The organism is Geodermatophilus sp. SYSU D00691 (genome assembly GCF_054050275.1).
This window is the reverse complement of record NZ_JBJGYZ010000020.1, coordinates 1-55,149: the sequence shown is the minus strand read 5'-3', so window position 1 is coordinate 55,149 and position 55,149 is coordinate 1. Positions and strand designations below refer to the sequence as shown.

Here is a 55,149-nt window from a genome sequence, read left to right as displayed (position 1 = left end):
GTGCCGGGAACGCCGATGGGCACGGAGAAGCCGATGACCCCCAACTCACACACCCAGGGCGCCGGCACGCCCGAACCGCTGCGCGACTACCGGCTGAGGAAGCTCCTGGTTCGCCGGCAGGCGCTCGCCGACGCCGCCGTCGAGCACCTCTGCCACGACCTGCCCGGCGCGGACCTTCTCTGGAAGAGCCTCCACCGCGTCGAGGAGCGACTGCGGCAGGAGTACCCCGCCGTCTGGGCCCAGTCGAACGCCGAATGGGTGACGGCAGACGCCGCCCGGCTGCACACCGCTGGCCGGCTGGCATTGGAGTCCTGCCGGCTCTGTCGGCAGTGGCACGTATCCGACGTCGAGGTCCGCCCGGCGTCCTGATCGCCACCGTGGCCCCGCCCGCAAGGGCGGGGCCACACCCATGTGCGAGCCGGGTGCGCCGGCGGTCCACACCAGCAGCGTCAGTCGGGCGGCTCCCCCGCGGGAGGATCGACCTCATTGCCGATCCGTCTCATCGCCGGACCCGTACCGGCATGACCGCTACCGCCGACGGCCGGGGTCCCCGGCTCGATGACCCCGCTGAGCTCGACCGCTTTCTCGCCGACTACGCCCCGACCGGCGTGGCCGCCCACTGCTGGGCTGTTCTCGCGCCCGACGCCATCGCCCTGGTCAAGAAGGCGGGACCGCTGACCCGGACCCGCGTGGAGAAGGACATCCAGGCGCTGGGTGCGATCACCGCCCGACTGCTCGAGCGCAACCGAGACCTGTCGCTGGACGAGGCCCTGGCGGACACGACGCTGCTGGACTTCGACCTCGCACTGGCGCGGGGCGGCGCGTCAGACAAGACCCGGGAGAACCGCCGCGGCATCCTGCGCCGGCTGCAGGCGGCCCATCATGACGTGCCGTGGCGCCAGGCTCGGCGCACGGACGGCGAGCGGGTCGACGCCCTGCCTTCACCGTCGCTCGCCAGCGAGATCGCCCGCCTCATCGGCGTCGCCGAGAGAGACCACGGCGCCGACGCGGCCGCCTTCGTCGCCGCGGTGGAGGCAGCCCGCCGCGCTCGCCGCGGGCACGGCGAGGCGGGCGACGCCGATCCGACGGCCTGGCGGCGGGCCCGGGCGTTCGCGGAGCGCCACGGACTCGGACTCACCCAGCGGGTGCTAGCCGCGGCGGTCACCCACGAGGTGCTGCTGACCGAGCAGCCGCTGGCGGTGCACATCGCCGCGGCGGGGCTGACCCGGCGTGACCTCGACCTCGGCCTGCCCCACGCCGCAGCACTGCCGGACCAGCCGTCCGACCGGCACAGGGCGGTGCTGCGCGGCGTCTGACGACCGCCAGCCGCGGTGATTGCCGTGCCGAGCGGCCCCCGCACGGTCCCGGCCCGAGCTGCCCGGAGAGGCCGGGCAGCCGGACCGGGGAGCCGACCTTGACGAGCAACTCCACCCGACCGCGCAAGCCCAGCAAGGCGGCGATGGCCCGCCATCTGGCGCAGGTGCAGGCTCAGCACGAGCAGGAGCGCGAGCTGTCCCCAGCGCTGGCGCAGCTGGTCGACGACTACGCCGGTGCCGGCTACACGGCCGTGCAGATGGCCGCCATCCGGCCGTTCCTCCGCACCGTCATCACCGCCAGCACGCTGACCGGCGCCGAGAGCGTTCGCAAGCACTGCACGCACATCGCCGGACTGGCGGCCTACGCGATCCGGCGCGGCGTCACCCTTGAGCCCGTCCAGGTGCTGACGACCGCCTTCATCGACGAGTACGTGCGCCGCGGCATGACAGCAGTCGGCGACTCGGTCAAGGCCGAGCGTCGGCGGCGCCTGCTCGCCCTCGCCCGCACCGTCAACCCTGGACCGACCACCCCGGCACGGCTCACCCCCATCGGGCACAGCGCGGTCAAGCCGCCCTACACGCCGACGGAACTGGCGGTCATTACCCGCGTCTGCCGCACCCAGCCGACCGAGGCCAAGCGCCGCGACCTGTCGACCGTCGTGGCCCTCGGCGCCGGCGCCGGCCTGGACAGCATCGACCTCCGCCACCTCTACACCGAGCACATCGAGGACCTCGGCGCCGACGGTCTGCAGGTCCACGTTCAGCAGCCGAGGCCCCGGATCGTGCCGGTCCGTTCGCGGCTGGAGGACCGTCTCCGCTCCGCCGTCGACGGCAGGCGGAGCGGCGAGCTGGTGCTCGGCGACAAGGTCGACCGGCGGAACACCGCGGCCCGCGCCGTCGAGAACGCCGCGCTCTACAACGTCCCGCACATCGAGGCGGCGCGGCTGCGCGCCACCTGGCTGGCCGACCTGATGACCGACACCGTCCCCATCGGCGTGCTGCTGAACGCGGCCGGGCTGAAGTCCGCCCGCACGCTGGTCGACCTGGTTCCCCACCTGGGTCCGTGGCTGGAGCACAAGGGCCTGACCACGCCCGCCGTCGATGCGCTGCGCGGGGGCGCCCGATGAGCGCCAAGCACCTCACCCCGGCCCTGGTCGACCGCACCGTGCACGTCATCGACAGCAGCGGCGTCCTGGACATGGCCTGCCCGCCCCGACAGCCCGGCAAGCCCGGCCGGATCGGCAAGATCCGGGACAACACCCGCCTGCTGTTCATCGGCATGCACCTGTGCACCCGGCTGGGGCACGAGACCACTCTCGCCAGCATCCACCAGGTGCTCACCGAAGCCCTGCCCCGTGACAAGCAGTGGGAGCTCGGCGTGCTGCGCCCGCCGACCACGACGAAGCGCACCAACGCCAAGCCCTTCGACCCCGACGCACCCGCGCTGGTCAAGAACGGCAAGCCCCGCAAGAGGATCTGGGCCTAGGACGGCGTCGAGGAGATCGGCTACGACGACCTGTCCAACGCCGCCACCGCCCTGCGGAAGCGGCTCGACTACGGCCACGGCGCGGCCCCGCAGCTCGACGACACCAAGCGCGCCGTCCGCCAGGGGACCGTCGAGCAGATCATCGACGCGCTCATCGCTGTCACCACCATCCCGCGGACCGGCAGCACCAGTGCGCTGGACGCCACCGGGCAGTGGGCCTGGACCCGCGGCCCCGGAAAGCGGAAGAAGGAGCTGGAGAAGGACCTCGCCGACGGCGTCACCGACGGGGGGGACCCGGACGCGCTCGAGGTCGCCGGCATCGCCACAGACGACGAGGGTGCCACCGCGCCCGAGGACCAGAGCGCGCGCGCCCGCCGCCGCCCGCGGCCGCTGCCTCGACGCCGCCTGGGGCTACAAGACGAGCAAGAGCGGCGAGAAGGAGGTCGGCTTCGGCTTCCACCAGCACACCATCTGCCGGGTGCCCGACCCCAACGCCGACGACGACTCCGAGCCGGTGCTCATCGACGGGTTCGTCCTCACCCTTGCCAACGCCGACGTCGTCGAGGCCTCGCTCGCGCTGATCGACCGCATCCGCAGCCGCCACCAGATCACCCGCCTGGTGGGCGACATGCTGTACACCAACCTCAAGGGCGGCCGGTGGGCCGTACCGCTGGCCCAGCGGGGCATCGAACAGGGTCTCGCCATGCGCACCGACAACCACAAGGTCGTCGACATCAACGGCGCGCAGATGCAGCACGGATGGCTGCACTGCGCCGCCGCCCCAATGGACCAGCGGCCGCTGCCGCCGGAGCGCGCCACCGCCGAGGAGTGGGACGCCTTCCACGACGACGTCGACGAGTTCCAGCGCAACTGGGCCTTCGACCGCAAGGAGAGCGGCCTCGGCAAGAGCGTGACCAGCAAGTGGATCTGCCCCGCCCGCGCCGGCCGCGCCGGCTGCCACGCCCTGGGCGCCGCGCAGGTCGAGGCGGCCACCCAGCTGGGGCTGCCGATCATCACCCCGCCGGAGGACCACACCACCCGCAAGTCCTGCACGAACAAGACGATGGACTTCACGCCCGACCCGGACGACGCGAACCACCAGCGCAAGCTGATGCAGCGTGAGTACTACGGCAGCCGCCGGTGGCGGCGGCTGTTCAAGCGGCGGGCGCTGGTCGAGGGGGTCTTCGGGATCCTCAAGAACGCCAGCCGGCAGCGACTGCGCCGCGGTCAGAACCGACTCCCCGGCCTGGCGATGGCCTCCATCGTCGCCGCGGTCAAGGCCAGCGTCTTCAACGAGGAGCAGCCCCGCAGCTGGCACGACCGCACCGCCCGCGGCCCGGCCGACCACCCGCTGCTGCAGCCCGACCCGCCCTACTGGGGCTTCCGCGACCTGACGAAGGAGGAGGCGAAGGCCGTCGACGCCGAGTACCTGCGTCGCCTCCGCGGCGGCCACATGCAGCCGGTCCTCGAGGCTGCCTGACACCTGCGTGAGACGACGAACCGCCCCGGACCTGCAGGTCCGGGGCGGTTCGTCAATCTACGAAGAGTCTCCGCACAATCTGCGAAGACCTCTGGGTGGGTGGAGGTGGCGGGAATCGAACCCGCGTCCTACGACGCCAGTCCAGGGCTTCTCCGAGCGCAGTCCGCTGTGCCTCTGCTCGGCCCCACCGATCGCGCGGACGAGTCGGTGTGACGGGCCCAGTCGCTGTTTGCTTTCCCCTCCTGCACCCGCGACCGGCGCGGAGGGTCAGTCACCTAGCTGATGCCAGGATCCGGGCCGGTGACGAACCCGGGCTGACAGACCCGCTTCGCTGCGTCAGGCAGCGAGAGCGAAGTCAGCGCGACTGTTGTCGGCGCTTGTGTTGTTTGCAACGCGTGGTTAACGAGCTCATCGTTGCCTTCCTCGGCTCGCTTCCCCTGGCCAAACGACCGCAGTCGAGACCATTCACCCCCTGTGTAGTTGTGCAGTCAGGGTAACCGGCCGCGCACCTGAGTTGTTCCCCCGCCGCACCGCCGTCCCCCCGATCGGTCGATCATCGGCTTCTTGCCGCAGACACGGCCGGACACGCCGGCGTGGGCGGCACGAGGGCGATGATCATCGGCGGGCGCGTCAGATCCAGTCGCGGCGCTTGAAGACGACGTAGAGCACCAGGCTCACCGCGGCCATGAGCACGAGCGCGAACGGGTAGCCGAGGTGCCAGTGCGTCTCGGGCATGAAGTCGAAGTTCATCCCGTAGACGGTGCCGACCAGCGTGGGGGCGAACAGGATGGCCGCCCAGGCGGAGATCTTCTTGACCTCCTCGCCCTGCGCGATCGACGCCTCGGTCAGCTCCCGGATCTCGTCGTTCTGCCGCTGCGCCACGAGGGTCGCGTTCACCGTGAGGATGTCGCGCAGCTGCAGGCGGAAGCCCTCCACGCGCTCGTTGACCTGCACGACGTGGTCGGCGACGTCCCGCAAGTAGCTGCGCAGCTCCTCGTCGACGCCGTACTTGTCGAAGCCGGCGGCGATCGCGGCGAGGATGCCGGTCAGCGGCTGCGACGCCCGCTGGAACTCCAGCACCTCCTGCGACAGCTCGTAGATGCGCCGGGAGACGCCGGGGTCGCCGCGGAAGACCTCGGTCTCGATCTCGTCGATGTCGTTGGCGAGACCCGCGACCACGGGCGCGTAGCCGTCGACGACGGCGTCGAGGATCGCGTAGAGCACGGCCTCGCTGCCCTTGGACAGCAGGTCCGGCTCGCTCTCCAGCCGCCGGCGCACCCGCGCGAGGTCGGGCGACTCGCTGTGCCGGACGGTGATCGCGAACTCCTGGCCGAGGAACAGGTGCAGCTCGCCGAACTCCACCTCCTCGCGCTCGTCGACGTACCGGGCGGCCTTGAGGACGACGAAGAGCGTGTCGCCGTAGCGCTCGAACTTCGGCCGCTGGTGGGCGGTGATCGCGTCCTCGACGGCCAGCTCCGGCAGGTCGAACAGCTCGGCGAGCTCCCCCAGCTCGCGCGGCTCCGGCCGGTAGAGGCCGAGCCACGCCAGCCCCTCCTCGCGCTCCGCCAGCGCCTCGCGGGTGCCGGCGGGCGACGCGGGCGTGGCCACCCGGCGGCCGGCCGAGTAGACGGCGTTGTCGATCAGCCGCGAGCGGCGGCGGGTCTCGTCGGCCGGCGACGGCGGCGGGGTGGGGCGCTGCACGCGCGGCTCGACCCGCGGGCGGCGGGTGAGCGTGGAGAAGGCGGTGCGCGGGGAGGTGCGGCGGTCGGCCATGACGGGCTCCCGGGAACGGCGCGGACGAGGACACCGGGCAGGTCCTCCCGCGCGCCGGCGGTGCGGCAGCCGGGCGCAGCTCAGGCGGGGAGGACCTCGGGACTCGGACTGGGAGGCTCGCTGCGCATCGGCGATCCCCTCCCCTCGTCGGCGCCCCCGACCGTCCGGAGGCCGTCGTCCATCGTGACACGCGCTGTCCAGCGCGCGTCCCCCGACGGGGTGAACGTCAGCCGACGTTCCCCAGAACGAGATCGATCATGACCGGCAGCAGCAGCACGATCAGCAGCGCACCGAGGACGTCGAACGAGATCCCCGACCGGATCATCTTGGTGATCGGCACGACGCCCGAGCCGTAGACGATGGCGTTCTGCGGCGTCGACACCGGCAGCATGAAGCCGAACGAGGCCGCGAACGTCGCCGCGAGCGCCGGCACGAACGGGTTCACCCCGGCCGCCATCGCCACCGGGATGATGATCGGCACCACGACCGACGCCGACGCCGTGTTCGACGTCGTCTCGGAGATGACGATCGCGAGCAGCACCGCGAAGACCGTGATCGCGAACGTGCTGGTCAGCCCGAGCAGGTCGGCCGAGCCCTCGCCGATCGTCTCGGCCAGGCCGGTGTCGGCCAGCAGCGACCCGAAGATGATCCCGGTGCCGAAGAGCAGGATCGTGCCCCAGTCGATGGTGGCGGCGTCGCTCCAGTTGAGCGTGAACTCGCGGCGCTTCCAGTCGACGGGGAGCAGGAACAGCAGCGACGCCCCGAGGACGGCGACGATGCCCTCGTCGAGCCGGGCGCTGATCGTCTCGTAGAGGCTCGACTCGGTGCCGGCGGTCAGCGCGATGACGCCCGGGAAGATCCACAGGAAGACCGTGATCCCGAAGGCGATCAGCGTGTTCTTCTCCGCCCGGGACATCGGCCCGAGCTCGGCCCGCTCCTGGGACACGTACTCGTGGACGCCCTCGATGCGGCGGATCTCCGGCTTGTTGAGCAGCAGCAGGACGACGGCCAGCGCGACGAACATCAGCGCGCAGATCGGCAGCGCCATGAGCATCCAGTCGAGGAACCCGATCCGCTCCCCCGTCGCCTCCTCGATCAGCCCGCGGCCGATCAGGTTCGGCGGCGTGCCGACCGGCGTGATCAGGCCGCCGACGCTGGCGCCATAGGCGAGCATCAGCATCAGCGCGGCCCCGACCCGCAGCCGCAGCGGGTCGAAGTCCGGCGCCACCAGCTCCTTGTCCTGCAGCAGCTTGGCGATGACGGTGAGGATGCCGAGCGCGGTGGGCAGCAGCATGGCCACCGTGGCGGTGTTCGACACGAACGCCGACAGGAGGGCGGTGATCAGCCCGAAGGCGATGACCACCCGGGTCGTCGAGGTGCCGACCCAGCGCATGGACAGGATGAACATCGCGAACCGCCGCGCGACGCCGTGCTTGAGCATGGCCGCGGCCAGGATGAACGCGCCGATGAAGGTGAACACGGTCGGCGAGCCGAACGGCGTCAGCGCCTCGTCGGGTCCCACGACGCCGAGGACGACGATCGCCGCGATCCCGATGAGCCCGCCGACGGGGATCGGCACCGGCTCGGTGATCCACAGGACGATGACGCCGAGCAGGATCGCGGCCAGCAGGTGCTGGTCGCGCGGCAGGTCGAACGGCAGCAGCGCGAAGACGATCGTCACCACCGGCGCGAGGAACAGGCCGACCGTGCGCCGACCCTTCTCGAACCTCTCCTCCGCCGGGCTGAGCTGCTGCTCGCCGAGGCTGCGGTAGGTCGCGCTGCCGGTGAATGCGGCGTCGACGTCGGTCCTGTTCGCCGTCGCACGGGACTCCGTCGCGGTCATGACCCCTCCTCGGAGCGGGCGCGATCCAGACGACACGAGTCTCAGGTGGGCGGACCTCCCCCGCCACCGCACCGCCGGAGGCGGCGGTCGGGTCCGGCGTCAGCGCCCGGCGAACAGCCCGTCGGGGTAGGCGCCGGCGCCGGCGATGCGGGCGGAGAAGCCCTTGCCCAGCTCGACCACCCGCGCCGTCCGCTCCGGGCCGAGGTGCGCCCACGGCGCGGCGGACAGCGCGTCGGTCTCCGCCTCGATCCGGGCGCGCAGCGCGGCACCGTCGGCGGTCAGGCCGTCGCCGTCCAGCAGCCCGCGCGCGGTGAGCGACTCCACGGTGGCCGCCCACTCCTCGTCGCTCCAGCCGCGGGTCGCCTTGGCACCGGGCTCGGAGAAGCCGCGGCCGGTGACGGTGTGGGTGACCAGCGCCTCGAGGCCGGTCAGCCCCGCCCGCAGCAGCGCGGTCAGGTGCCCGTCGCCGCGGTGCTCGCGCAGCAGCGTGGCGCCGTGCCAGAGCTGCAGCACCGGCTCGTCGGGCCAGGGCTGGTCGGCGTGGCCGGCGTAGAGCGGGCGGGCCTCGGGCGTCAACGCCGAGCAGGCCTCGCGCAGCAGGCCGGCGAGCTCGGCGACCTCCGGGGCGGCGACGACGTCGTCGCCGAGCAGGCGGGTGAGCGAGGCGCGGGCGGCGGCGTACCGGGCGGCGACGACGTCCTGCGGCGAGGCGAGGGTCCACGCCCGCGGCACGTGCCGGGCGATCAGCGCCGGCGAGAAGTTGTAGAAGGTCGCCGCGACCACGCCGGGGCCGACGGCGCCCATGGCCGCCGCCCGGCCGGCGAAGTAGCACATCCGCCCGGGCCGCAGCCCGATCGCGGTGAGGTGCTCGTCCTGCTCGGGCGCGAAGTAGAGGTGGTTGTGCAGCGGCTCGACGGCGCGGTGCGCGCGGGCCACCACCTTGGGGTCCACGAGCGCAGGCGTGCCGGCGGGCTGATCGACGCTGACCATGCGCCGGACAGTAGCTAGGCGCGCACCGGCGGCAGCGCCCGGGCCCAGGAGACCTGCGTGCGGCGCACGGCGAAGCCGAGCGCCTCGTACAGCCGCCGCGCGCCGGTGACGTTCTCGCTGTCGACCTGCAGCGACGCCCGCCCGCAGCCGGCCTCGGCGGCGATCCGCAGCGAGCGCACGATGGCCGCGCTGGCCAGCCCGCGGCCGCGCGCCTCGGGCAGCGTGCCGATCTGGCCGTAGTGGGCCTCCTCGACCCCGGTCGCCCGGGTGTCGGCCTCGTACACGTAGACCAGCGCGTAGGCGACGACGGCGCCGTCGGCGAGCACCAGCGTCGACAGGTCGGGCCGGAAGGCGCGCTGGCCGGTGAACAGCGTCTGCCAGGTGGCCGGGTCGCGCTCGCTGGAGCCGTGGTGCTGGGTGAAGGCGGCGTTGTGCGCCCGGCGCACCTCGTCGTCGCGGTCCCAGGTGAACGGCACCAGGTCGACGCCGGTCCCCTCCGGGGAGTCGGGGAGGTCGGTCAGCGGCCGCTCCATCTGCCGGTACCACCGCACGGCGGTCAGCCCCGCCCGGTCCGCCAGCGCGGCCAGGCCCGGCATCGTCTCGGGGACGGCGACCGACAGCCGCGCCGGCGCCTCGGGGTGCCGCTCGGCGTGGATCTCGGCGCCGCGGGCCAGCTGCCAGTCCAGCAGCGCCTGCCCGATGCCGCGGCGGCGGTGCTCGGGGTGCACCCGCCCCTCCAGGTAGACGGCGAACGCGTCGCGGAAGGTCGACGGGGCCATGGCGGTGGCCCAGCCCAGCAGCTCGCCGGCGGGACCGTGCACCGCGATCCCGTCGCTGCCCAGGTCGAACAGGTCGTTGACCCACCACTCGGTGAGGTCGTCGGCGTCGTAGTTCTCGCCGGTGTCGTCGACCTTCTCGGCGGCGTCGAGCAGGGCGGCGACGGCGTCGACGTCGTCGGCGGTCAGCGGCCGGGAGGTGAGGCCGGGCGGCAGGTCGAGGGGCGGCACAGGGGCCGAGGCTAGAGAACGGCGCCCGGGCGGGCCACCGAGTTCAGCGCCGGGCGAAGAGGCAGAACGGGTGCCCGGCGGGGTCGGCGTAGACGCGCACCACCTCGGCGTCGTCCTCGTGCCCGCCCAGCGGCCGCGCGCCCGCGCTCTCGGCCACCGCGCAGGCGGCCTCGAGGTCGTCGACCTCGATGTCGAGGTGCAGCTGCATCTGCTGGTCGCCGGGGCCGGCCGGCCACACCGGCGGCACGTGGTCCTCCTCCAGCTGGAAGGACAGACCGGTGCCGCCGTCCGGCGGCCGCAGGGTCACCCAGCCCGGCTCCTGCGTGCCGAACGGCCAGCCGAGCAGCTCCTGGTAGAAGGTGGCCAGCGCGGCCGGGTCGGGCGCGCCCAGCACGGCGGCCGTCAACGAGAAGGTCGGCATCAGCCCTCCACTCCGAACAGACGGGCGCCGTTCTCCCAGAGGACGGCGCGCAGCCAGTCCTCCCCGAGACCGAGCCGGTGCAGCGCGGCGAGCTGGTGCGCGTACGGGTACGGGATGCTCGGGAAGTCGCTGCCGAGCAGCACCTTCCCGCGCAGCGCCGACAACCGCGACCGGTCGGCCGGGTCGAAGGGCATGAGCCGCTCGGTGAAGTCGGTGGCGAACATCGTGGTGTCGAGGTGCACCTGCTCGTAGCGCTCGGCCAGGTCGAGGAAGGCGCCGTACTCGGGCATGCCCAGGTGCGCGATCACCAGCTGCAGCCGGGGGTGCCGCTCGAGCAGGCCGGCCGTCGGCTCCGGGCCGGTGTGCTCGCCGGCCAGCGGGCCGGAGCCGCAGTGGATCACCACCGGCGTGCCGGTCTCCGCCAGCCGCCCCCACACGGGGTCGAGCAGCGGGTGCCGCGGGTCGAAGGCGCCCACCTGCACGTGCACCTTGAACACCCGCGCGCCGCCGGCCAGCGCTTCGGCGACGTACGCCGGCGCCTCCGGCTCGGGGTAGAACGTCGCCGACCGCAGCACCCGCGGGTGCCGGGCGGCGAACTCCGCCGACCAGTCGTTGAGCCAGGCCGCCATGCCCGGCTTGTGCGGGTACGGCAGCGTGGGGAACGCCCGGACGCCGAGCCGCTCCAGCACCGCCAGCCGCTCCTCGTCGGGCAGCGGGTAGGCGATCGGCCACGCCGCGCCGTAGTGCGCCTCGGCGGCCTCGAAGAACTTCCACACCTTGGCCTGCACCGACGGCGGCAGGAAGTGCACGTGCACGTCGAACAGCCCGGGCAGGCCGAGCTCGCGCCAGTACCGGGGGACGTCGGCGTCGTCCTCCGGCGGCATGACCATCAGAGGGTCACCACGACCTTGCCGCGCACGTGCCCGCCGGCCACCAGCTCCTGCGCCTGCGCGGTCTGCTCCAGCGGGAACGCCTTCGCGATCGACACCCGCAGCTGGCCGGCGTCGGCCATGCGGGCGAGCTCCTCGAGGTCGTGGCGCTCCGGCCGGACGAAGACGTAGCGGCCGCCCATGTCGTTGACCGCCGGGTCGACCACGCTGGCGACCCGCGACACGCCGCGCACCTGCTTCGGGGCGTCGGACAGCGCCGCTCCCCCGGCCAGGTCGAGGACGGCGTCGACCGGCTCGGACAGCTGCTCGCTGACCGGGCCGGCGGAGTAGTCGACCACCTCGGCCGCGCCGGCGTCGGTGAGGAAGCCGCGGTTGCGCGGGCTCGCGGTGCCGATCACGTGCGCGCCCAGCGCCACGGCGATCTGGACGGCGAAGAAGCCGACCCCGCCGGCGGCCCGGTGCACGAGCACCCGGTCGCCCTCGCCGACGTCGAGCGCCTCGGTCAGCGCCTGGTAGGCGGTGAGCCCGGCCAGCGGCAGCGCGCCGGCCTCGGCGAACGACAGCGACGACGGCTTGCGCGCCACGCAGCGCTGCGGCGCCGGCACGAGCTCGGCCGCCGTCCCCCACTGGACGTCGTCGCGGCGCAGGTAGCCGAACACCTCGTCGCCGGGGGCGAGGTCGTGGACCGCCGGCCCGACGGACTCGACGACCCCGGCGAGGTCCCAGCCCGGCACGATCGGGAAGCGGTGCGGGAAGGCCCCGGCCAGGTGTCCCTCGCGGATGCCGATGTCGACCGGGTTGACCCCGGCGGCCTGGGCGCGGACCAGCACGGTGTCCGGCCCGACCGGCGGATCGGGGAGGTCGTCGCGCACCTGAAGGACGTCGACGCCGCCGAAGCGGTCGTAGGCGATGCCTCTCATGACGGGCCGATCACCGGCGGCCCTTCACGTACCGGCCGAACGCCTTCTGGATCTCGCGGCGCGAGTCGCGCTCGGCGAGGTCCTGCCGCTTGTCGTAGGCCTTCTTGCCGCGCGCCAGCGCGAGGGTGGCCTTGACCTTGCCGTCCTTGAAGTACAGGTCCAGCGGGACGAGCGTGAGCCCGCCCTCCTTGGTCTTGCCGATCAGCTTGTCGATCTCGGCGCGGTGCATGAGCACCTTGCGCTTGCGGCGCGGGGCGTGGTTGGTCCAGGTGCCCTCGGTGTACTCCGGGATGTGCACGTGCTGCAGCCACACCTCGCCGCCGTCCACGGTGGCGAAGCCGTCGACGAGCGAGGCACGTCCGGCCCGGAGGCTCTTCACCTCGGTGCCGGTGAGCACCAGGCCCACCTCGTAGGTGTCGAGGATCGAGTAGTCGTGCCGCGCCTTCTTGTTCTGGGCGATCAGCTTGCGCCCCTGTTCCCGCGGCATGACCCCAGGTTACCGAGGGCGCCGCTCCCGCACGGCCGACAAGGTCAGCAGCACCGCCGACGTCGCCGCCCAGGTGGCGCTGCAGGCCATCCACGCCGGGGTGATCGCGACCATGCGCACCCGCTCGCCGACGTTCACCGGCAGTCCCCGCAGGGGCAGAACCCGGTCCAGATCTTCTGCAGCCGCTTGCGCACGAGCCCAGCCCTCTCCACGTCGTCGGGGAAACGGCCGGAATCTACCCGTGGGTAACCCGCGTCACACCTGAACGCGCTAGAGGCGGACGTACAAGCGCAGGGTGACGTAGGCGGCGATACCTGCCAGACCGACCCCGGCCGCGGCGATGATCGGGCTGATCGTGGCGATCGCGCCCCAGTCGACCGGCGGGATGATGCCGGCCTTGATCGGCCCGGCCAGCGTCTTGTCGACGAAGAGCACCTTGGTCAGCACCAGGCCGCCCACGGCCAGCAGCGCACCGATGAGCCCGGCGACCGCCGCCTCGAGGATGAACGGCAGCTGGGTGTACCAGCGCGAGGCGCCGACCAGCCGCATGATGTTGGTCTCGTTGCGCCGGTTGAAGGCCGCGAGCTGGATCGTGTTGGAGATCAGCAGCAACGCGGCCAGGGCTTGCACGACGGCCACCGCGATCGTCGCGTTGCGGGCGCCGTTGAGCAGGCTGAACAACCGGTCGAGGAAGTCGCCCTCGTCGCGCACCTGGTCGACGCCGTCCTGCCCGTTCGGGAACTCCGCGGCGATGACCGAGTAGCGCTCGGGGTTGACCAGCTCCACGCGGAAGCTCTCCGGCAGCGCGTCCGGCGGGGTGTTGTTGACCAGCTCGGGCTGCTGGCTGAACTGCTGCTGGAAGCGCTCGTAGGCCTCTTCCTTGGACTCGTAGACGTAGCTGGCGACCTCGGGCGAGTCGTCGAGCTTGGCCTCGATGGCGCTGCGCTGCTCGTCGGTGACGTCGTCGGTCAGGAAGATGGAGACCTGCACCTTGTCGTAGTAGATCTCCTTCATGTCGGAGATCATCCCGGCGATCAGCAGGCCGGTGCCCATGAGCCCGAGGGAGATGGCCGTCGTCAGGATCATCGCGACCGTCATGGTCAGGTTGCGACGCAGCCCGGTGGCCACCTCGGAGAGCACGAAGTTGACGCGCATGGATTCCCTGTCGTGGAGTTCTGCAGGTCGAGGGGGTCGGAGACCCTGGGGCTAGCGGCCCACGCCGTAGACGCCGCGCGACTGGTCGCGGGCGATGACGCCGCCGTTGAGCTCGATCACGCGCCGGCGCATGGAGTCGACGATGTGGTAGTCGTGCGTCGCCATGATCACCGTGGTGCCGGTGCGGTTGATCCGCTCCAGCAGCAGCATGATCCCCTCGCTGGTCTCGGGGTCGAGGTTGCCGGTGGGCTCGTCGGCCAGCAGCACCAGCGGCCGGTTGACGAAGGCGCGGGCGATCGCCACCCGCTGCTGCTCACCGCCGGAGAGCTCGTGCGGCAGCCGGGCGGCCTTGCCCTCGAGCCCGACCATCTCCAGCACCTCGGGGACGACGCGCTTGATCGTCCGTTGCGGCTTGTTGATGACCTCGAGCGCGAAGGCGACGTTCTCGGCCACCGTGCGGTTGCGCAGCAGGCGGAAGTCCTGGAAGACGCAGCCCATGGTGCGGCGCAGCTTCGGCACCTTCCACTTGCTCATGGTGTTGAGCGTCTGGCCGTTGATCGAGATCGTGCCCTTGGTGGGGTCCTCCTCCTTCAGCAGCAGCCGGAGGAAGGTCGACTTGCCCGACCCGGACGAGCCGATCAGGAAGACGAACTCGCCCTTGTCGATCTCGGTCGACACGTCATCGAGGGCCGGCCGGGAGTTGGCCGGGTAGATCTTGGTGACGTGTTGCAGTTCGATCACGGAGGTTCACGGTACCGGTCGGATCGCCGATCATGCCGCCGTCGCCCGGAGACTCTCCGGGACGACCTCCGCGACCAGCAGCGAACTGGTGCCGGTGTGACGAACGGGACGCCGTCCATCAGCTCGCGGGCACGGACTCCTGCTGCCGCCGCCACCGGATCCCCGCCTCGATGAACGCGTCGATGTCGCCGTCGAGGACGGCGGTGGTGTTGCCGGTCTCCTGCTCGGTGCGCAGGTCCTTGACCATCTGGTACGGGTGCAGCACGTAGGAGCGCATCTGGTTGCCCCAGCTGCTGCCCTCGCCCTTGAGCGCGTCCATGGCGGCCCGCTCCTCCTCCTGCCGCTTGGCCAGCAGGCGGGCCTGGAGCACGCGCATCGCGGCCGCCCGGTTCTGGATCTGGCTCTTCTCGTTCTGGCAGGAGACGACGATCCCGGTGGGCAGGTGGGTGATCCGGACGGCGGAGTCGGTCGTGTTGACGCTCTGCCCGCCCGGGCCTGAGGACCGGAAGACGTCGATGCGGATCTCGTTCTCGGGGATGTCGACGTGGTCGACCTGCTCGACGACCGGCAGCACCTCGACGCCGGCGAAGGAGGTCTGCCGGCGGCCCTGGTTGTCGAACGGCGAGATGCGCACCAGCCGGTGGGTGCCCTGCTCGACCGAGAGGGTGCCGTAGGCGTAGGGGTGCTTGACGGCGAAGGTGGCGGACTTGATGCCCGCCTCCTCGGCGTAGGAGATGTCGTAGACCTCGACGCCGTACTTGTGCCGCTCGGCCCAGCGCAGGTACATGCGCATGAGCATCTCGGCGAAGTCGGCGGCGTCGACGCCCCCGGCCTCCGAACGGATGGTCACCAGCGCCTCGCGGGCGTCGTACTCGCCGTTGAGCAGGGTGCGGACCTCGAGCTCGTCGATCTCCTTGCGCAGCCCCTCGAGCTCGCGGTCGGCCTCGGCGAGGCTGCCCTCGTCGCCCTCCTCCTCGGCCAGCTCGTGCAGCACGGCGGCGTCGTCGAGCCGGCGGCGCAGTTCCTCGACCCGGCGCAGGTCGCCCTGCAGGTAGGACAGCTTCGAGGTCAGCGCCTGCGCCTTCTCGACGTCGTCCCACAGGTCCGGGGCGGCGGCCTGCTGCTCCAGCTCGGCGATGTCGCGCCGCAGCTTGTCCACGTCGAGGACGGCCTCGATGGACTTCAGGGTCGTGTCGAGCTCGTCCAGGACGACGGAGAAGTCAGCGGCCACGTCGATCCAATGTAGTCGTGCGCGGCGGGTGGGTCCGGGCAGGGAGAACGAGCAGGGGCGAGCCCGGCCGATCCGCCCCGGGTCAGGAGAGGACGGCGCCGGGCGCGCGGCGCCAGACCGTCATCCACCGCGCAAGGTCTCCGGCCGGCATGGGCCGGGCGATGTGGTGGCCCTGCGCGAAGGTGCAGCCCAGGTCCATGACGCGGGCCAGCTGGTCGGCGGTCTCCACCCCCTCGGCGAGCGTGCGCATGCCCAGGGCGGAGGCGAGCCCGACGACGGCGGCGATGGCGGCGGCCGACGACCGGGCGCGGTCGCCGGCGCCGGCGACCAGGCTGCGGTCGATCTTGAGGATGCCGGCGGGGATGTTGACCAGCTGGCCCAGCGACGAGTAGCCGCTGCCGAAGTCGTCGATGGACACCTCGATGCCGCTGCGGCGCAGGATCGCGAACTGCTCGGCGGCCCGCTGCGGGTCCGGGGCGACGGAGGTCTCGGTCAGCTCGACCAGCAGGCGCGACGGGTCGAGACCGGCCGCGGTGAGCGCGTCGGTGACGTCGTCGAGCAGGGTGCCGGTGGCGAGGTGCCCGGCGCTGATGTTCACGCCGGTGACCAGGTCGAGGCCGCGGGCCAGCCACTCCGCGGTCTGCCGGGCCGCCTCGCCGAGCACCCACCGGGCCAGCGGGACCACGAGGTCCTGTCGCTCCGCCGCGGCCAGGAAGTCGCCCGGGTGCAGCAGCCCGCGCTCCGGGTGCTGCCAGCGGACCAGCGCCTCGACCCCGCTGCACTCGCCGGTGGGCAGGAACATGACCGGCTGGTAGTGCAGCAGGAGCTGGCCGCCGGCGATCGCGTCGCTGAGCTCGCCGGCGAGCAGCGCACGGCGCTCGGCGGCCGCCCGGAGGTCGCTGGTGAAGGTGTGCACCCGGCCGCGACCGGCGGCCTTGGCCGCGTACATGGCCAGGTCGGCGTCGCGCACGAGGTCGGTCGCGCGGGCGCTGCCGACGTCGTCGGCCGGCGTCGCGGCGATGCCGATGCTGGCGGTCAGCCGCGCCGTGCGCCCACCCAGCGCGAACGGCTCGTCGAACGCCGTCGCGAACCGCTCGGCCAGGGCGACCGCGCCGTCGGCGTCGCAGTCGCGGCACAGGACGACGAACTCGTCGCCCCCGAGCCGCCCGACGGTGTCCCCGGCGCGGGTGCGGCCGCTCAGCCGCGCGGCGATCTGGCGCAGCAGCTCGTCGCCGACCTCGTGGCCGAGGGAGTCGTTGACCTCCTTGAACCCGTCGCAGTCCAGGAACAGGACGGCGACGGGGCCCCGGCCGGGGCGGCGCAGCTCCTCGTCGATGAGCTCGTGCAGGTGCGCGCGGTTGGGCAGCTCGGTGAGGTGGTCGTGGCGGGCCTGCCAGGAGGAGGTCCGCTCGGCGTGGACCCGCGCGGTGATGTCGGTGTGCGTGACGACGATCTGCCCGCTCCCGTCCACCCGGGAGGCCTGCAGGTGGAACCAGCGGGTGCCACCGGCGCCGTCGGGGACGGCGCAGTCGGTGGCGTAGGCGTCGAGCTCGCCGTCGGCGAGCGCGCGCAGCGAGCCGACGACCGAGCGGGTGAAGGTGTCGTCGAGGAAGCGCAGCGCGGAGTCGAAGTAGTTGCCGCCCACGCCGAGGGCCACGGCGGCCGGCGCGGCGGCGTTGCGGGCCACCCAGGCGGAGTTGGCGAGCAGCACGGTGCCGTCGGGCCCGACGAGGACCGTTGGCGAGGGCAGCGCGTCCAGCACGGCCTCGACCCGGACGGCCTCGTTCGCCGCACGCACCGTCACGCGCCCCTCCCCGACGACGGCGGACCGCCGACGCGGCGGCCCCTCTCCCCCACCATCGGATGCCGCGCGGGCGTTGTTGAGTTCCGCCACGCCGCGAGACCCGAACGGGTGAGCGCCGACGGCGTGTCGGGCCGGGACGCGCGGATCAGGGCTCGCGGGTCTCGGCGGCCAGCCAGGCCAGGTAGGCGGGGTTGCCGCCGACGAGCGGCAGCGCGATCACGCAGGGGACGTCGTAGGGGTGCAGCTCGTCGGCGCGGGCGACGATCGCCGGCACCAGCGACCGGCGGGTGTGCAGGGCGACGCGGGCCTCGGCCTCGTCGTGCACCGCGCCCTCCCACCGGTAGATCGACCGGATCTCGCGCACGGTGTGCCCGCAGGCGGCCAGCCGCTCCTCGACCAGCGTGCGGGTGAACCCGGCCAGCCAGTCGGCGTCGTCGGCGGTGACCACGACCTCGCAGAACCCGGTGTCCTCCACGTGCCGATCCTGCCCAGCTGGGTAGGGCGGGCGCATGAGCGACTTCGTGAACATCCGGCTGGACGGCGAGGAGTACGTGCTGCGCCCGCAGGAGGGCGCCCTGCAGGTGGGCCGGCGGGTCGGCGGCGACGTCACGTGGCTCGACGAGGTCGACACCGGCCTGTTCCCCGACGCCGCCCGCCAGGCCGTCGAGCGGGGCGACGCCGAGGACCAGGCGCTGCTCACCGCGCTGCGCGGCGTGATCCAGGCCGAGGTCGAGCGCGGGGGCTGACGAGCCGCCTCAGACCACGGCGCGGGCGCCGCCGAGGAGCAGCAGCTCGGCCTCGTCGGCCTCCATCGGCCGGGCGAACAGGTACCCCTGCGCGCGGGTGCAGCGGCCGTCGAGCAGGCCGCTGCGCTGCTCCTCCAGCTCGATGCCCTCGGCGACGATCTCGAGGTCGAGGGCGTGGCCCAGGTCGATCATGCCGCGCAGCACCGGCGGCAACTGGCCGTCGGGCGCGATCGCGGCCACGAACGACCGGTCGATCTTGAGCACGTCGACCTCGAACCGGCTCAGGTGGCCCAGCGACGACTGCCCGGTGCCGAAGTCGTCCAGCGCCACGCGGACGCCCAGTGCCCGCACCGCGCCCAGGCAGCGGGCCGCGCGAGCGGGGTCCTGGACGAGGGCGCCCTCGGTGACCTCGAGCACCAGCGTCGCGGGCGCCAGCCCGGTCCGGGCGAGCGCCTCGGCCACGTCGTCGACGAGGTCGGGCGAGGACAGCTGCACCGGCGACACGTTGACCGACATGGTGAGGGCGTCGGTCCCGGCCACGTGCCGCCACGCCGCCGCCGTCGCGGTGGCCTCGCCGATGACCCAGGCGCCGATGTCGCGGATCAGCCCGAGTTCCTCGGCGACGGGCACGAACCGGTCCGGCGGCACCGCGCCGAGCGTCGGCGACTGCCACCGCAGGAGGGCCTCGAAGCCGTGCACACGGCCGTCGGCCAGGTCGACGACGGGCTGGTACACCAGCCGGAGCTCGCCGTTGCCGAGCGCTCCGCGCAGGCCCTGCTCCAGCAGCCGCCGCTCCTGGGCGGCCGCCCGCATGGCCGGGTCGAAGGCGGTGACCCGGCTGCGGCCGGACGCCTTGGCCACGTACATGGCGATGTCGGCGTCGCCGATCAGGGAGTCGCTGGTGGCGCCCGGGGCGGCCAGCGCGACCCCGATGCTGCCCGAGACCTGCACCCGCTGGCCCGCGACGACGAGCGGACGGGTGAGCAGCTCGAGCACCCGCGCCGCCGTCGCCTCGATGTCGGCGGGGCCGTCGCCGCCGTCCACCACCACGGCGAACTCGTCGCCGCCGAGCCGGGCCACGAGGTCGCCGGCCCGCACCGCGGAGGTGAGCCGGGCGGCGACCTCGCGCAGCAGCTCATCGCCGGCCGGGTGACCGAGGGTGTCGTTGACCCCCTTGAAGCCGTCGAGGTCGACGAGCGCGAGCCCGACCGAGCCGGATCGCCGGCCGGGGCCCAGCGCCCGCTCGAGCCGCTGGGTCAGCAGGGCCCGGTTGGCCAGGCCGGTGAGCGGGTCGTGGAAGGCCAGGTGGGCCACGGCGGCCTCGGCCCGCTTGCGCGCGGTGATGTCGGTGGCGTGGACGACGACGCCGCGCACGTCCGCATCGCCCCCGAGGTCGATCAGGCGCACGCCGAGCCAGCCCTGCTCGCCGTTCCAGCGGCAGGCCAGCTCCGACTCGACCACCACGCCGGGCCCGGCCTGCCGGACCCGGTCGGCCAGCGCACGGGCGTCCGCCACGGCGACGCCCGAGCGGCGCAGCAGGGCGGCCAGCGTCGCGACGTCCTCCCGTCCCGCCCCCAGCAGCGCGGTGAGCGAGCTGGGGTCGCTGACCAGCCGGCCGTCCTCGGACAGCACGGCGACGGCGTCGGCGGAGTGCGCGGCCAGCGCCGCGCTGTAGCGCTGCTGCGCGCGGACCTGCGCACGGGCCCGCGCCTCCCCGCGGAGCAGCCGGGCCGCTCGCCAGAAGATCAGGACGGCCAGCACGAGGGAGCCGGCGAAGACGGGCACGTGCAGCAGGGCGTCGGCGGTCAGTTCCTGCAGCAGGTCGATGAAGCTCGGCACCAGCAGCGCGCCCAGGCAGACAGCGAGCCGGCCGAGGCCACCCTTCGGCCGGTCGTCGTCCTCCTCGGCGGGCCCCTCCGCGCCTGCACCCGCCCCGGGGCCTCCCCAGGTCGCCGAGCCGAGCAGCACCGCGGCGAGCATCCAGCCGGTGTCCGTCCACGCGCTGATGCCACCGAGCTCGACCAGCGCGTAGGCGAGGTCCGAGGCGAGCCAGCAGACGGCACCGGCCGCGACGACCAGCGCGCCGATCTGCTCGCGCCGCCGGACGACGACGAGCCGGAAGACCAGGCCGATGAGCGCGGCGTCCATCGCCGGGTACAGGACCCAGACCAGCCGGGTGGCCAGGGAGACGGAGGTGTCGCTGAGCGTGGCGGCGAGCGAGAGCTGCCAGACGACGAGCAGTGCACCGATGAACACGACGACGGCGTCGATCCAGCCGTCGACCTGCTGGCCTCGGGAGCGCCCGGAGAGACCGGCCATCCGCCACAGTCCCGCCCCCACGGCCGCGTACGCGGCGACGTAGGCGACGTCTGCGGCAGAGACGTCGGTCGACCCGCCGGTCCAGGACACGAGCTGCCAGAGGAGGTCGCCGACCGCGGACAGCGTGACACCGCAGGCGAGGGCGACCGTGCCGGGCCGCCGCCCCGTCCGCACCGCTCCCCACCAGGCCAGCAGGGCGGCCAGCCACGTCACGGCCAGGTAGACGACCTGCGACGCCAGGCTGCCGTAGACGACTGCGTGGACGGCCAGCACCACCGCGACCGCACCGCACGCGACTGCCCAGCTCCCGAGCCGCACTCCGCTCGAACGCACCGTTCACTCCCTCGACCGCACTGGCGTTGCCTGCCCATCGGGTGCCGCGCGGGAGGTCTGGACGGAGGTGTTCCGCTTTCACCCGATCGGGTGACGTCAGCGGTCGCGCAGGCGGCGGACGAAGGCGAGGCCCGACCACGTCGCGTCGACGGCGCACACCTTGACGTCGACCAGCCCCTCCGCCAGCCCGAAGTCCCGGACCACGTTCTCGGTGAGGTCGGTGGGGACGCCGCTGCTGCGCTTCGGCCAGCACACCCACAGCCGCCCGGCGCTCGCCAGCCGCGGCACGAGCGCCGGCCAGCGGGCGTGCAGCCGGGCGGCGTCGGGGGCGAAGAGCAGGACGACGTCGTAGGGCTCGCGGCCGGGGCGGCGGTGCCCGTCGACCGGCACCCCGGCCGGGACGCCGTCGAGCAGCACCCGGCTGCCCGCCCGGATCCCGAGCTTGGCCGGCAGCGGGGTGCCGCTGTACCCGCTGCTCACGGCTGGTCCGGCCAGAGCAGGCGCGCCGTCTCCTCCCACGTCTCCAGCCCGCGGCCGCCACCGAGCGCGATGCCGTCGAGGTCGAGGTCGGCGAGCACGCCCCAGTGGTCCGACGGCGCCGCCTGCGCGTCGCCGGTCAGCACCACCCGCGCCGAGCGGACCGCCACCCGCGGCTGCCAGGTGAACGGCGAGCCCACGAGCACGTAGTCGATGCGCCGGTGGTGGTCGGGCTCGGCGAAGACGGCGGCGGCGAACGGCGCGACGTAGGGGTTGTCGGTCGACCAGGTGTGCGGCCGCCCCTCCCCCGCGACGGCGAACGCGTCGGCCCACGAGGTGCTGCGGCCCTGCAGGCTCTGCTTCCCGGTGAGGAAGCGGATGCTGGCGTGCTCCGGCGTCGCGTCGAAGTCGCCGCCGATGACCGGCGGGTACCGGTCCCCGGCCGCGAGCTCGGTGAGGCCGGCGTCGAGCGCGACGACGACGTCCTCGCGCAGCGCCTCCTGGTGCGGCCAGCCGTGGCTGGTGGTCGCCGAGCAGAACCAGAACTCCGCCGCGCCCACCGCGACGCGGACGGCGAGCGCCACCCCGCCGTGCGGCAGCTCGAGCACGTGCCGCGCCAGCACCGGGTGCCGGGTGGCGACGGCCACGCCGGGGTCGCCGCGGTAGGCGCCGTCGCGGCGCTCGTAGACGACCTCGTAGCCGAGCGGGCCGAGCAGCTCCCCGGCCTGGTTGCCCTGCCCGGGCCCGGCGTCGACCTCCTGCAGCGACACCACGTCGGGCGCGAGCAGCCCGATCTCGGCGCGGAGCAGGCGGCGGCGGACCTCGTACGGCCCGCTGCGGGCCCACACGTTCAGCTGGAGAACTCGCACCCGGCCGAACCTAGGGCGACGGGGTGACCTCGCGCAGGCCGGCGCCGGGGCAGGCCGCCGCCGGCTCGGGCGCGGTGACGCAGCCGAGGAAGGCGACCTCGCGGGACTCGTAGGCGTCGCGGTCGGTGTTCCAGGCCCGCACGTGCCCGGCGCCCTCCACCCGCACCTCCTCGACCAGCTCGGGGTGCGCCGCGCGCAGCTCCTCGGTGGTGGACGGCGGCACGAGGTCGTCGGCGGTCCCGTGGAAGACCAGCGCCGGCACGGTCAGCCAGTCGCCGGGCAGGTAGTCGACGGCGTCCCAGTCGAGGTCGTAGCGCCAGCCGGCGATCCACTGCGCGGTGCCGGTGAGCACGTCGGGGACGCCGCCGACCACGGGCAGGTCCCGCTGCGCCGCGCCGTGCGCCACGGTGGCGCGCAGGTCGAGCATCGGCGCGTCCAGGACGACGCCGCGCACCAGCGACGCCGACGCCGCGTTCTGCAGGAACGCGGCCACGATCCCGCCGCCCATCGACGAGCCGTACAGGACGACGTCCTCCGCGCCGTGCTCGACCGCGTACCGCACCGCGGCCTCCAGGTCGCGCCACTCGGTCGCGCCGTAGGCGTACCGCCCGCTCGGGTCGGCCGGCGCCTCCGGGTCGTTGCGGTAGGTGATCACCAGCGCGGGCAGGCCGGCGCTGGTCACCGCCGGCCCCACGGCGCGCAGCGTCTCCGCGCGGTCGGCGCCCTTGCCGTGCACGGCGACGAACCAGGTGCTCGACATGCTCGGCAGGAACCACGCCGGGCACTCCCCGCCGCCGCAGGGGACGGCCACCTCCTCGTACGGCGCGCCCCAGGCCTGCCGCGGGTCGTCCCACACCCGGCCCACCAGCGCGGCCGGGGTGCCGGGCTCGGGCCCGACGGCGCCGTCGAACACCCGGAGGACCCGGCCGTCGCCGAGGTCCTCGGGCTCACCCGACACCACGGCGGAGCCGCCGTCCCAGACCAGCCCGAAGGTGCCCGCGGTGGTCAGCGGGTCCCGGTCGACGTCGTCGCCGGCGGGGCGGAGCACCACGCCGCGGTCGGTGTAGGAGTCGACGACGAGGTCGTAGCGCTGCGGGCCGTCGTCGGGGTCGACCTCGAAAGCCCCGGAGTGGATCTCGCCGGAGTAGTACCAGCCGGCGCCGCCGAGCAGGACGACGGCGAGCAGCGCGAGCACGCCCAGGACGACGACCGCGCGGCGACCGCGGCGGCGGGGACGGCGCTCGTCGGCGAGCACCCCTTCGCTGACCACGGGCGGGAACCTATGCGGCGCGGCCCCGTTCGGCCGCGACCGCCTCGCGGACGGCGGGCGCGACCTCGGCCCCGAAGCGGGCCAGCTCGTCGGCGTCGTCGGTGGCCAGCACGAAGGTGGCGAACCCGTGCTCGAGGGCCAGCCCGGTCAGCCGCTCGGCCGGCACGTCCGGGCCGACGTTGAGCAGCCGGCGGACCTGCGCGGGCTTGCGGCCGGCGTCGGCGGCGGCCTCGTCGATGACCGCGTGGGCCTCGGCGATGCCGTCGTCGTCCAGGTACGCCAGCGACGGCAGCCAGCCGTCGGCGCTGCGGCCGACCAGGCGCAGCATCCGCGGCCGCAGCGCGCCGAGCCAGATGGCGATGTCGTGCGCCGGGCGGGGGCCGCGCTTCGCCCCGTCGACGGCGTGGTGCTGGCCGGGCACGCGCAGCGGGGTGCGGTCGTCGACGTCCCAGATGCCGCGGACGACCTCGATCGCCTCGGCCGTCGCGGCCACCGCCCGGCCAGGGCTGAGCCGCTCGCCGCCCATCGCCTCGATGGCGTCCCAGAAGGCGCCGGCGCCCAGGCCGAGTTCGACGCGGCCGCCGCTGAGCAGGTCGAGGCTCGCGGCGGCGCGGGCGACGACGGCCGGCGGGCGCAGCGGCAGGTTGAGCACGTTCGGCGCCAGGTGCACCCGCTCGGTGCGGGCGGCGACGTAGGACAGCAGCGTCCAGGTGTCGAGGAACCGGGGTTGGTACGGGTGGTCCTGGAAGGTGACCAGGTCGAGGCCGGCGCGCTCGGAGGCCTGTGCCAGCAGCACGACCGCCTCCGGGTCGGCGCCGCTGGGGGTGAGGAACGAGCCGAACTGCAGGTCGTGGCCGTAGTCGGGCATGACCGCCTCCTCGCGTCGCGGACCGGGCACCGGCGCAAACACGGACTCCGCCCCGGCTCTTCCTCTGCCACCATCTGCGCCCGTGAGCCGAACCCGCATCGCCCGCCGCGGCACCGTCGAGGCGCTGGTCGCGGCGCCGCCCGAGGCGGTCTGGGAGGTCCTGGCCGACGTCCCGCGGGTCGGCGAGTGGAGCGGTGAGTGCCGGGCCGCCCGCTGGCTGGACGGGGCGACTACCGCCGCGCCGGGCGCCCGGTTCCAGGGCTCGAACAAGGTGCGGTGGTCGCGCTGGGCGCGCACCTGCCGGGTCGACGTCGTCGAGCCGCCGCGCGAGCTGGTGTGGCGCACGCTGCCGGCGGGGCCGTACCGCGACACCTGCGAGTGGCGGGTGGTCCTCCAGCCCGAGGACGGCGGCACGCGGATCGTGCAGAGCTACGAGGTGCTCTCGATGCCGCGGGTCGAGGAGGCGGTCGCGGCGCTGCTGCTGCCCGAGCACCGCGACCGCGAGGCCGCACTGTGCGCCGACCTCGAGCGGCTGGGCGCGCTGGCAGCGGACCGGGCCACTCCACGCGCCGAGGGCGCCCCGCCGACGTGAACACCGCGGGACACCGGCGCGTCGCGCTCGCCCCGGCGTTGGGTTGAGGCCCTAAAGTCCCTCGATCGAGGGAGTGACCGTGCGCCACCAGGCATGCGCGGACCGCGACGAGCCGTTCCTCCCCGGGTGCGGACAACGGCGTTCGGCGGAGAACAGGATCGGAGAAGTCGATGAGCGAGCACGACGCCGACCGGCCGTTGGAGTCGTCGCAGGCCGACGTCACGCTGGTCACCCGCGGCATCACGGTGACCGCGTGCGTCGAGGTCTCGACCGAGCAGGCGCTGGTCGTGCGGCCCACCGGTGAGAGTGCCGGCTGGCAGCTCGCCATCCAGGAGAACGACCCCGTCGAGGTCTTCTGGGTGGGCAGCAACGAGGAGCGGACGCTGCCCGCGCGCGTCGTCGAGGTCGAGGAGGGCGAGGAGCCGCGCTGGCACCTGCGGCCCACCGGCCCGGCCACCCGCAGCCAGCGCCGCAAGGCGGTGCGCGCCCGCGTCCAGGTGCCGGTGACCATCCCGTGGGCCGGCTCGCAGATGTCCGGTCAGACCGTCGACCTCAGCGAGGCCGGCATGCGGGCGCTGCTGGACGGCTGGGGCCTGCCGCCCGAGGGCGGCACCCGCCTGCCGGTGATCCTCGACCTGGGGCACACCTCCGTGGACCTCAACGGCGAGGTCATCTGGCAGACGACCCGCGGCGCGCAGTGGCTGGTGGCGCTGCGCTTCGAGGACGTGCCGGAGAGCGACGGCGACCAGCTGCGTCGCAAGGTGTTCGAGGCGCTGCGCGCCGAGCGCGCCGCCGCCGCCCGCTGACCCGACCGCCCGGCAGCGGGCCCGAAGCCCTTGGCCTCTGGCCGCGGGGCACGGGCGGGAGCAGGGTTCGCCTCCCCGACCGAGCAGGAGGCACTCCATGCGCATGATGCTCAAGGCCGTCATCGACACCGAGATGGGCAACGAGGCGCTCCGCACCGGCTCGATGGCCAAGGTGGTGGAGCAGATCGTCCAGCAGCTCAACCCCGAGGCCGCGTACTTCGCCGGTGAGGACGGTCAGCGGGCCGCCTTCATCTTCTTCGACATGACCGACTCCGCGCAGCTGCCGGCCATCTCCGAGCCCCTCTTCCTCGCCGGCAAGGCGAAGGTGACGATCACGCCCTGCATGAACCTCGACGACGTCCAGAAGGGGCTCTCGCAGCTCCCGCCCGGTCTCGTCTGAAAGCCGGCATCCTGCCCCGCGCCTCCGGATGCGGGGGCAGGATGCCCGCATGAGCAGCGCCGGACCCGACCTCGACCCGGCCGCGCGGGCGCGTGCCGAGCAGGTGTACGAGCGGACGCGGAACCTGGCGACGGGCAACCTGCTGGCGCAGGGCGCGAGCGGGTTCTTCGGCTTCGGGGTGACCCTGCTGGTCGACGCGGCCGCCGTGCCGTTCTACGCGAACCTGTGGAGCGAGGTCCGCGCCGTCTACGGCAAGGGCGAGATCACCCCCGAGGCCGCGAAGGCCTACCTCAAGCCCAACATCGGCTTCCTGGCGCAGGACCTGCTGTGGGACAAGGTGATCGGGTCGATCCCGATCATCGGCGTCCCGTTCAACATCGCCTTCGCCAAGGCGCTGACCTGGCGGCTCGGTGCGTGGTTCGGCCTGCTGTCGGCGATCGCCGGCGACGAGGACAGGCACGCGCTGACCCGGGCCACGATGCAGCTCACACGCGAGGTCTTCCCCTCCTCGCGCAGCGTCTTCGACTTCGCCGCACCCGACCGGGACGTGTTCGTGTCGTTCATCGCCTCCGTCGACGGTCTGACCACCGACGAGGTGCACGACCGCACCCGCCGCGCCCTGGACGCGCTCCAGGGCAGGTAGCGGTCAGAAGCGCCGGGAGCGGAAGGCCCGCAGAAGATCCGGGTCCTCCTCGCTGGAGTGCCCGTTGGCGCAGAAGAACTGCACCGCCGTCCCGACCAGCAGCCGGTCGTCGCCGGCCAGCTTCCAGCGGACCATGCCCAGGCGCGGCCGGTCGTCGTCGAGGTCCAGCGTCATCACGCACGCCGGGCACTTGACCGTGGTGCTCACGTACCGGACCGACGCCACATCCCCCGCGACGTCAGTCGTCTGATTCGTCATGTCCTGCCATATCGGCAGCCGGCGGACGAGTTGAGACCGTAAAGCGGTATCAGGTACCCACGCCCCGCTCGTGCGCGAGCACGACGGCGGCCGCCCGGTCCCGCGCCCCCAGCTTGACCAGGACGTTGGACAGGTTGTTGCGCACGGTCTTGGCGCTGAGCCCCAGTCGGCGGGCGATCGCCTCGGTGGCCAGGCCGCGGGCCAGACCCTCGAGCACGTCGAACTCGCGGTCGGTCAGCTCCGGGAAGGGCCGCGACCGCGGCCGGGCGGAGCGGCGGGCGACCTCGGCGAGCACCGCGTCGGAGAGGACGGACGTCCCGGACGCGACCGCGGTGACGGCGTCGGCGATCTCCTCCGGGGAGGCGGACTTCAGCACGTAGCCGTGCGCGCCGGCGGCCAGGGCGTCGGACACCTCGCGCTCACCGTCGAACGAGGTGAGGACCAGGACCCGGGTGCGCGGGCTGACCCGCCGGATCCCGCTGGTGGCGACCACCCCGTCGCCGTCCGGCATGCGCAGGTCGACGACGGCGACGTCCGGCTGCGCCCGCTCGGCGGCGGCGATCGCCTCCTCCCCCGTCCCGGCCACCGCCACGACGTCGAACGGGGTACGGCCGTGCAGCATCGCCCGCAGACCTTCCCGGAACATCGGGTGGTCGTCCGCCAGGAGCACCCGCACGGTCACCGTCCCGCCTCCACCGGGAAGCGGGCGCGCACCCGGACTCCTCCGGACGTCCCGTTCGCCAGTTCGAGGTCCCCGCCGAGCGCCCGTGCACGGGCGGACATGGAGCCGAGCCCGACACCGGCGCGCGGTTCGGCCGGCAGGCCCGCGCCGTCGTCGGCCACCTCGAGCAGGAGGTCGTCGTCCACCCAGGCGAGCCGCACCGAGCAGCGCTCGCCGCCGGAGTGCCGGGCGGCGTTGGCGACGGCCTCGGTGACCGTCCGGTAGACCGCCAGCTCCATCTCGGGGCTGAGCACCGGCAGCGCCGACGGGGCGTCGACCTCGACCTCGAACGACCCGGGACGGCTGAGCGCGGAGGCCCGCTGGCGGACGGCGGCGAGCAACCCCTGCTGCACCAGGTCGTCGGGGCGCAGGTCCTCCAGGATCGCCCGGACCACCGATCCGGCGCGCGCGGCCTCCTCGTCGACCCGGGCCAGCAGGCCGTCGGCGGCAGCCGGGTCACCGGCGGCCAACCGGTCGCGCGCCGCGGTGATCGCCAGCCGCAGGCCCGACAGCGACGGGCTGAGCTCGTCGTGCATGTCGGCGCGCAACCGAGACCGCTCGTCGTCGCGGATCCGCAGCAGCCGCCCGTGGGCGTGCTCGACCTCGGCGGTGAGCCGGGCGGCGGCCACGACGGCGGCCACGGGCGGGAGCAGCCCGTCGAGCGCGCTGAGGTCGACCGGGACGCCGTCGGTGTGCGGCACGAGCACCAGCCGGCCGACGACCTGGCCGGCGTGCTCCAGCGGCCGGTACGTCGCGGCACCCGAGGGGTCCCTCCAGGTGGCGAGCCGCTCGTACCCCTCCCCCACCCGGGCCTCGACGGCGGTGCCGCGCAGTTCCAGAGCCGTGCCCACGGCTGCCGCGACCCGGTCGGGGACCTCGTCCGGCGCGGGTGCGCCGGCCAGCCGGGCGGCCAGGTCGCGCAGCCCGGCGACGGCGCGCTCGTCGGTGGTCGGCACGAGGGCGGCTCCGCGCCGGGCCAGACCGACGGCCAGCACCGCCGCGCCGGCGGCCCCCAGCACGGCGGCGGCCAGCGGTCCCGGCGACACCTCGGTGCCGCTGAGGAGCGCCACCGCGCCGGCGCAGGTGGCACCGGCGATGAGCGCCGCGGCCGCCGTGAGCACCCACAGGGACAGCGAGTCCGCCACCCGGCGACGCGCGGGCGCGGCCTCCATGAGCACCGACAGGCCGATGGCCACCGGCAGCAGGCTGAAGGCGATCGGGAACGCCATGTCGAGCAGGTCGACGACCACCGGCGCGCGCTCCGAGAGGAGCAGGTACAGCGGCAGGGCGGCGAGGTAGAGACCGATGAGCACCGCCCCGGCCCCGAGCACGACGCCGATCCGCTGCCGCCGTGCCCCCGTGGAACGCCGGTGCAGCCGGACCAGGGAGACCACCCCGGCCGCGGCGATCGGCAGGAACGGGACGAGCAGGACCGACACCACCACCCGGCCGGGCTGCGAGGTGTCGGGGACCGGCCACAGCAGGCACAGGACGACGCTCGCCGCCAGCGCCGCCACCTGGTAGCGCAGCACCCAGCGCCACCCGCGGCCGCGGGCGCCGTCGGGGAAGACCACGAGCAGCACCGCCAGGACCGGCGGGCCGAGCACCCAGAGCGCGTCGGCGTACCGGTCGGCCACCGGGGTGGCGCCCAGCACCAGTGCCGTCGAGGAGACGGCGAGCGCGAGTGTCACCGGATGGGTGGGCCGGCGGGCGAGCAGGGCGAGAGTCACCACCGCCTGCGCCAGCCCACCTCCGATGACGGCCAGCTCAGCCATGGCCGGGAAGCTAGGCCCGGATCACTCGCCGGAGAAGCGGTTCCGGCTCCCGGGCGCGGCCACCAGGGCGGCCACGACGACGGTTGCCGCGGCGACCGGGCCGGCCGCCAGCCACCAGGTCTCCGACCAGGGGTCGTCCAGCGCCCATCCCTCGCGTGCGTGGTACACCACCCACCACACGCTGACGGCGAGGGCCGGCACGAGGGCGAGCACCGCCGCGGCCCGGGGGTGCCGGGCGGCGAGCACGGCGGCGGCCAGCAGCGGCAGGCCCAGGAGCACGGTGACCGGCCAGGCGCCCACCATCGCGAAGGCGAGGACGACGAGGAAGCCGGCGGCGAGGGCGAGGACCTGCAGGACGCGGGTGCGCGAGGTCGGGCCGGCGGTGTGCAGAGCGTCGGTGGTCACGGGATCTCCCCTCTCCGGCGCCTCCCGGGTGGACGCGCTCAGGGGGAGGTTCGGGCGGGCGGCGACCCGGGAGCCAGGGCGCCGGTCCCGGGTGACCGGGACGTTCGGACGGGCATCGTCACCCCACCGGCTGAGCGAGCACGACGACGTTGTCGGAGTAGCCGCCGGTGCGCTCGTCGAAGGTGCCCCCGCAGGTGATGAGCGCGAGCTGCGGCGGGCCGTCGGTGCGGAACACGTCGGCCGGCAGTTCGGGCTTCGGCACCGACCAGCGGGACGTGACGGCGTAGCGGTGCACGCCGCCGGCGGCGTCGGTGACCTCGACGACGTCCCCCTCGGCCAGGTGGACCAGCGCCTCCAGCGGCCCGGAGCCGTACTCGGCCGAGTCGATGTGCCCGGCGACGACCGCGGTGCCGGCCGGGTCGCCGGGCACCGCGCCGGCGGCGAACCAGCCCAGCTCGGCCGGCCGGTCCGGCAGCTCCAGCGCTCCGGTGTCCAGCACGCCGACCGGCAGCAGCGGCACGTCGGCGCTGCCGGGCAGGGTGACGGCGACCGGCGCCGCAGCCACGGGGGGCTGCGGCGCCGGCGTCGTGGGCACCGGCGTCGCGGGGACCGGCGGGGCGGCCGGCACGACGGTCGGTGCGGTCGCCGGCGCCGAGGGCGCGGCGATGTCCGGGGCGTCGACCCGGGGCGGCGTCGAGAGGACGACCAGCCCCGAGCCGACGGCGGCGGCTCCCGCGACGACCAGCACCAGGTGCCGGGCGCGCGGGCGTCTCACGCGGCGGTGGCCCGCCGGCGGGCCACGCCGACCGAGCCGGCGCCGACGGCCAGCAGACCGACGCCGACCAGGCCCCAGCCCACCAGGCCGCCGAGGCCGCCGTCCGCCGCCTGGCCGCCGGTGCCGCCGGGCACCGACGTCGGGACGCCGTACCGCTGGGCGGTGTTCCGCAGCTCGGTGAGGTGCTGCTGCACGACCGGGGTCGCGGCCTGGGCCTGGGCCAGCACCGTCGGGTCGGAGCCGTTGGCCAGCTCCGTCCGGGTGGCCGCCAGCGTGCTCGTGTGCGAGCCGATCTGCTGGGCGATCCAGGCCGTGTCGTAGGCCTGGCCCGAGTTCTGCTCGACGGCGGCGAGCTGCTGCTGCTGCTCCGGCGTCGGCGCCGAGGGCAGCTGCACGCCCAGCTGCTGCGCCGCCTGGGTCAGCGCCTGGTCGAGCTGGGTGTGCATCTGCACGAACATCGCGCCGAGCTGCTTCACCTCCGGCGTGGTGGCCTTCTGCTGGGCGGAGGTGCCGGCCGCGATCTCGGCCAGGTTGCTCTGGTGCGCCGCCTGCATCCAGGTGACGTCCTGCTCGGACGGCGCGGCGAGGGCGGGGGAACTGCTCAGGACGACGACGCCGACGGCGGCGAGGGGGACGAGGACAGCACGGGACAACAGCTTGCGCACGAAGGCTCCGGGGGGATTCGCAGCGAGCGGCGCGGGTCTGCTCCCCACACCGTTGCGGATGGCGGGCCGATACCCGCCGGTTTCGCTGCCAACCCCACAAGATGGCGCGCAATTAGATGGGTCCCCGGGCGAGCGACCAGCCGTTCCACCCCATAACCTCCGGCCCAGGCCGACGACGACCGAACGGAGCCCCGTGGCGACGCCCTTCCACCCCGACCTGGCCATCGCCCGCTTCCTCCCCCGGCTGTCGTACGGCCCCCGCTCGGCGCGGGTGATGCGCAGCCTGCGCGGGCGCCCGGGCAGGCCACCGGCGGGCGTCACCGTCGAGCAGCTGGACGTCCCCGGTCCGGACGGCGAGGTCCCGCTCCGCCTGTTCCGGCCGGCAGGGCAGCAGGCGCCGGCGCCCGCCCTGCTCTGGATCCACGGCGGCGGGCTGGTCTTCGGCGCCCCGGAGCAGGACGACCGCAGCAACGCCGCCTTCGCCCGCGAGCTCGGCATCACCGTCGCCGCCGTCCGCTACCGGCTGGCCCCCGACCACCGGGCGCCGGCGGCCGTGGAGGACGTCTACGCCGGGCTGGCCGGGCTGGTCGCCCGCGCCGGCGAGCTGGGCATCGACCCGGAGCGGGTGGCGATCGGCGGCGCCAGCGCCGGTGGCGGCCTGGCGGCGAACCTCGCCCACCTCGCGCACGACCGCGGCGAGGTGCGCCCGGCGTTCCAGCTGCTCGTCTACCCCATGCTCGACGACCGGACGGTCGGCCGGACCAGCGTCGACCCGCGCCATCTGCGGCTGTGGACGGCGAAGAGCAACCGCTACGGCTGGGGCGCCTACCTCGGCCGCGAGCCGGGCGGCCCCGACGCCCCGCCGTACGCGGTGGCCGCCCGGCGGCACGATCTGACCGGCCTGCCGCCGGCCTGGATCGGCGTCGGCAGCCTCGACCTGTTCCACGACGAGGACCTCGAGTACGCCCGCCGGCTGCAGGAGGCCGGGGTGCCGTGCGAGGTGCACGTCGTCCCCGGCGCCTTCCACGGCTTCGACATGGTGTTCCGGCGGGCCGGCGTCACCACCGCCTTCTGGGGTGAGCAGGCCCGCGCGCTGCGCGCGGCCCTGCTCCCGACGTCAGAGGTCGGCGACGACACCGTGGATGTCGCGGACGGCTGACCGGTAGGACTCCGGGACGGCGTGAGCGCCCAGAGCCGACCGTCTGCGCTGAGTGGCAGTTCACGGGCGGCGCACTGCCGGTCTGCGCACACGGTTGCGGACCAGCGCCCCGCAGCACCCCTCGAGGTCGAACTCATTCCCGGGTGAGCTCGAAGTCCCACGCCGTCTCGGTCGTCGACACGGGCGTCGACACGACGGGCCCGCAGCGCGAGGTGGTCCCCTCGGTGTACCGGCCCGTCAGGGTCTGCCCGTCGAGGCCGAGGTCGAGCGACCAGCGGCCGGTGGAGAGGCCCCCGCCGGCGCAGGAGTCGAGCTCCCAGGGCGGGATGGACCCGGCCGCGGTGAACCGGTTCCCCGCCTCCTGGAGCTGGGCCGGCTCGCCGAACACGTGCACGCTGCAGCTCGACCAGGAGCAGTCGATCTCGAGGGTGATCTCCTCGGTCAGGGCGCAGTAGGCGCCCTCGCAGCTGGCCACCGTGCCGGTGCCCGACCAGCGGCCCTCCAGCTCGGCGCCGGGCGCGGACGAGCCGAACCCACCGGTGGTGAGCACGTAGCCGGCCGCGGTCGCGGCGACGAGGGCGGCCAGCACCACGACGAGGACGACGACGCGGCGCCGCGAGGAGGGCTCGGCGCCGGGGTCGACGGCGGGCGGGGGCTCCGCCGGGGGTCGGGAACCGACGTCGTTCACCGTGCTCGTCCTCCTGGGCTGTCGCGGGCGCGGGACAGTGTGCTGCCGCCGGGCACCGCGGTCGACCCTCTCGCGCGCGGCCGCCTACCGGACCTGGAGGAACCTGCCGACGCAGGGCGTGCCGACGACCGTCAGTTGCCCGCCGAGTAGCCGGCTCGAGGCGTCGCTGGCCGTCGCCGTCCACCCGGCCCGCGGCAGGTCGGGCGGGCCGACCAGGCCGCGCCGTCGCGGCTGGTGGCGACGGTGAACTGCCCGATCGTCCCGTTCGGGATGCCGTCCTGCCGCGGCAGGTAGCGCAGCCCCCCGATGCCCTGGACCGACCGCATGTCGATGGTGAGCGAGTGCGGGAGCGGCACCGGGGCGCCCTCGGAGCGCGAGTGCCAGAACGTGCCGGCGTTGCGGTCGAGCACGTTGCCGGCGGGGACGAGGCCGAGGCGCCGCTGGCCGTCGCGGTCCAGCCGGTCGGTGGCAGGGGCTCCGACCGGGCGGTGCTCCATGTGGTGCCCGTGGTCGGGAGGCTCGTCGTGGGGACGGGTGACCGGAGAAGACGTGCGATCACGGAGCGGGCGGTTCAGCCGTCGACGTACCGGCCCCCGGCCGATCAGCCGGTGATCCGCCCCCCGGGAGGCGTGCAGTACGGGGGCGGGAACGGCGCGCTCGGCTCGAGCTGGAACCTGAAGTCGGAGGCCCCGGGTGCGCTCGCCTCTTCGGCGCGGATGGCGAAGTGCGCACCCGGGCTGTCGACCGTTCCGCGCCCGATGCCGCAACTCCCCTGCGTCGGGAGATGGGGCTCGCCACCCTGACCGGCCTGCGCCGGGGCCGGCACGAGAAATGCCGCCGCGGCAGCCGTCAGCACGAGAACGATGCGCCGTTTCATGGCAGGGCCCTTCCTCGACACGGAAAATGGGTGCGGCACAGTGCAAGCCGGATCCATTCGCCCGGTCAATGGAGAAGAAGCCGTTCTCGTTGTCACCCACACGGGGGACTCCCCTTGCGACCGCACACCCGGATTACCCTCCGGCCATCGGGTCGGCCGCCATCCACACCGAGCGGGGAGTCGAGATGAATCGCAGAGCGGCAGTGGCAGGACTTGCGGGGATCTTCTTCGCAGCAGCCGTTGGAGCAGCTTCTCCCGCCGCTGCGGACAAGCCCGTGCGGGGCTGCCCCCCGCCGTTCGAGCTGTACGGCTACGCGGAGTTGCTCGCATTCGCGGAGAATGAAATCGGAGACCCGGATCCCCAGGCAGCCGTCGCCAGCGTTCTCGCTGCGTTCGACAAGAACGGTGATCGGGCGTTGTGCCTGGCCTTCCAGAACAAGAACGCGGCCCCTTATCCCAACGCGATCGACAACGTCGCGAACCGATAGCCCGAGGAAGCAGCCTCGGGGGCGTCGTCCTGTCCCCCTGAACTGCGCAACGGAGCCCGCCGTCATCGCGACGGCGGGGCTCAGTTGTCATTGCGGGCCGGATTTCGTCGCCCCCGATCAGGGGACGAACATCTCTCCCGAACCTCCACGGCTCGATGGTCCGAACAGACGGACATCCGGCCCTCGAAACTGCCTCCGCTGACCTCTAGGACATGGGAGGCCAGCGCCTCGCATCCGCCTATGGCGCAGGTACCGGTCGACCGCTCGGGCTCACTCATGGGCAACTGTTGCGGCGACCGAAGCTCGGCGGATAAGCCCTCGCCGATCCGCCGCCAGGGTTCCACCCCAATCCCTGCCGACCTCGACGTCCCGTGCCGTGGATGGCCATCCGCGGCCAGGTCGGCCCCGCCCGGTTGCGCCCGGACGAGACCTGGTTCCCGTCAGACCGTGTGCAGCCAGATCGAAGCGCCGTTGCCGGTCTCTGCGCCGAACTCGGGCCACCGCTGCATCAGAAGCTCGGGGTGTGTCTTCATCATGTAGCTCGAGAACCACAGGACCCGCCAACGGGGGTTGTCGGTGAGAAGGGCGCGCAGCAGGTACGCCTCGTTCCAGTAGCGGCCACGGTCGATCCAGTGCCGCCAGTACTCGAACGGCCATGGGATGTCGTGGATGTGCACCAGCACCCCGGCCGGCAGGGTCGGCAGGACCTCCAGAAACAGGAAGTTGACATCCGAGCCGATCTTCGAGACGTGCGAGGAGTCGATGAACAGCAGTTCACCTGGGGCGACGTCGAACGTCTTCGGGTCCAGCAGCTCGGCGCGCTCCTCGATGATCGTCGTGCGCGTCCGGTCGGCATCGGTGAGCAGCCCGTGAAGTCGCTCGGGGTTGGGGTCGATGAAGGTGAACCGGGTGTCCCAACCCTGCTGGTCGGCGGTGTCGAGCATGAGGGCGCTGCTGAATCCGGAACCCACCTCGACGACGCGCGGCGGCCGGTGCAGTCGCAGCATGGCGTAGAGGACGAGGGCGTCGCCTCGACCGAACATGTGGTTGTCGAGCTGGTAGCGGCCGCCCACAGGAAGGTCGCGGGCCAGCGTGGCCAGTTCCTCCACGAGTGCGAGCTGCTCGGCGTCGCGGATGTCGATGCCCGGCACCTCGAGGCGAGGCTGCCATACCCTGTCGGCGCGAGCGTAGATGTCGGCCATGTCCGGCAGCGGCGAGTGGTAGTGCCCGGGCGGGTAGTTGTCGCCCTCGGCCGGCTGCTCGACAGGGGCAGCGGCGCTGAGGCGTGCGGCTTCCGCGAGGGCGTCGTCGCGCTGCTGGACGAGGCGCTGGACGGGCGGGAGGCGGCGGGCCAGGTAGCGCAGCATGGGCGGGAGGGTAAACGGACGCGACCGTTGCGGTGCGGTGACCGGCCGATGCTATCGGTGCCCGCGTTGCATCCACGCCGCTATGGGTGGCCAGCTCCTCTTGGAGAGCAGCGGCGACCGCCTCCTGGAGCTCTCCCAGCTTCTCGACGTCGCCGCGGTTCCGCATCCAAGCTCGGTAGGCAGCCTCGATGCGCATCTCTCGACGCCGTTCCTCCGGGAGCCTGGGCGCTTCCGCCGGAGCGTCCACCAGCTCGGGCTCGTGCGCATCGAGGGCCGTTCCCTTCGGGACTCGCGCGGCGGGCCGGCGTGCCTCGCACGACCCTCGCCTACAACCTCCGGACGGGGGCAGAAGCCGCGTTCGACGACGTTGCGACGGGCGCAGCGGCCGGTGTCGAAGCCGGCCGGACGGCCGGCGGAACCCTTGCGGCGCCGGTTGGCCTGCTGATCGCGGGGCTCGGGGATGGTGTGGGCGATCCCCGGCGGCGCAGCAGCGTGCGGTTGGCCCGGGAGCTGTAGCCCCTGTCGGCGACCAGGTGGTCCGGGCAGGTCCGCGGTCGGCCCGGTCCGCTGCGGGCGACGCGCAACGCCGCCAGGAGCGGGGCGAACACGGTGGTGTCGTGGACGTTGCCGGCGGTCAGCAGCACCACCGGGGCTCGGCCGCGGCCGTCGGTGAGCGCGTGCACCTTGGTGGTCAGCCCGCCGCGGGAACGCCCGACGGCGTGATCGGTCGGCTCGGCGACGACGACTTCTGCGGATGAATCACCCTCGTTCGGGGCGCCGGCCGCCGTCCTGGTCGTCGGCGTCTTCGCGCCCGGTTGAGGCGTTGCCGCCCACCCGCCGGGCGCTGGCTCCGTGCTGGTGCCCCCCACCAGCGTGGAATCGGCCGCGATCAGCCGGTCCAGCTCGCCGGCGGCGTCGGCGTCAGCCTGCGCCCGGGCCAGGAGCTTGGCCCAGGTGCCATCGGCGCTCCACCGGGTCAGCCGCTCGTAGGCGGTCTGCCAGGGCCCGAAGGACTCGGCCACCGGCCGCCGCGCCGACCGGCCGAGGACGGCAGCAACGGCTGCATCCACGCCCACGCTCCATCGCAGACCACCGTTCGATGCTGTCGCATCGCCCGGAGCCCGCCGGCTGACGACAGCCAAGATCCGTCAGACACGCCCTAGGCCACCCCCCGGCGGGCGCAACTGCTCGCGTAACGCGGACGGCTTCTCAAGACGCCGCGACGCGGTACGGTCCCGATCTCCTTCACCGTTGGGAGGGTGCGATGCGCCTGCTCAGCCGCCGAAGAATGCTCACCGGAGCCGGGATCGCCGGAGCGGCCGGCCTGCTCACCGCCTCAACCCCAACCCCCACCGCGGCCAAGGCCGGGACGACCGGGAGCACGATGGACCAGGCGCTGATCGACGAGAAGATCGGCGACCTCGCCACCATCGAGGAGCTCACTCACGGCACCGCCCTGATCGCCGCCCCGGAGGACGAGACGATCGGCGCCTATGCGACCAGCGCGCCGCTGTTCATCGCCCCGTTCCCGTGCGAGATCGCGTGGGTGGCGCTCACCGTCCACCGGCTCGCCGGCGTCTGCGTCCCGGCCAACGACAGCTCCTACTGGACGGTGCAGGTTCGACGCTTCCGGGGTGATGGGTCGTCCGTGGTCGTCGCGCAGAAGACCACGAAGGCCAGCGGCGGGCAGGCCATCACTTATCGCGTCCCGTGGACCTTCGACGCCGTCCCCTTGGATCCGGCGAGCCGGGTGCTGCAGGCCGGGGACACCGTCGATGTGGCGTTCGTCCCGACCGGCTCCCCGCCCGCGCTGGGGCGGCCGGTGTACGGGCAGATGCGTTACCGGCCGCTGTGACCCGACTGCAACCGGTCCCCGCCTACCTCGAGCAGGCGGTCAACCTGCACCTGGTCTCCGACGTGCACTGCCAGACGACCGGGGTGGCGATGGCACGAGCGGCAAAGGTGGTCGACGACGTTCAGCGGATGGTCGGCCGGGCGGCGATCAACGCCCGACTGGTTCTGGGTGACCTGACGCAGGACGCGCTGGACCTGGAGGCGGCGCTGTGGCAGACGTGGCGCGCCGACCTCGAGGGCGACGTGCACGCCGTCCTCGGCAACCACGACTTCACCGACACCGACCCCGCCCGTTCCCCCGACGCGATGGCGGTCAAGCTGGGGCTGCCGGCGAAGAACTACATGGTCGACGTCGGTGACGTGCGGGTCCTGTGCATCGGCCCGTCCTCCCAGCCGGACGGTCGGCTCACCCTCGGCCCGGCTGACCTCGGCTGGCTCGACGGTGTGCTCGCCGTCACCACCCGGCCGTGTCTGATCGCCTTCCACGCGCCGCTGTGGGAGACCGTCGGCGGGCCGCCCGGCTGGCACTCCGGTGAGCCGACCATCCACGCCTGGCCCCACCCGGAGATTCGGCAACTGCTCTCCGGGCACCCGAACGCCATCGCGTGGCTCTCCGGGCACACCCACGCCCCCATCGAAACCCCCGGCGCGATCACGAGCGTCGACGTCGGCCACTCGCTCGCCGCGGTCAACTGCACCGGCCTCTGGTACACCAGCCCCGACCACACCGAGGCCCATGATCCACTGCGCGGACTCCTGCTGTCGGTGCTGGACGAGCACACGCTCGAGGTGCGGTTCCGCGACCACGGCGCCGGCGTGTGGACCACCCCCGTCGGCGGCGAGCACGGCGGCCGCAAGGTGGTGCGCCTGGCCGTGTGATCGGTTGTTCCGCAGAGCGTGGTGCGAGCACTGAAAAGACGACCCGCTGCCTCAGGCGGGGGCGGTCTTCCGCGTTGTCGGATCAGCCGATCGGAGCGCAACCTCTCAGCGGAACAGCAGTCCCGGAGTAGTCGGCGACGACGTCGCGCACCAGCACGCGCACCGGGCCCGGGTCGGTGAACGGGTCCAGGCCGCGGCGGCGGATCAGCTGGCGGACCTCCCCGTCGACCACGTCGGTGACGGTTCTGTGGACAACCGCACCGCAGGTCCACCCCGATCAGGCGACCGGACCCGATCCGTGCCACTGTCACCAGGAGGCGTAGGGAGAGGACGGGGACCGATGACCGCACCGCTCGACGAGGCCACCGCCTGGCAGTGGCTCGCCGTCGCCGTGGAGGAAGCTCGCACCGGCCGCGCCGAGGGCGGGATCCCGATCGGCGCCGCCCTCATCGGCCGCGACGGGACGGTGCTCGGTCGCGGGCACAACCGCCGCGTGCAGGACGACGACCCGTCCGTGCACGGCGAGACCGACGCCTTCCGCCGCGCCGGCCGGCAGCGCAGCTACCGCGGCACCACGATGGTCACGACCCTCTCCCCCTGCTGGTTCTGCAGCGGCCTGGTCCGCCAGTTCGGCATCTCCCGGCTGGTCGTCGGCGAGGCCCGCACCTTCTCCGGCGGGCACGACTGGCTCGTCGAGCACGGCGTGGAGGTCCTGGTCCTCGACGACCCCGAGTGCATCCAGCTGATGGAGGAGTTCATCGCCGAGCACCCCGCCCTCTGGCACGAGGACATCGGGGAGGACGACGAGACGGAGGCGCACCGATGAGCAGCAGGGCCACCGACGACACCGCCGTCCCGCTCGCCGAGGTCGACCCCGACTACCCGATCGACCCCGTCCCCCGGCACGCCAGCAAGTCGCTGTTCTCCGTCGCGATCGTGCTGCTGGGCTTCACCTTCTTCACGCCCACGATGCTGGCCGGCGCGCAGTTGGGCGCCGCCTTCGACGTCACCTCGCTGATCTGGGTGGTGCTGCTCGGCAGCGCCGTCCTCGGGTTGTACGTCGGCGCCATCGGCGGCATCGGCGCCCGCACCCGCCTGACCACGGTGATGATGTGCCGCTACACCCTCGGCCGGGTCGGCGCCAAGTTCGCCTCCCTGCTGCTCGGCGGCACCCAGGTCGGCTGGTACGGGGTCACCGTCGCCACCCTCGCCGGCCTCACCGCGAGCGCCTTCGATTGGACCGGCCGTGGCACCGAGATCGCGCTCATGGTCGCCGGCGGAGCGGTCATGGGCGTCACCGCGTACTACGGCTACAAGGGCATGTACGCGCTGTCGGTGGTGTCGGTGCCGCTCATGCTCGTGCTCGCCGGCTGGGTCATCTGGCGCTCGCTGGAGGAGGTCGGCGGCTGGAGCGGTCTGACCGCCCTCGAGCCCTCCGAGACCCTGCCCCTGGCCGCCGCCGTCACGATCATCGTCGGCACGTTCGCCTCCGGCGGCACCCAGGCGCCGAACTGGACCCGCTTCGCGCGCACCCCGTCGGCCGGGTTCTGGGCCTGCATCGTGGCCTTCTTCATCGGCGAGCTGCTCATGCTGGGCTTCGGCGCGATCGGCGCGCTGGCCTTCGGCGAGGGCGACTTCGTGCTCGTCCTCTACCAGCTCGGCCTGGTCGGCTGGGGGCTGGTCTTCCTGGTCGCCAACCTCTGGACCACCAACGACAACACCGCCTACAACTTCGGCGTTGCCGGGGCCGAGATCGCCGACTCCCGGTCGAAGAAGCCGTTCGTCATCGGCGGCGTCGTCATCGGCACGCTGCTGGCCATCACCGGCATCTACGACAACCTCATCGAGTACCTGGTCTGGCTGGGCATCCTGATCCCCCCGCTCGGCGGGGTGGTCATCGGCGACTTCCTGGCGCGCTGGCGCCACGGCATGCCGGAGCCCTCTGCCCTGCCGGCCGTCGAGTGGCGCAACCTCGCCGCGTACGCGGTGGCGGCGGTCGCCGCCTGGTGGAGCAACGAGGCCGAGTGGTTCATCCCGCCGGTGGTCGGCGCCGTGGTCGCGATCATCGGCGTCGTCGCCGTGCAGTGGGGACGGCGTCCGGCGCTCGACACCGCAGCGGTCTGACTTCCCCGGAGTCAGACCGCAGCCACGGCCATGCAGCCGCCCCCGGCGCGCTTGGCGTCGTGGAGCGCGGCATCGGCGGCCTCGTACAGCATGTGCAGGCGGTCGACGTGGCGCGGCAGGTGGGCCACGCCGAGGCTGATCGACAGCGGCAGCCGCGTGCCGTCGGGCAGCGCCACCGGCGCCGACCGGACCGCCGCGAGCAGCGCCTCGGCCCGCCGCTCGGCCGCCTCGGCGGAACACCCGGGCAGCAGCACGGCCAGCTCGTCGCCGCCCAGGCGGGAGAGGACGGCGTCGTCGGCGCGCATCTGGTCGCGGCGCACCCGCGCCAGGTGGACGAGCACCTCGACGCCGGCCGGGTGGCCGTGCTGGTCGTTGATGGTCTTGAACGAGTCCACGTCGATGAGCCGCAGCGTCGTCCCGGAGCCGCCGCGGCGGGCGCTCGTGTGCAGGGCGTCCTCTCCCCGGGCCGGTCAACGAGTCGCTCCCCAACCTGTGCGCCAGCGCGACTACCAGCCGCTCAGCCGCTCCCCGACCCGGACGAGCACAACGGTCGCCAGCAGGATCTGGGCGGCGCCGCGGGCGGCCGACTGCGGATCACGCGCCCTGACGTCCCGCAGGATGCCCGGGCCGGGGTTGTCCGGGAGAGCGCACGAAGAAGCAGGCCAACGGCCTGGACCGCGAGCTCCCAGGTCATCAGGCTGAGGCACCATCGGCTTGAGCTCCTCGGACCCCCGCGGGGTCAGCGCGTCGGCGGCCTTGCGCCGGGTCGGCCGCAGCCAGGACGGCGGACACCACCACTGCGGGTCGAGCACCGTGCCCCCGCCCGCCACCGAGTGCACGCAGTCCCAGACGCTGGCGGGCAGCTCGGCGAGCGTCCTGAGGACCCGGAGGACAACGCTAAAGGCGGAGGTGGTCTCTCTCCCATGGCGGTTCATCTACTCACGATCAGAGTCCGCTGTCGGGGCTGTCCCGTGGCGTACGCCCCTACAGCGGCTGGGAGGACGAAGCTAGCCTTGAGCTCCGTTGCCCCGTAGTCGGTGATGCTCCTGTAACCGTCCGCTGGAACAACGCCTGCGACCGCGTCCCGTGACCATCGATGCGGGGTGGCCAAGTGATTCTGAGTGACATCAAGACATTCGTCGAGATCGTCAGCTCTGTGGGTAGCTGGCTGGAGAAGGCCAGAACTCGCTCAACACGGGCGCGCGACCTCCAAGCCGCACAACTCCTTCACGATGCAACCGTACTAGTGGTCTCGATGCGGGCGTACGACAACGCTTTCCGGCCACTGGCCGCAGCAATGCTCACCTTCCGGCCTTACTGGCCAGATGACCGAAGGGAGCGACTAGCTAATGAACTCTCTCATTTTCTCGACCGCGAAGAGATCCTCCCCCTCTTTCGACAATCACTCACCTCGCTCGCTAACTCCTACAGCAACGGGATGACATCTGAGCCAGTCAGGACCCTACTTCAGTGCGCACGCAGGTTCATGGAACCCGTCCAAGTGATCTCGGCCTCAAAGACCGCCTACACCGAGCGGGCATTGGTTATCGGATGGCTACTCGACGCGACGACACAAGCCGAAGCGGCTGAAGTCCACTCGTGGGCCGTGTTTAGAGTCAGCGCTCTTCACAAAGAAGTTCTTGCTGACGCTGAGATTGCACTTGCCGAACTCCGCATTGCTCTACAGCGAGAGTTCAGCCTTCCAGACCTCCCACCCGCCGTATCGCTCGCACCGCTTGGGCCCGAAAGTCAAGTAGCCAAGAATTTTAGAGAGGAACGGCCGGATCTTTGAGGCGCGCGTTGACCGCCTCCTGCAGACGACGATGGAGCCGATCGACATCTGATGGCTTCCGGACCCACTCCCGATAGGGAGCGTCGATGCTAAATACTTGCTGGCGCTGCTCCGTCGCGCCCGCAGCCTCGGAGACCGCCTCAAGGTTCACCAGCCCGGCGCGGTGGCCGTCGCCGACCCTGACGCCGTCGCGGCGGTCGAACCGGTGGACGTAGCCGACGCCGCGGTCGCTGCGGGTGGAGACGACCAGGCGGGAGCCCTTGAGGCGCACCACGATGCCGATGCAGACCCGCGGCCGGCGGAAGTTGCCGCTGATCTCGACCGTGACGGCGTCGCCGGGCGCCAGGGCGGCGAGCTGCTCGGCCGTGAGCTTGTGCTCGGCGCACATCGCGACACCCCTCCCAATGAAGATGCGGGGGGGAAGCCGCGACTACGCGATCAGGGTAGCCGGGCGTAGCCGTCGCACGTCGCCATCAGTCGCAGGCGGGAATCGGTACGGGCCGCCCCGCACGAACGGATGGAGCGACACCAACAAAGTGACCCCCTGCCTATGTTGCCGAGAGGGGGTCGGCCGAAAGCGGCACGAGGACGCTGGCCGTGTTGGGCGTCGCAATGTTGCTCGGGTCGCCGACGCCTCCGTGGACACGCACGCGTTCGGGCGGCACGAGCGGAATGTGCTTGCCTCGCCCCCACTCGTGCTCGGCGGTGAACTCGACGTTGGCCATCCCTCCGCGGTCGTCGTCGGAGAGCCGCCCGGAGCGCTGGACGCTGGGCCACCAGTTGCTTTCCAGTTCGCTCTCGACCGGGCGCCGGATCGGACCGGCGCTCCTCGACACGACGGATGGGCTCGATCACGGGTTCGGTAAAGCCAGCCACGGGGCACCGGCAACTCGTCCGATAGTGTGATGACCACCCTGGTGCCACACAAGCTTCGGGACCGAGTCGCTGCCGCCGGCTGCGTGAAGCACCGAGTGCCGGGCGAGTTCAAAGACCCGGAATCATGTTCGACCGGGCCAAACGGCTCAGCGGCCCTTCTGCCGGCGGACTCCAGCGTTCTACTCTTCATCTTCGTCGGAGCTGAGAGCGCACGCGAATGATGACCAAGGCTGGGGGGACCATGACCACGCCTGGATCTTCCAACGAGGAGTGGCGAGGCACTGAGACCGACGCGTCGCAGCGTGAGGCCTCAAGTCCTCACGGAGATGTGCAGCGAATCGAACAACACCTCCGATACAGGGAGGTGAGCGGAGCTGGTTGGCGGGCGGCTATTTGGTGGCTTGGGCTAGCACTCGGCTTCATTGCTTTATTGATTGGCCTCCTCTTTGTCCTGTACGTGCTGTTGACTTAGGATGGGCAGGCAAGAGTGGAAGAGGCGCCGTCAGTCCTGTCGGAGTTCGTGTCTGCAGAGCTCAAGACGGAGCGGGAGCGCAGGGCGACCTTGGACCAGCGGGGTATCACCATCGTTGCATCGTCCAGCACCCTGGTAACGCTATTGTCGGGACTCGCTGCGTTTGTTGCGCTTGGCGACGGAGATCCAAAGGCAAGCATAGCCACCTTTTCCACATTCTGTCTGACGCTCGCTGGATTTGCGACGGCCGCATTCTTTGGCTTGTGGACGAACCGGTCTTACGGCTACCAGGTCCTTCACGAGGAGAGTCTCCTGCGATTTCGGGACGAAGAGATGTGGGGCAAGAGTGGGGACGAAGCCCGTTGGCTGCTGTATCGAGTCAATGTGACGACGCTGGAAACCATTCGCAAAGGAAATGAGAGGAAATCGCGCCTCGTAAACAGAGGGCTCCTCGCTCAGCTAATTGCGCTGCTTCTTCTTGTTGCGACGGTATTGGTGGGCGCTGGCAACGTTCTCTTTTAGAGAGCGATGAAGAGTGGTTGATCGCCTGGCGCGGTTAATAGGGCCGGCACCACCCCAGACTGGACGACACTGACCGTCGAGGGACCGAGTAAGGCCGTTGGGCTGCATGGCCAAGTGTGGTTCGAGGGGACGGCGGCGGTTGTGGTCGACGGGGGGAGGAGATCATTGACGACGCGGTCGACTCCGCGATTCGCTGCTCGTCGTCCCGCCAAGACGGTCGCTCGCGGCAGACGGCGCCCCGACCGACGGGCCGTGTTGGCTTGCAGGGCGTAGGCGGTGGCAAGACGTCCACCGCAAGGCGAGACGGCTCGGCTCCGAAAGGCGCCGAGTCCGCTCCCGTCGTAGGTCCCTGGTAACGGCCCACGGTGGTTCTTATCCTCCCGGAAACAGGCTGACCCGCAGGCAAATGACCGGCAGGGGGCGGGACATGGCCGACCAACTCGACGCGGCAGTGCGCGATCGTTCAGTGTCCCGCGAGCTGCCCACCGGCACGGTCACCTTTCTGTTCACCGACATCGCCGGCTCCACCACGCTGGTGCGGGCTAACCGGGAGGCCTACGCGGCGGCGCTGGCCGAGCACCGGCGGCTACTGCGGGCGGCGGTCGTCGGGCATGGCGGCCGTGAGGTCGACACCCAGGGCGACGCGTTCTTCGTAGTCTTTCCGCGCGCCGGGCAGGCCGTGTGTCCGCCGCCACCGAGGCGCAGCGGGCGATGGCGGCTCAGCCTTGGCCGAATGAGGTGCCTGTGCTGGTGCGGATGGGCCTGCACAGCGGGGAGGCGACCGTCGTTGGAGGGTCCTATGTCGGGCTGGCTGTGCACCGGGCAGCTCGGATTGCTGCCTCGGCCGCAGGCGGCCAGGTGCTGCTCTCCGACGCGACTGCGGCCCTGGTGGAGGACGAGCTGCCGAGCGGCACTGCCCTGCGCTATCTCGGCGAGCACCGGCTGAAGGACTTCCCGCGGGCCGCTCGGCTATTCCAGCTCGACATCGTGGGCCTGCCGACGGACTTTCCGCTACCGCATACGACTAGCCGGACCCGCCTTGAGGGCCGATCGGAGCGCGCTGTGGAGGGACGAACCGCGGCAGTTCGTGGGGCGGCTCGTTGTGGCTGAAGGCCACGGGCAGGATGCAGCGCCTCATGGCACCGCCCGCGAAAGCGGCACGCGCCGCTTGGAGCTAGGCCTGTTGTTCAGAGATGCCTGTCGGGCAACCTGCGACCGGGGAAGCTGCATTCGCCGGGGGCCAATGCTCCGCTGTCTAGGACTACCGGGTCACCGCGGCGACACGTCGGCCTCGCACACGACAGCGCCCGACTTCGCTCAAGGAAGACTTTGCAGCCTGGTCTTCTCAGTCCAGCGGCACGACCTGGCAGCCGGTGGTGTAAGCGACGCCAGTCGGCCCCGACACCTCCCAGACGATGCCGTACTCAGACTGCACCTGGGCAAGGGGGGCAGCATCGGCGGGCGTGAACGTCGCCGAGCCGTTGGCATTGCCGGCCGGATTCGTCAGCAAGGTGTCCGTCTCGAGGGCAGCGACGAAGTCTGTGCAGGAGGGATCGAGGTAGATGTTCAAGGTCACCACGTATTCGGTGGAGGGCAATGCGCCGGACAGGTGGTAGCGCTCCTGCGCATAGATCTGAGGCCCCTCGGCGTGGATGTCCACGACCGCGCCTTGCTGCAGCGGTGCGCCTCCCACGGGGAAGAGCGGATACCGAGTAGTCGTGAACGTCTGGTCAGCCGAAGCGGGCACCGCGAGCAGCGCCGAGCCGACCACGCCGGCGACGGTGGTGATGGCGACACGAAGACTGGTCGGCACTCGCATGGCGGCTCTCCCGGTGTCAGAATGCTCAACTCTCTGCCGGTCCGGGCTGTACCGCCAGAGCCCTTCGACCGCCGCACGATCAGACCGCGCACCACCCGTCAGCCCGGCTCCGCCAGCCTGGCGGTCGGCCGATCGAGATCAGGACGTAGGGCTAGTTTTCGCCGTCATCGGACCCCATGCGGGCCGGTCCTGCACGTCGTCATCCCCGACATGATTTACGCATCGCCCTCCGACCTGCGGGGGCGTGGCCTACATGGCCGCTGAGCTGCGCTGACACCCGTTTGGTGTCCTTGGTTGCTGTCGGTGAGTTTCGGACGTCTTGCGGACTGCCGACACGAAGACGGCACTCCCCATTCCGCCATGACGAACGGGGGCTTGGGTTGATCTTCGGGTGGACGGTCAAGCCGCCAGGTGCGACGCTGCGCCAGCCGGCGAATGCGCAGGTGCAGGCTCCCGGTCGACGGGCCCATAGCCCCTAGCACGGTCGCCTTTCCTTGGTGGACAGTGGCGGGCCTCAGGCAAGCTCTGCGGGGCACCCGCGAGTTGGCCTACGCAGCGAGCCGAGTCCCTACTTGGCAGAGACGCCAGGGTGCAAGTAAACCGGGGAAGGAGCACACCGATGAGGTGTGCGAAAGCATCGCGGCCAGCCGGCTCCCTCCTGGTCGCGATTGTCGCGATCCTGGCCACACCCTCTGTAGTGGCCGCGGACCAAGATTTTGAGACGTTCACCGCGTGGTCGACGCCGGTGAACATGGGGCCACCGCTGAGTACCGCGGTCGAGGACAGCGCTCCGGCGATCTCCGATGACGGTCGCAGCCTTTACTTCAATCGCAACCCCAACAATCCCAACGTGCCCGGCGAGAGCGACGAGGACCTGTATGTGTCACACAGGGATTGGCGCGGTCCATGGGGCGACCCCGTCCCGCTGGCGATGATCAATACGCCTGACTTCAACGAGCGCAACGCGACCCTCTCTCGTGACATGCGCCTGTTGTTCTTCTCCAGCGATCGCCCTGGCGGCTTCGGCGGGCTCGACCTGTATGTCTCCCAACGGACGGACAGGACCGATGACCAGGCGTGGTCGACGCCGATGAACCTCGGCCCGGCCGTCAATAGCGCGGCCGGCGATGTGGGCCCCGCCTACGTCGAGGACGAGGGTGGGAGCGCCGTCCTGTACTTCACCAGCACTCGGCCCGCACCGGCGGGCTTCGGCGCCGCCGACATCTATGTGAGCAGGCTTAGCGCTGACGGCTCGTTTGGCCCGGCGGCGCTGGTCCCGGAGCTGAGCAGCCCGAGCGGTGACGCGCGGCCAGCGATTCGGAGTGACGGCCTTGAGGTGATCTTGCATTCCAACCGCCCAAGGCCGCCGCTCTCATGTCCAGCCGACACTCCCAGTCCGTCCGGCGGCCAGGATCTTTGGGTGGCGACACGCGAGAGCGTCACGGATCGGTGGTCGTGTCCGGTGAACCTCGGTCCCACCATCAATAGCTCAGCCAACGACCTGCAGGCGGCCCTCTCAGATGACGCCGAGGTGCTGTTCTTCTCGTCGAACCGACAACCAGGCGGCTTCGGAAGCGACGACCTCTGGATGAGCAGCCGCGAACCCCTACGACCGGCTTCTTGATCCCGCTGACGGGCTGGCCGTGGACAGCGCCTAGCTCTGGCCCCGTGCCAGCAGTCCGTCGCGGGAGCCGAGGCGCCTGGCGACGCTGAGACCTGCGAACCAGAAGACCCCAGGCCGGGAGCAGCGGAGGCGGACCGCGTCACCGCCCGGCAGTTATGCCGGGCTCCTCAAGGGCCTTCGAGATGACCGCCTGCAGCTCACGCAGCTTTTCGACGTCGCTTCTGTTCCGGGCCCAAGCGCGGTAGGCCGCGTCGATGCGCATTTCGCGGCGCCGCTCCTCGGGTAACTGCGGAACTCCGCCGCCGAGTTCACCAGCTCGGCGCGCTGGCCGCCTCCAACCCGGACGCCGTCGCGGCGGTCGAAGCGGTGGACGTAACCGACGCCGCGGTCACTGCGGGCGGAGACGACGAGGCGGGATCCCTCGAGGCGGACGACGGTGCCGATACAGACCCGCGGCCCGCGGAAGTTGCCGCTGATCTCAATGGTCACGGTGTCTCCGGGCGCCAGGGCGGCGAGTTGCTCGGCCGTGAGCCGATTCTCGGCGGACATCGCTGGACTCTCCCTGCCGTGGTGATGCGGGGGGCAGCCGCGACGCCCGTCGAGACTACGCCGAGGACCATCAAGCCGGGATCAGAAAGTCCACTCCCAGCCGCCGTCCTGGCCCAGATTCGGCTCGAAGATTAACGCCCCGGAGGTCTGTGCCGTGTCAAGAACGATGCTGCCGACGTACTCCTGACCCGGGCCTAGGGGATTGTCGGGGAACCGATTCCGCAGGCACGTCCAGCCGTACCCGACGACGTTGGTGTCGGTCACCCCGTTAGGGCCGACGATCGCAAAGTCCTTCTCGGCGAGGAAGACGTGGTCCGTCAGCGCCGGGTCGGTCGTCACATGTAGATCCACAGCGATGAAGTGGCCGTTGAGTGGCTCGCTCGCTGCTGGGGCGTCGCAAGGCGGGTCTACTCGAATGGCGTCGACTGAGAAAGTGACCATGAGCGGGCCGCCCTGCGTGCTACTCACGCCACCGATCTCACCTAGCTGCTTCACGAGGTTTCCGCGCTGGTTCAGCTCGGGACCGGTGGCGCTGCTGCTTGCGGCTGCAGACCTCTCTGCATCCAGACCGCGCTGAACGTTCTCGCCCGGCGTATACGGGGCGAGCGACGAGGTCGGTGTGGCCCCCTCGGCGTTCGCGTCCCCGGATCCACCACACGCAGACAGCAATGACATTCCGGTTGCGACGGTCGCTGTGACCAGCGCAGCGCGTTTCATGGGTGTCCCCCGTGACTGTTTCCGAGTGACTCGGTCTCGTATCGGCATAGTTGCGCCGGCCTTCAGCCGAATCACGCCTAGCCCGACTGAACGTGACGAGATGCGTAGGGCCCGCGTCTCGCCAACCGGCGGCCAGTGACGCTGGTGGCGTGGTGACCGTGACGGCGACGACCGCGCTGCCCTTTGAACACCTTGGGCGGGCAACCGCTGGGCTGCGGGCACAGGTTCGCCTGGAACTCCTTGAGATCAGCAAGGCGCCCGGATTGGTCGACCTTCATCGTCGAGGAATCGCTCTCTACGCCTGACAAGTTGAGCCGTCAGGGGTCTGAGCACCGAGCGGCAGTCTCAGCGATCGTCAGCCTTCCTCGGTGATCACCATATTGACGCCGTTGTCCGGGTGATACGACCAGCTGTAGTGCAGACCATCGTTATCAGCGTCCTGGACACCCATCATCGCCGTGGTGCGACCGATTTGGGCCTCGATCGAGGCAGGGGTGTCGAGTTCCCGCAGTACGCAGTCAACGCCGGAGTAGTCGCCGTACTCACTCCCTGTGTCGATAACGATCGTGGCTCCGTCATCCTCCAGAGACACGGTGTTGTCGGGGTCCCGAGAGCTGCAGGTCTCGTAGACCACTTTCAGCCGCCCGGCCTCCTCGGCGGCCACGGCCGCGGCTCCGTCGAGGGATGCAGACGAGTCGATGCTGCTGCGCCCCAGGAAGAAGCCGATGGCGCCGGCAGCAAGGACCACGATCACAAGGCCGGCAGGGAGGAGCCAGGCCGGTCGCGCCTGGGGTTTTGTCGGCGCGGGCTCAGCGGCCGCGGCCTGCTGCTCAGGCGGAGTGGGCGTGGTGCCCCAGCTTTGCGTCATCTACTGGTCCCCGTTCTCTTGGCGCCAAGCATGTCGATCCGATGCCGTTCCGAAAAGAGACATCGGCACGACGGCTCCATGCTTTAGGCGGCCGGGGCGCGATGTCCGACGCGAGGCAAGGTCTTGCGCTCAGCCGGTAGGACGCCGCCCCAGATTCCGCCTGACACCTCGGCCGCCACGGCGTACTCAAGGCAGGCCGCCCGGGGCCTCGCAGCGTTGGCAGACCTCGACCGATACCCGGACCTCGAAGCCGTCGCCCCCGCTGCGGTCGGGCCACCAGCACTTGGATCGGCGGTCTGGCACAGACGACGGGCCGCACTCGGCGATGGGCGCGGGCCAGTCGGCGCTAACCGCCGCTGTACCGTTCCTGGGCTGACCGTGTCCAGGGGGAGTCAGATGGTGGAGTGGTGAGAGAAGCTCTCCAGTCCACGACGCTGGACGCTCTCAGGCGTCGCAGCCCTTCTCCTTCTCCTGTTTGTGCTCTCGTGGGGTCCGTGGCTTTTCACTTTGGCCCCCAACCACGGGCTTACTGCTGAGCAGGAACTCAAGGTCAAGAACGACGTCCGCTCTACTCTTGTTCAGACCGTTGGCGGTCTCGCCGTGGCCGGTGGGTTGATACTCACATACCGCACATACCGCTGGAACAAGGAAGATCAAGAGAAGCGGTGGAAGCATCAGCAGGACACGCTTGAGCAGGATCAAATGGATCAAGAACGGCGCTAGGCCGATCAAGAGCGCACTTACCAACTGAATTTGGCCGGGCAGGGAGCGCTCCTATCAGCTGAGTGTGCACGCGCAGGTGACGGATACCTACACCAGGGCTATGGAGCAACTCGGCCACGATGAAGCTCCGGTTCGCCTGGGTGCGCTGCACTCCCTCGCGAGCCTCGCGCAGGCATGGACGCCGTCGTGAGGTGAACGCGTCACTCACCATGACCGCCACGCGCATGAAGCTCGGCCAGTTGCTACCCCGGCGGGGCTCGGTACTTGATTTACGGGAGGGCAGGACTGTTGTGTACGACACGGCCTCGCCCATGAGGCGGGAGATGCAGGCGGCTCCCGTCGCGCTTTGACGGATCCCCCAACGCCGGAGTTGCTCAAGCCAAGGAGACAGCATGCAGCGATCGCTACGCCATCCTGGTGGTGTCCGAGCGCGCATATCCATGAAAGGAACCTCCTTGCTGCCCGCCGTGCTGAGGGCCGCGCCGGCGGGAGCATCTAAGCCGATCCGAACGGTAGTTGACGCCCAAGGATTCGTAACCGCCGCGGGCGAAGTGTGTAGCTTCGGCGTCTCCGCGACGCCGGACCGCCGCGCCCGAGTGACGATAACGCAGTTCAGCGACGGGCGAGTCGTGACACAGGCACGTGGCAACCCGACACTTACCAATCTCGCGACAGGAAAGTCCCTGGTGCACCGTTCCCGTTTCACGAACACGGAGACGGCCTCGGGGGGCGACTTGTTCGACAAGATCAGCGGCCAGCTCGTCCTAGGACTCTTGCAAGGAGATCAAGGACCGTCTGGGGTGGTCGGCCAGAACGGGGCATTGCTCAGCATAAACGGTCGCGTCCAGTTGACGGTCGACGCAAATACCTTTGTCGTCACGTCCTTCCAGCTGAACGGGACGGCGACTGATCTGTGCGCCCTTCTGGCGTGACAAGAGAGCTCAGACGGCTCAATCGCTTCGACGTCGACCTCAACCCCGAGAGGTTGTCTTGGGGGTCAATGTTCTAGGCAGCCTCGGGTACACCAGACGTACCAGGGGCCGCCGAGGTTTTCGGCGGGCACGAAGCCGTAGTGAAGCCACGGGGTCCTCGTTCGGATGCCACCCCGCCCTTGAGGGGCAGCGCGAGAAGGTCGCCGTGAGATTCCCCATTGGCCACCTCGACCAGCACCTCCGGCGTCGGCGGCATGCTGCTCGTCGCCTACGGGACTCTGACCGTCCAGCGGCCATGGTCGTGGCCACGGCGCCGGTGGCTCTCTTCGTGCTGGCGGCATTCGGTGGCCCTGAGCTCGGCCACCACCACGAAGCACGTTGGGTCGAGCGGGCTGCGCAAGGTGGACCGCCAATCAACGACTCACTTGGCGTGTCAGCATGGTTAGCCGTGCCACACACGGTTGACTAACCGCACGGGGGCTGGGGCGTTCGCTGGGCTGGTGGCAGCCATCATCGTGTGTGCCGCGGCGGGAGCCCCGTTCATCGTGTGGGTACTCGCCCTCATCTTGGGACCGATAATCGGCGACGTTGCGGTGGGGATGGTCTCCTAGCCTTTGGAACTCGCCGTGCGCGGCGCGCCTCCACGCCTGTGGATCGCACTGTGACGTAATGCCCCGATGTTCCAAGGCGAGGCTCAGGGACGGGGGCTGTGGGCGATTCCGCTCTCGGCGGTATCCGCCTGGCTAGACCTGCAGGCCGGTCTTGAGGAAGTCGGCACCGTCGAATGCCAGGAACACGACTACGTGGCCTGGTGGCCCGGCAAACGGGATCTCGACTCGCCGTCCACGCACGGTGCCATCGCCGCGCGCCAGACCGCATCGACCAGATGCACCCCTACAGGACGACGTCGTCGAGTTCTAGGGTCTTGATCTCTCCCAAGAACGGCTCATAGCCTTGACCGCGAACGTGGAAATAGGGCCCCGTCCCGCCGGTGACCGCAGATCGCCTGTAGGCGGGCTGCTGAAGTGGCTGTCCCCTTCGGTCAACGAGTCGCAAGTCCTTTGCGTACCAAATCCCTCGGACAGTTACTTGGCCCGCATCGAGGCGGACGCCGCCCGGTAGCGTCACGGCTTCAAGCATGAACGTGGCCTCGTATTCAAACACCAGGACGCCGAACTGGAGCACGCCGTCATCGTTCTGGTTCGGGAGAGGAGGCTTGTCGGGTCCGGCTATGCGAAGGAGCCTGTGGGTTCCCGAGTGCGTGCCGGCAATCCCACCCACCTGGGCACCGTTTGCCAACTGCCAAGTCAAATTATCGGAGAAGAGAAACAAGAAACCGGGTTTGAACGGGCCGGACTCTTCGTTGAGCACCACCTTGGAGGCGAACCTGAACGTCGACATCGTTTAAGTTCCTTCCTGTGCGGTCGTATGCCGTCGATGGCGCCGAATCGCATCTACGGCAGCGGTGGCGCCGCAGTTCGGGCATGTCCCCAGCTCATGCGAATCGCTCATGGCCGCCTACATCGGCTGGCGCGGGGGTGTCCCCGTCGCGTCCTCTCACCGTCGCCTGGCAACCGCAGGCTCCAAAGAGGCTTTCGGCCCCAGGTCGTATCGCCTCCGCGGCGGCAGGCCAGGAGCTTGCAACTCCCGGCCTTCTCGACCCTGCCTTGCCTGGCCCGGCCTAGCGACGTCACGCCATGCCCAGTCACGTCTGGCCTCGCCGTGCTCCCGGTCCAACGTCTTCGGCCGTCCGAGGGTTCCAACCGCTAATGACTTCTGGACCGAATTGCAAGGGGCAGGACATAGACCTTAGGCGCGTTTTGTGGGTTGCTCTCGTCAACTGACTGTTGACATGAGGGCGCCTCTGCGCACGTGGTTGTCGAAGACCATTCGCCCCGCAGGTGCGCCCCCTGCTTCCCACCGAGGACCTGTTCGTCTACGTCTACGTGCTCGTCGATGACGCGATCGCCGCCGGCGAGATCGCCATCCCGGCCCGGCCCGGTCCGGCGCCGGCCTGCAGCGACGCCGAGTTGCTGACCATCGCCCTGGTCCCGCATCTGCTCGGCCGGCGCAGCGAGGCGGGCTTCCTGCACGAGGTCGCCCGCGAGTGGCCGGATCTGTTTCCGCACCTGCCGCACCAGTCCGAGGCCAACCGGCGGATCCGCTGGCTGTGGGCCGCCTTCGAGCAACTGCGGGCCGCGCTCGCGGCCGGGGCGCCGGTCGATGACTGCGCCCAGGTCGACACCACCGCCCTGCCGGTCAAGCACCCGTCCCGGGTCCGCAGCCGGACGGCTGGGTCGGCCCCAACGAGCTGGTCGCCCGCTTCGGCCGGGACGCCGCCCACGGCGAGTGGTTCTACGGCTTCCGGCTCGCGGTCCGGACCGATCTAGGCAGCCGGCTGGTGCGCGCCTGGAGCACCGTGCCCGCCGCGGTCAACCAGCGCGAGGTGGCCGCCGACCTGCTCGACACAGGCCCGCCCCCGGGCGACCTGCTCGTCGACAAGGGGTTCGACGGTCGGCCCTTCGCCGCCGCCCAGGCCGCCCGCGGCACCGCGGTGCTGGTGCCGCCGCTCAGGGCCGGGCGCGCCCGCAGGCCCGGTGCGCTACTGCGGACGGTGATCGCCTGCTGGCGCAACCGCGTCGAGCTCACGCTCGGCGAGCTCACCGATGGCATGGAGCTGGCCCGCCACGGCGCCACACTTTCTTGGGGCTGCTGACCCGCACCGCCGCCGTCATCGCCGCGCACACCCTGCTGCGGGTCCGCCGGGACCGGGTCGATCTCGCAACCGCATAGATCTACCCACATAAGGCGCCTTAGGGGTCCGACGCCGTCTTGATAGGAGGCAGGGGCGGAAACCTTATGCGGTGCCATGGCGGGGTCAGCGGTCAGAGTGAGCGGGGCGCACGTCGGGCCATGATCGCGGGCCACTCGCGGCGCACCCGAGCCTTCGCACGCCGGCGGTACGGCGGTACAACAAGCCCGGAAGGTCTCGGAAGGGGGAGGCGACGACGGTGGACTGGTGGATCGCGCCAGCACGCGCACCGGACCTGGATCGGTGAACGGGTCCAGGCCGCGGCGGCGGATCAGCTCGCGGATCTCCCCGTCCACGACGTCCAAGGCGCTCGGCACGCGCGAGAATGCAAGAGACGCCCTCGCCGGCCACCGAGTGCGCCGCCGCGACGTACGAGCGCACGTCGCTCACCTAATCCTGGAAGCAGGTGGCCCGCGGGACTGCCCCCAGTCCGGTTGACTCGTTCCGGTAGGGGTTAGGCCGCTGCTGCGGCGTGGGTGAGTGTCTCGTATTCGACCGGTGTGAGCCGTCCGAGTCGGCGTTGCCGGCGTCGGCGGTGGTA

61 protein-coding genes, 1 other RNA gene and 1 pseudogene are annotated in these 55,149 nt (G+C 71.8%); 23 read left to right on the top strand and 40 right to left on the bottom strand.

Annotation, left to right across the window (positions count from 1 at the left end; translation table 11 throughout):
• Positions 1 to 15 precede the first annotated feature (15 nt).
• The 5 genes from ACI797_RS15645 to ACI797_RS15625 all read left to right on the top strand — a co-directional run bounded on the left by ACI797_RS15645 (position 16) and on the right by ACI797_RS15625 (position 4,282).
• Positions 16 to 369: a hypothetical protein gene (locus tag ACI797_RS15645; RefSeq protein ID WP_456859624.1), complete on the top strand. Its 354-nt coding sequence runs from the start codon at positions 16 to 18 to the stop codon at positions 367 to 369.
• A gap of 152 nt (positions 370 to 521) precedes the next feature.
• Complete coding sequence (locus tag ACI797_RS15640; protein WP_456859623.1) at positions 522 to 1,316, top strand: hypothetical protein; 795 nt, start codon at positions 522 to 524, stop codon at positions 1,314 to 1,316.
• 98 nt (positions 1,317 to 1,414) lie between these two features.
• On the top strand, positions 1,415 to 2,443 hold the full coding sequence (locus tag ACI797_RS15635; protein WP_456859622.1) for a hypothetical protein: 1,029 nt from the start codon (positions 1,415 to 1,417) through the stop codon (positions 2,441 to 2,443).
• The gene (locus ACI797_RS15630) at positions 2,440 to 2,802 is read left to right on the top strand and encodes a hypothetical protein (RefSeq protein ID WP_456859621.1); all 363 of its coding nucleotides are present in this window, start codon (positions 2,440 to 2,442) and stop codon (positions 2,800 to 2,802) included. The genes ACI797_RS15635 and ACI797_RS15630 overlap by 4 nt, the downstream gene beginning before the upstream one ends.
• Before the next feature lie 337 nt (positions 2,803 to 3,139).
• Entirely contained in the window at positions 3,140 to 4,282 is a 1,143-nt protein-coding gene (locus ACI797_RS15625; protein ID WP_456859620.1) for a hypothetical protein, read from the top strand.
• A gap of 97 nt (positions 4,283 to 4,379) precedes the next feature.
• On the opposite strand, the gene ssrA is transcribed toward ACI797_RS15625, so the two are convergent.
• The 15 genes from ssrA to cutA all read right to left on the bottom strand — a co-directional run bounded on the left by ssrA (position 4,380) and on the right by cutA (position 18,019).
• Positions 4,380 to 4,755: a transfer-messenger RNA gene (ssrA, locus tag ACI797_RS15620) on the bottom strand.
• 157 nt (positions 4,756 to 4,912) lie between these two features.
• Complete coding sequence (locus ACI797_RS15615) at positions 4,913 to 6,055, bottom strand: magnesium and cobalt transport protein CorA (RefSeq protein ID WP_456859619.1); 1,143 nt, start codon at positions 6,053 to 6,055, stop codon at positions 4,913 to 4,915.
• Positions 6,056 to 6,281: 226 nt separating this feature from the next.
• Entirely contained in the window at positions 6,282 to 7,898 is a 1,617-nt protein-coding gene (locus ACI797_RS15610; RefSeq protein WP_456859618.1) for an SLC13 family permease, read from the bottom strand.
• A gap of 99 nt (positions 7,899 to 7,997) precedes the next feature.
• Positions 7,998 to 8,888 (bottom strand): SCO6745 family protein, encoded by an 891-nt coding sequence (locus tag ACI797_RS15605; RefSeq protein ID WP_456859617.1) that lies wholly within the window; start codon positions 8,886 to 8,888, stop codon positions 7,998 to 8,000.
• 14 nt (positions 8,889 to 8,902) lie between these two features.
• Positions 8,903 to 9,895, bottom strand: a complete 993-nt coding sequence (locus ACI797_RS15600; RefSeq protein ID WP_456859616.1) for a GNAT family N-acetyltransferase — start codon at positions 9,893 to 9,895, stop codon at positions 8,903 to 8,905.
• A gap of 43 nt (positions 9,896 to 9,938) precedes the next feature.
• Positions 9,939 to 10,316: a VOC family protein gene (locus tag ACI797_RS15595; RefSeq protein ID WP_456859615.1), complete on the bottom strand. Its 378-nt coding sequence runs from the start codon at positions 10,314 to 10,316 to the stop codon at positions 9,939 to 9,941.
• Positions 10,316 to 11,206, bottom strand: a complete 891-nt coding sequence (locus tag ACI797_RS15590; RefSeq protein ID WP_456859614.1) for an amidohydrolase family protein — start codon at positions 11,204 to 11,206, stop codon at positions 10,316 to 10,318. Before ACI797_RS15590 ends, ACI797_RS15595 begins: the two co-directional genes overlap by 1 nt.
• The gene (locus ACI797_RS15585; protein ID WP_456859612.1) at positions 11,206 to 12,126 is read right to left on the bottom strand and encodes an NADP-dependent oxidoreductase; all 921 of its coding nucleotides are present in this window, start codon (positions 12,124 to 12,126) and stop codon (positions 11,206 to 11,208) included. The genes ACI797_RS15590 and ACI797_RS15585 overlap by 1 nt, the downstream gene beginning before the upstream one ends.
• Positions 12,127 to 12,136: 10 nt before the next feature.
• The gene (gene smpB / locus ACI797_RS15580; protein ID WP_456539564.1) at positions 12,137 to 12,613 is read right to left on the bottom strand and encodes an SsrA-binding protein SmpB; all 477 of its coding nucleotides are present in this window, start codon (positions 12,611 to 12,613) and stop codon (positions 12,137 to 12,139) included.
• Between the two features lie 9 nt (positions 12,614 to 12,622).
• Positions 12,623 to 12,751, bottom strand: coding sequence for a hypothetical protein (locus tag ACI797_RS15575; protein WP_456859611.1), 129 nt, complete (start codon positions 12,749 to 12,751; stop codon positions 12,623 to 12,625).
• 132 nt (positions 12,752 to 12,883) lie between these two features.
• Positions 12,884 to 13,768 (bottom strand): permease-like cell division protein FtsX, encoded by an 885-nt coding sequence (gene ftsX, locus ACI797_RS15570; protein ID WP_456539563.1) that lies wholly within the window; start codon positions 13,766 to 13,768, stop codon positions 12,884 to 12,886.
• A gap of 51 nt (positions 13,769 to 13,819) precedes the next feature.
• Positions 13,820 to 14,509: a cell division ATP-binding protein FtsE gene (gene ftsE / locus ACI797_RS15565; RefSeq protein ID WP_456539562.1), complete on the bottom strand. Its 690-nt coding sequence runs from the start codon at positions 14,507 to 14,509 to the stop codon at positions 13,820 to 13,822.
• 118 nt (positions 14,510 to 14,627) lie between these two features.
• On the bottom strand, positions 14,628 to 15,740 hold the full coding sequence (prfB, locus tag ACI797_RS15560) for a peptide chain release factor 2 (protein ID WP_456859610.1): 1,113 nt from the start codon (positions 15,738 to 15,740) through the stop codon (positions 14,628 to 14,630).
• A gap of 82 nt (positions 15,741 to 15,822) precedes the next feature.
• Positions 15,823 to 17,544 carry a putative bifunctional diguanylate cyclase/phosphodiesterase gene (locus tag ACI797_RS15555; protein ID WP_456859609.1) on the bottom strand — a complete coding sequence of 574 codons (1,722 nt, stop codon included), beginning with the start codon at positions 17,542 to 17,544 and terminating at the stop codon, positions 15,823 to 15,825.
• 145 nt (positions 17,545 to 17,689) lie between these two features.
• Positions 17,690 to 18,019 carry a divalent-cation tolerance protein CutA gene (gene cutA, locus ACI797_RS15550; RefSeq protein WP_456859607.1) on the bottom strand — a complete coding sequence of 110 codons (330 nt, stop codon included), beginning with the start codon at positions 18,017 to 18,019 and terminating at the stop codon, positions 17,690 to 17,692.
• A gap of 34 nt (positions 18,020 to 18,053) precedes the next feature.
• Between cutA and ACI797_RS15545 the strand changes: the two genes are divergently transcribed.
• A complete protein-coding gene (locus ACI797_RS15545; protein ID WP_456539558.1) occupies positions 18,054 to 18,290 on the top strand; it encodes a hypothetical protein in 237 nt (78 codons plus the stop codon).
• A gap of 9 nt (positions 18,291 to 18,299) precedes the next feature.
• Here the strand turns inward: ACI797_RS15545 and ACI797_RS15540 are convergent, their stop codons facing one another.
• The 5 genes from ACI797_RS15540 to ACI797_RS15520 form a co-directional block, all read right to left on the bottom strand.
• Complete coding sequence (locus ACI797_RS15540; RefSeq protein ID WP_456859606.1) at positions 18,300 to 20,942, bottom strand: putative bifunctional diguanylate cyclase/phosphodiesterase; 2,643 nt, start codon at positions 20,940 to 20,942, stop codon at positions 18,300 to 18,302.
• Between the two features lie 96 nt (positions 20,943 to 21,038).
• Positions 21,039 to 21,422 carry a hypothetical protein gene (locus ACI797_RS15535; RefSeq protein ID WP_456859605.1) on the bottom strand — a complete coding sequence of 128 codons (384 nt, stop codon included), beginning with the start codon at positions 21,420 to 21,422 and terminating at the stop codon, positions 21,039 to 21,041.
• Positions 21,419 to 22,288 carry an endonuclease/exonuclease/phosphatase family protein gene (locus tag ACI797_RS15530; protein ID WP_456859604.1) on the bottom strand — a complete coding sequence of 290 codons (870 nt, stop codon included), beginning with the start codon at positions 22,286 to 22,288 and terminating at the stop codon, positions 21,419 to 21,421. The genes ACI797_RS15535 and ACI797_RS15530 overlap by 4 nt, the downstream gene beginning before the upstream one ends.
• 10 nt (positions 22,289 to 22,298) lie before the next feature.
• On the bottom strand, positions 22,299 to 23,558 hold the full coding sequence (locus tag ACI797_RS15525; protein ID WP_456859603.1) for an alpha/beta hydrolase: 1,260 nt from the start codon (positions 23,556 to 23,558) through the stop codon (positions 22,299 to 22,301).
• Between the two features lie 10 nt (positions 23,559 to 23,568).
• Positions 23,569 to 24,426, bottom strand: coding sequence for an LLM class flavin-dependent oxidoreductase (locus ACI797_RS15520; RefSeq protein ID WP_456859602.1), 858 nt, complete (start codon positions 24,424 to 24,426; stop codon positions 23,569 to 23,571).
• Positions 24,427 to 24,508: 82 nt separating this feature from the next.
• On the opposite strand from ACI797_RS15520, the gene ACI797_RS15515 reads away from it, so the two are divergent.
• The 4 genes from ACI797_RS15515 (at position 24,509) to ACI797_RS15500 (ending at position 26,867) form a co-directional block, all read left to right on the top strand.
• Positions 24,509 to 25,018, top strand: a complete 510-nt coding sequence (locus ACI797_RS15515) for an SRPBCC family protein (protein ID WP_456859601.1) — start codon at positions 24,509 to 24,511, stop codon at positions 25,016 to 25,018.
• A 170-nt stretch (positions 25,019 to 25,188) separates the two neighbouring features.
• On the top strand, positions 25,189 to 25,824 hold the full coding sequence (locus ACI797_RS15510) for a PilZ domain-containing protein (protein WP_456859600.1): 636 nt from the start codon (positions 25,189 to 25,191) through the stop codon (positions 25,822 to 25,824).
• 97 nt (positions 25,825 to 25,921) lie between these two features.
• Positions 25,922 to 26,224, top strand: coding sequence for a hypothetical protein (locus ACI797_RS15505; RefSeq protein WP_456859599.1), 303 nt, complete (start codon positions 25,922 to 25,924; stop codon positions 26,222 to 26,224).
• Between the two features lie 49 nt (positions 26,225 to 26,273).
• Positions 26,274 to 26,867: a hypothetical protein gene (locus tag ACI797_RS15500; protein WP_456859598.1), complete on the top strand. Its 594-nt coding sequence runs from the start codon at positions 26,274 to 26,276 to the stop codon at positions 26,865 to 26,867.
• Between the two features lie 3 nt (positions 26,868 to 26,870).
• Here ACI797_RS15500 and ACI797_RS15495 read toward each other — a convergent pair whose 3' ends face one another.
• The 6 genes from ACI797_RS15495 to ACI797_RS15470 form a co-directional block, all read right to left on the bottom strand.
• Positions 26,871 to 27,074 carry a hypothetical protein gene (locus ACI797_RS15495; protein ID WP_456859597.1) on the bottom strand — a complete coding sequence of 68 codons (204 nt, stop codon included), beginning with the start codon at positions 27,072 to 27,074 and terminating at the stop codon, positions 26,871 to 26,873.
• A gap of 100 nt (positions 27,075 to 27,174) precedes the next feature.
• On the bottom strand, positions 27,175 to 27,807 hold the full coding sequence (locus ACI797_RS15490) for a response regulator (protein WP_456859595.1): 633 nt from the start codon (positions 27,805 to 27,807) through the stop codon (positions 27,175 to 27,177).
• Positions 27,804 to 29,621 (bottom strand): sensor histidine kinase, encoded by a 1,818-nt coding sequence (locus ACI797_RS15485; protein ID WP_456859594.1) that lies wholly within the window; start codon positions 29,619 to 29,621, stop codon positions 27,804 to 27,806. Before ACI797_RS15485 ends, ACI797_RS15490 begins: the two co-directional genes overlap by 4 nt.
• Positions 29,622 to 29,642: 21 nt before the next feature.
• Entirely contained in the window at positions 29,643 to 30,026 is a 384-nt protein-coding gene (locus ACI797_RS15480; RefSeq protein WP_456859593.1) for a hypothetical protein, read from the bottom strand.
• 118 nt (positions 30,027 to 30,144) lie between these two features.
• Entirely contained in the window at positions 30,145 to 30,801 is a 657-nt protein-coding gene (locus tag ACI797_RS15475) for a class F sortase (protein ID WP_456859592.1), read from the bottom strand.
• On the bottom strand, positions 30,798 to 31,466 hold the full coding sequence (locus ACI797_RS15470; protein ID WP_456859591.1) for a DUF4142 domain-containing protein: 669 nt from the start codon (positions 31,464 to 31,466) through the stop codon (positions 30,798 to 30,800). The genes ACI797_RS15475 and ACI797_RS15470 overlap by 4 nt, the downstream gene beginning before the upstream one ends.
• A 193-nt stretch (positions 31,467 to 31,659) precedes the next feature.
• Here ACI797_RS15470 and ACI797_RS15465 point away from each other — a divergent pair, with 193 nt between their 5' ends.
• Complete coding sequence (locus ACI797_RS15465) at positions 31,660 to 32,625, top strand: alpha/beta hydrolase (RefSeq protein WP_456859589.1); 966 nt, start codon at positions 31,660 to 31,662, stop codon at positions 32,623 to 32,625.
• Between the two features lie 133 nt (positions 32,626 to 32,758).
• Here ACI797_RS15465 and ACI797_RS15460 read toward each other — a convergent pair whose 3' ends face one another.
• The 3 genes from ACI797_RS15460 to ACI797_RS15450 all read right to left on the bottom strand — a co-directional run bounded on the left by ACI797_RS15460 (position 32,759) and on the right by ACI797_RS15450 (position 34,190).
• A complete protein-coding gene (locus ACI797_RS15460; RefSeq protein ID WP_456859588.1) occupies positions 32,759 to 33,313 on the bottom strand; it encodes a hypothetical protein in 555 nt (184 codons plus the stop codon).
• Between the two features lie 131 nt (positions 33,314 to 33,444).
• Positions 33,445 to 33,810 (bottom strand): discoidin domain-containing protein, encoded by a 366-nt coding sequence (locus ACI797_RS15455; protein WP_456859587.1) that lies wholly within the window; start codon positions 33,808 to 33,810, stop codon positions 33,445 to 33,447.
• A gap of 104 nt (positions 33,811 to 33,914) precedes the next feature.
• The gene (locus tag ACI797_RS15450; protein WP_456859586.1) at positions 33,915 to 34,190 is read right to left on the bottom strand and encodes a hypothetical protein; all 276 of its coding nucleotides are present in this window, start codon (positions 34,188 to 34,190) and stop codon (positions 33,915 to 33,917) included.
• 185 nt (positions 34,191 to 34,375) lie between these two features.
• Here ACI797_RS15450 and ACI797_RS15445 point away from each other — a divergent pair, with 185 nt between their 5' ends.
• Positions 34,376 to 34,678: a hypothetical protein gene (locus tag ACI797_RS15445; RefSeq protein WP_456859585.1), complete on the top strand. Its 303-nt coding sequence runs from the start codon at positions 34,376 to 34,378 to the stop codon at positions 34,676 to 34,678.
• Positions 34,679 to 35,118: 440 nt separating this feature from the next.
• On the opposite strand, the gene ACI797_RS15440 is transcribed toward ACI797_RS15445, so the two are convergent.
• The gene (locus ACI797_RS15440; RefSeq protein WP_456859584.1) at positions 35,119 to 36,045 is read right to left on the bottom strand and encodes a class I SAM-dependent methyltransferase; all 927 of its coding nucleotides are present in this window, start codon (positions 36,043 to 36,045) and stop codon (positions 35,119 to 35,121) included.
• Positions 36,046 to 36,371: 326 nt separating this feature from the next.
• Positions 36,372 to 37,115, bottom strand: coding sequence for a transposase (locus ACI797_RS15435; protein ID WP_456859583.1), 744 nt, complete (start codon positions 37,113 to 37,115; stop codon positions 36,372 to 36,374).
• A gap of 194 nt (positions 37,116 to 37,309) precedes the next feature.
• Between ACI797_RS15435 and ACI797_RS15430 the strand changes: the two genes are divergently transcribed.
• The gene (locus ACI797_RS15430; protein WP_456859582.1) at positions 37,310 to 37,900 is read left to right on the top strand and encodes a hypothetical protein; all 591 of its coding nucleotides are present in this window, start codon (positions 37,310 to 37,312) and stop codon (positions 37,898 to 37,900) included.
• On the top strand, positions 37,897 to 38,778 hold the full coding sequence (locus ACI797_RS15425; protein WP_456859580.1) for a metallophosphoesterase family protein: 882 nt from the start codon (positions 37,897 to 37,899) through the stop codon (positions 38,776 to 38,778). The genes ACI797_RS15430 and ACI797_RS15425 overlap by 4 nt, the downstream gene beginning before the upstream one ends.
• Positions 38,779 to 38,860: 82 nt before the next feature.
• Here ACI797_RS15425 and ACI797_RS15420 read toward each other — a convergent pair whose 3' ends face one another.
• On the bottom strand, positions 38,861 to 39,010 hold the full coding sequence (locus tag ACI797_RS15420) for a hypothetical protein (protein ID WP_456859579.1): 150 nt from the start codon (positions 39,008 to 39,010) through the stop codon (positions 38,861 to 38,863).
• A 108-nt stretch (positions 39,011 to 39,118) separates the two neighbouring features.
• On the opposite strand from ACI797_RS15420, the gene ACI797_RS15415 reads away from it, so the two are divergent.
• The gene (locus tag ACI797_RS15415) at positions 39,119 to 39,604 is read left to right on the top strand and encodes a nucleoside deaminase (protein WP_456859578.1); all 486 of its coding nucleotides are present in this window, start codon (positions 39,119 to 39,121) and stop codon (positions 39,602 to 39,604) included.
• On the top strand, positions 39,601 to 40,902 hold the full coding sequence (codB, locus tag ACI797_RS15410; RefSeq protein ID WP_456859577.1) for a cytosine permease: 1,302 nt from the start codon (positions 39,601 to 39,603) through the stop codon (positions 40,900 to 40,902). Before ACI797_RS15415 ends, codB begins: the two co-directional genes overlap by 4 nt.
• A gap of 11 nt (positions 40,903 to 40,913) precedes the next feature.
• Here codB and ACI797_RS15405 read toward each other — a convergent pair whose 3' ends face one another.
• Positions 40,914 to 41,297: a GGDEF domain-containing protein gene (locus ACI797_RS15405; protein WP_456859575.1), complete on the bottom strand. Its 384-nt coding sequence runs from the start codon at positions 41,295 to 41,297 to the stop codon at positions 40,914 to 40,916.
• A gap of 716 nt (positions 41,298 to 42,013) precedes the next feature.
• On the opposite strand from ACI797_RS15405, the gene ACI797_RS15400 reads away from it, so the two are divergent.
• The gene (locus ACI797_RS15400) at positions 42,014 to 42,694 is read left to right on the top strand and encodes a hypothetical protein (RefSeq protein ID WP_456859573.1); all 681 of its coding nucleotides are present in this window, start codon (positions 42,014 to 42,016) and stop codon (positions 42,692 to 42,694) included.
• Here ACI797_RS15400 and ACI797_RS15395 read toward each other — a convergent pair.
• Positions 42,669 to 43,082, bottom strand: coding sequence for a hypothetical protein (locus ACI797_RS15395; protein WP_456859572.1), 414 nt, complete (start codon positions 43,080 to 43,082; stop codon positions 42,669 to 42,671). The genes ACI797_RS15400 and ACI797_RS15395 overlap by 26 nt on opposite strands.
• Positions 43,083 to 43,242: 160 nt before the next feature.
• Entirely contained in the window at positions 43,243 to 43,419 is a 177-nt protein-coding gene (locus ACI797_RS15390; RefSeq protein WP_456859570.1) for a hypothetical protein, read from the bottom strand.
• Positions 43,420 to 44,057: 638 nt separating this feature from the next.
• Between ACI797_RS15390 and ACI797_RS15385 the strand changes: the two genes are divergently transcribed.
• From ACI797_RS15385 to ACI797_RS15375, 3 genes and pseudogenes are all read left to right on the top strand, one after another.
• Complete coding sequence (locus ACI797_RS15385) at positions 44,058 to 44,564, top strand: hypothetical protein (protein WP_456859569.1); 507 nt, start codon at positions 44,058 to 44,060, stop codon at positions 44,562 to 44,564.
• 406 nt (positions 44,565 to 44,970) lie between these two features.
• Positions 44,971 to 45,213, top strand: a pseudogene (locus tag ACI797_RS15380) (adenylate/guanylate cyclase domain-containing protein); the annotation flags it as partial.
• A gap of 32 nt (positions 45,214 to 45,245) precedes the next feature.
• Entirely contained in the window at positions 45,246 to 45,674 is a 429-nt protein-coding gene (locus ACI797_RS15375) for a hypothetical protein (RefSeq protein WP_456859674.1), read from the top strand.
• A gap of 235 nt (positions 45,675 to 45,909) precedes the next feature.
• Here the strand turns inward: ACI797_RS15375 and ACI797_RS15370 are convergent, their stop codons facing one another.
• The gene (locus ACI797_RS15370) at positions 45,910 to 46,383 is read right to left on the bottom strand and encodes a hypothetical protein (protein ID WP_456859568.1); all 474 of its coding nucleotides are present in this window, start codon (positions 46,381 to 46,383) and stop codon (positions 45,910 to 45,912) included.
• A gap of 697 nt (positions 46,384 to 47,080) precedes the next feature.
• On the opposite strand from ACI797_RS15370, the gene ACI797_RS15365 reads away from it, so the two are divergent.
• Entirely contained in the window at positions 47,081 to 48,007 is a 927-nt protein-coding gene (locus tag ACI797_RS15365) for a hypothetical protein (RefSeq protein WP_456859567.1), read from the top strand.
• A gap of 630 nt (positions 48,008 to 48,637) precedes the next feature.
• On the opposite strand, the gene ACI797_RS15360 is transcribed toward ACI797_RS15365, so the two are convergent.
• The 4 genes from ACI797_RS15360 to ACI797_RS15345 all read right to left on the bottom strand — a co-directional run bounded on the left by ACI797_RS15360 (position 48,638) and on the right by ACI797_RS15345 (position 53,197).
• On the bottom strand, positions 48,638 to 49,273 hold the full coding sequence (locus ACI797_RS15360) for a hypothetical protein (protein WP_456859566.1): 636 nt from the start codon (positions 49,271 to 49,273) through the stop codon (positions 48,638 to 48,640).
• Between the two features lie 355 nt (positions 49,274 to 49,628).
• Positions 49,629 to 50,141 carry a hypothetical protein gene (locus ACI797_RS15355; protein ID WP_456859565.1) on the bottom strand — a complete coding sequence of 171 codons (513 nt, stop codon included), beginning with the start codon at positions 50,139 to 50,141 and terminating at the stop codon, positions 49,629 to 49,631.
• Positions 50,142 to 50,224: 83 nt separating this feature from the next.
• Positions 50,225 to 50,446 carry a WhiB family transcriptional regulator gene (locus tag ACI797_RS15350; RefSeq protein WP_456859672.1) on the bottom strand — a complete coding sequence of 74 codons (222 nt, stop codon included), beginning with the start codon at positions 50,444 to 50,446 and terminating at the stop codon, positions 50,225 to 50,227.
• Positions 50,447 to 52,690: 2,244 nt separating this feature from the next.
• Entirely contained in the window at positions 52,691 to 53,197 is a 507-nt protein-coding gene (locus ACI797_RS15345) for a hypothetical protein (RefSeq protein ID WP_456859564.1), read from the bottom strand.
• 500 nt (positions 53,198 to 53,697) lie between these two features.
• Here ACI797_RS15345 and ACI797_RS15340 point away from each other — a divergent pair, with 500 nt between their 5' ends.
• Complete coding sequence (locus tag ACI797_RS15340) at positions 53,698 to 54,186, top strand: hypothetical protein (protein ID WP_456859563.1); 489 nt, start codon at positions 53,698 to 53,700, stop codon at positions 54,184 to 54,186.
• Positions 54,108 to 54,512, top strand: coding sequence for a transposase (locus ACI797_RS15335; RefSeq protein WP_456859671.1), 405 nt, complete (start codon positions 54,108 to 54,110; stop codon positions 54,510 to 54,512). The genes ACI797_RS15340 and ACI797_RS15335 overlap by 79 nt, the downstream gene beginning before the upstream one ends.
• The last annotated feature ends 637 nt before the right edge of the window (positions 54,513 to 55,149 follow it).

Coding starts and splice junctions, on each gene's coding strand:
- ACI797_RS15645 (WP_456859624.1), top strand. CDS start 16: ATGGGCACGGAGAAGCCGATGACCCCCAACTCACACACCCAGGGCGCC.
- ACI797_RS15640 (WP_456859623.1), top strand. CDS start 522: ATGACCGCTACCGCCGACGGCCGGGGTCCCCGGCTCGATGACCCCGCT.
- ACI797_RS15630 (WP_456859621.1), top strand. CDS start 2,440: ATGAGCGCCAAGCACCTCACCCCGGCCCTGGTCGACCGCACCGTGCAC.
- ACI797_RS15615 (WP_456859619.1), bottom strand. CDS start 6,055: ATGGCCGACCGCCGCACCTCCCCGCGCACCGCCTTCTCCACGCTCACC.
- ACI797_RS15610 (WP_456859618.1), bottom strand. CDS start 7,898: ATGACCGCGACGGAGTCCCGTGCGACGGCGAACAGGACCGACGTCGAC.
- ACI797_RS15605 (WP_456859617.1), bottom strand. CDS start 8,888: ATGGTCAGCGTCGATCAGCCCGCCGGCACGCCTGCGCTCGTGGACCCC.
- ACI797_RS15595 (WP_456859615.1), bottom strand. CDS start 10,316: ATGCCGACCTTCTCGTTGACGGCCGCCGTGCTGGGCGCGCCCGACCCG.
- ACI797_RS15590 (WP_456859614.1), bottom strand. CDS start 11,206: ATGGTCATGCCGCCGGAGGACGACGCCGACGTCCCCCGGTACTGGCGC.
- ACI797_RS15585 (WP_456859612.1), bottom strand. CDS start 12,126: ATGAGAGGCATCGCCTACGACCGCTTCGGCGGCGTCGACGTCCTTCAG.
- smpB (WP_456539564.1), bottom strand. CDS start 12,613: ATGCCGCGGGAACAGGGGCGCAAGCTGATCGCCCAGAACAAGAAGGCG.
- ftsX (WP_456539563.1), bottom strand. CDS start 13,768: ATGCGCGTCAACTTCGTGCTCTCCGAGGTGGCCACCGGGCTGCGTCGC.
- ACI797_RS15545 (WP_456539558.1), top strand. CDS start 18,054: ATGAGCGACTTCGTGAACATCCGGCTGGACGGCGAGGAGTACGTGCTG.
- ACI797_RS15520 (WP_456859602.1), bottom strand. CDS start 24,426: ATGCCCGACTACGGCCACGACCTGCAGTTCGGCTCGTTCCTCACCCCC.
- ACI797_RS15510 (WP_456859600.1), top strand. CDS start 25,189: ATGAGCGAGCACGACGCCGACCGGCCGTTGGAGTCGTCGCAGGCCGAC.
- ACI797_RS15505 (WP_456859599.1), top strand. CDS start 25,922: ATGCGCATGATGCTCAAGGCCGTCATCGACACCGAGATGGGCAACGAG.
- ACI797_RS15500 (WP_456859598.1), top strand. CDS start 26,274: ATGAGCAGCGCCGGACCCGACCTCGACCCGGCCGCGCGGGCGCGTGCC.
- ACI797_RS15485 (WP_456859594.1), bottom strand. CDS start 29,621: ATGGCTGAGCTGGCCGTCATCGGAGGTGGGCTGGCGCAGGCGGTGGTG.
- ACI797_RS15455 (WP_456859587.1), bottom strand. CDS start 33,810: ATGGAGCACCGCCCGGTCGGAGCCCCTGCCACCGACCGGCTGGACCGC.
- ACI797_RS15450 (WP_456859586.1), bottom strand. CDS start 34,190: ATGAAACGGCGCATCGTTCTCGTGCTGACGGCTGCCGCGGCGGCATTT.
- ACI797_RS15445 (WP_456859585.1), top strand. CDS start 34,376: ATGAATCGCAGAGCGGCAGTGGCAGGACTTGCGGGGATCTTCTTCGCA.
- ACI797_RS15440 (WP_456859584.1), bottom strand. CDS start 36,045: ATGCTGCGCTACCTGGCCCGCCGCCTCCCGCCCGTCCAGCGCCTCGTC.
- ACI797_RS15430 (WP_456859582.1), top strand. CDS start 37,310: ATGCGCCTGCTCAGCCGCCGAAGAATGCTCACCGGAGCCGGGATCGCC.
- ACI797_RS15415 (WP_456859578.1), top strand. CDS start 39,119: ATGACCGCACCGCTCGACGAGGCCACCGCCTGGCAGTGGCTCGCCGTC.
- codB (WP_456859577.1), top strand. CDS start 39,601: ATGAGCAGCAGGGCCACCGACGACACCGCCGTCCCGCTCGCCGAGGTC.
- ACI797_RS15395 (WP_456859572.1), bottom strand. CDS start 43,082: ATGTGCGCCGAGCACAAGCTCACGGCCGAGCAGCTCGCCGCCCTGGCG.
- ACI797_RS15390 (WP_456859570.1), bottom strand. CDS start 43,419: ATGGCCAACGTCGAGTTCACCGCCGAGCACGAGTGGGGGCGAGGCAAG.
- ACI797_RS15370 (WP_456859568.1), bottom strand. CDS start 46,383: ATGCGAGTGCCGACCAGTCTTCGTGTCGCCATCACCACCGTCGCCGGC.
- ACI797_RS15360 (WP_456859566.1), bottom strand. CDS start 49,273: ATGAAACGCGCTGCGCTGGTCACAGCGACCGTCGCAACCGGAATGTCA.
- ACI797_RS15355 (WP_456859565.1), bottom strand. CDS start 50,141: ATGACGCAAAGCTGGGGCACCACGCCCACTCCGCCTGAGCAGCAGGCC.
- ACI797_RS15345 (WP_456859564.1), bottom strand. CDS start 53,197: ATGTCGACGTTCAGGTTCGCCTCCAAGGTGGTGCTCAACGAAGAGTCC.